This window comes from Streptomyces diversicolor (assembly GCF_057537855.1).
In genome coordinates, this window is the sequence record NZ_BAAJXA010000030.1 from 1 (window position 1) to 57,671 (window position 57,671).

Annotated in this window: 49 protein-coding genes, 2 pseudogenes and 2 riboswitches (1 of these 53 running past the window's edge); of the genes and pseudogenes, 28 read left to right on the forward strand and 23 right to left on the reverse strand. The window is 71.3% G+C overall.

Translation table 11 applies throughout. The annotated features are described in order from the left end of the window. Positions 1 to 318: pseudogene (locus AC27LF_RS30390) on the reverse strand (hypothetical protein); the annotation flags it as partial. Positions 319 to 747: 429 nt separating this feature from the next. Here AC27LF_RS30390 and AC27LF_RS30395 point away from each other — a divergent pair. The 4 genes from AC27LF_RS30395 (at position 748) to AC27LF_RS30410 (ending at position 6,888) form a co-directional block, all read left to right on the forward strand. Then, positions 748 to 3,402, forward strand: coding sequence for a glycosyltransferase family 1 protein (locus AC27LF_RS30395; protein WP_479657298.1), 2,655 nt, complete (start codon positions 748 to 750; stop codon positions 3,400 to 3,402). 184 nt (positions 3,403 to 3,586) lie between these two features. Next, positions 3,587 to 3,949 (forward strand): DUF6087 family protein, encoded by a 363-nt coding sequence (locus tag AC27LF_RS30400; RefSeq protein WP_479657297.1) that lies wholly within the window; start codon positions 3,587 to 3,589, stop codon positions 3,947 to 3,949. Between the two features lie 696 nt (positions 3,950 to 4,645). Beyond that, positions 4,646 to 6,301, forward strand: coding sequence for a M4 family metallopeptidase (locus AC27LF_RS30405; RefSeq protein WP_479657296.1), 1,656 nt, complete (start codon positions 4,646 to 4,648; stop codon positions 6,299 to 6,301). Between the two features lie 71 nt (positions 6,302 to 6,372). Next, on the forward strand, positions 6,373 to 6,888 hold the full coding sequence (locus AC27LF_RS30410) for a DUF1990 domain-containing protein (RefSeq protein ID WP_479657295.1): 516 nt from the start codon (positions 6,373 to 6,375) through the stop codon (positions 6,886 to 6,888). A gap of 411 nt (positions 6,889 to 7,299) precedes the next feature. On the opposite strand, the gene AC27LF_RS30415 is transcribed toward AC27LF_RS30410, so the two are convergent. The 5 genes from AC27LF_RS30415 to AC27LF_RS30435 all read right to left on the reverse strand — a co-directional run bounded on the left by AC27LF_RS30415 (position 7,300) and on the right by AC27LF_RS30435 (position 10,123). Next, positions 7,300 to 8,484, reverse strand: a complete 1,185-nt coding sequence (locus AC27LF_RS30415; RefSeq protein WP_479657294.1) for a methyltransferase domain-containing protein — start codon at positions 8,482 to 8,484, stop codon at positions 7,300 to 7,302. Next, the gene (locus AC27LF_RS30420; RefSeq protein WP_479657293.1) at positions 8,481 to 8,636 is read right to left on the reverse strand and encodes a hypothetical protein; all 156 of its coding nucleotides are present in this window, start codon (positions 8,634 to 8,636) and stop codon (positions 8,481 to 8,483) included. The genes AC27LF_RS30415 and AC27LF_RS30420 overlap by 4 nt, the downstream gene beginning before the upstream one ends. Further along, positions 8,608 to 9,159 carry an MvdC/MvdD family ATP grasp protein gene (locus tag AC27LF_RS30425; protein ID WP_479657292.1) on the reverse strand — a complete coding sequence of 184 codons (552 nt, stop codon included), beginning with the start codon at positions 9,157 to 9,159 and terminating at the stop codon, positions 8,608 to 8,610. Before AC27LF_RS30425 ends, AC27LF_RS30420 begins: the two co-directional genes overlap by 29 nt. Continuing rightward, complete coding sequence (gene tgmA / locus AC27LF_RS30430) at positions 9,138 to 9,458, reverse strand: putative ATP-grasp-modified RiPP (RefSeq protein WP_479657291.1); 321 nt, start codon at positions 9,456 to 9,458, stop codon at positions 9,138 to 9,140. Before tgmA ends, AC27LF_RS30425 begins: the two co-directional genes overlap by 22 nt. Positions 9,459 to 9,550: 92 nt before the next feature. Then, a complete protein-coding gene (locus AC27LF_RS30435; RefSeq protein ID WP_479657290.1) occupies positions 9,551 to 10,123 on the reverse strand; it encodes a hypothetical protein in 573 nt (190 codons plus the stop codon). Between the two features lie 886 nt (positions 10,124 to 11,009). Here AC27LF_RS30435 and AC27LF_RS30440 point away from each other — a divergent pair. Further along, on the forward strand, positions 11,010 to 12,287 hold the full coding sequence (locus AC27LF_RS30440; RefSeq protein ID WP_479657289.1) for an NsdA family TPR-like regulatory protein: 1,278 nt from the start codon (positions 11,010 to 11,012) through the stop codon (positions 12,285 to 12,287). A gap of 15 nt (positions 12,288 to 12,302) precedes the next feature. Then, positions 12,303 to 13,022 carry a 5-formyltetrahydrofolate cyclo-ligase gene (locus AC27LF_RS30445; protein ID WP_479657288.1) on the forward strand — a complete coding sequence of 240 codons (720 nt, stop codon included), beginning with the start codon at positions 12,303 to 12,305 and terminating at the stop codon, positions 13,020 to 13,022. 383 nt (positions 13,023 to 13,405) lie between these two features. On the opposite strand, the gene AC27LF_RS30450 is transcribed toward AC27LF_RS30445, so the two are convergent. The 3 genes from AC27LF_RS30450 to AC27LF_RS30460 all read right to left on the reverse strand — a co-directional run bounded on the left by AC27LF_RS30450 (position 13,406) and on the right by AC27LF_RS30460 (position 16,404). Further along, on the reverse strand, positions 13,406 to 13,981 hold the full coding sequence (locus AC27LF_RS30450; RefSeq protein ID WP_479657287.1) for a hypothetical protein: 576 nt from the start codon (positions 13,979 to 13,981) through the stop codon (positions 13,406 to 13,408). A 476-nt stretch (positions 13,982 to 14,457) separates the two neighbouring features. Then, positions 14,458 to 15,027: a hypothetical protein gene (locus AC27LF_RS30455; protein ID WP_479657286.1), complete on the reverse strand. Its 570-nt coding sequence runs from the start codon at positions 15,025 to 15,027 to the stop codon at positions 14,458 to 14,460. A gap of 132 nt (positions 15,028 to 15,159) precedes the next feature. Continuing rightward, a complete protein-coding gene (locus AC27LF_RS30460) occupies positions 15,160 to 16,404 on the reverse strand; it encodes a helix-turn-helix domain-containing protein (protein WP_479657285.1) in 1,245 nt (414 codons plus the stop codon). Between the two features lie 224 nt (positions 16,405 to 16,628). Between AC27LF_RS30460 and AC27LF_RS30465 the strand changes: the two genes are divergently transcribed. Further along, positions 16,629 to 17,189, forward strand: coding sequence for a GNAT family N-acetyltransferase (locus tag AC27LF_RS30465; protein WP_479657284.1), 561 nt, complete (start codon positions 16,629 to 16,631; stop codon positions 17,187 to 17,189). Positions 17,190 to 17,259: 70 nt separating this feature from the next. Then, on the forward strand, positions 17,260 to 17,823 hold the full coding sequence (locus tag AC27LF_RS30470) for a GNAT family N-acetyltransferase (RefSeq protein WP_479657283.1): 564 nt from the start codon (positions 17,260 to 17,262) through the stop codon (positions 17,821 to 17,823). Between the two features lie 245 nt (positions 17,824 to 18,068). Here the strand turns inward: AC27LF_RS30470 and AC27LF_RS30475 are convergent, their stop codons facing one another. From AC27LF_RS30475 to glgX, 5 genes are all read right to left on the reverse strand, one after another. Beyond that, entirely contained in the window at positions 18,069 to 19,829 is a 1,761-nt protein-coding gene (locus AC27LF_RS30475) for an ABC transporter ATP-binding protein (protein WP_479657282.1), read from the reverse strand. Next, positions 19,826 to 21,535, reverse strand: coding sequence for an ABC transporter transmembrane domain-containing protein (locus AC27LF_RS30480; RefSeq protein ID WP_479657281.1), 1,710 nt, complete (start codon positions 21,533 to 21,535; stop codon positions 19,826 to 19,828). Before AC27LF_RS30480 ends, AC27LF_RS30475 begins: the two co-directional genes overlap by 4 nt. Positions 21,536 to 21,841: 306 nt before the next feature. Beyond that, positions 21,842 to 23,731 carry an ABC transporter ATP-binding protein gene (locus AC27LF_RS30485; protein WP_479657280.1) on the reverse strand — a complete coding sequence of 630 codons (1,890 nt, stop codon included), beginning with the start codon at positions 23,729 to 23,731 and terminating at the stop codon, positions 21,842 to 21,844. Beyond that, positions 23,728 to 25,788: an ABC transporter ATP-binding protein gene (locus tag AC27LF_RS30490; protein WP_479657279.1), complete on the reverse strand. Its 2,061-nt coding sequence runs from the start codon at positions 25,786 to 25,788 to the stop codon at positions 23,728 to 23,730. Before AC27LF_RS30490 ends, AC27LF_RS30485 begins: the two co-directional genes overlap by 4 nt. A gap of 296 nt (positions 25,789 to 26,084) precedes the next feature. After that, the gene (gene glgX, locus AC27LF_RS30495) at positions 26,085 to 28,340 is read right to left on the reverse strand and encodes a glycogen debranching protein GlgX (RefSeq protein ID WP_479657278.1); all 2,256 of its coding nucleotides are present in this window, start codon (positions 28,338 to 28,340) and stop codon (positions 26,085 to 26,087) included. A gap of 234 nt (positions 28,341 to 28,574) precedes the next feature. Between glgX and AC27LF_RS30500 the strand changes: the two genes are divergently transcribed. Both AC27LF_RS30500 and AC27LF_RS30505 read left to right on the forward strand, forming a co-directional pair. Further along, positions 28,575 to 29,801, forward strand: a complete 1,227-nt coding sequence (locus AC27LF_RS30500; protein WP_479657277.1) for a L,D-transpeptidase — start codon at positions 28,575 to 28,577, stop codon at positions 29,799 to 29,801. A 177-nt stretch (positions 29,802 to 29,978) separates the two neighbouring features. Next, on the forward strand, positions 29,979 to 31,247 hold the full coding sequence (locus AC27LF_RS30505) for a L,D-transpeptidase (protein WP_479657276.1): 1,269 nt from the start codon (positions 29,979 to 29,981) through the stop codon (positions 31,245 to 31,247). Positions 31,248 to 31,549: 302 nt separating this feature from the next. Here the strand turns inward: AC27LF_RS30505 and AC27LF_RS30510 are convergent, their stop codons facing one another. Continuing rightward, complete coding sequence (locus AC27LF_RS30510) at positions 31,550 to 32,899, reverse strand: NsdA family TPR-like regulatory protein (protein WP_479657275.1); 1,350 nt, start codon at positions 32,897 to 32,899, stop codon at positions 31,550 to 31,552. A 682-nt stretch (positions 32,900 to 33,581) separates the two neighbouring features. Here AC27LF_RS30510 and AC27LF_RS30515 point away from each other — a divergent pair. From AC27LF_RS30515 to AC27LF_RS30540, 6 genes are all read left to right on the forward strand, one after another. Further along, the gene (locus AC27LF_RS30515) at positions 33,582 to 34,163 is read left to right on the forward strand and encodes a hypothetical protein (RefSeq protein WP_479657274.1); all 582 of its coding nucleotides are present in this window, start codon (positions 33,582 to 33,584) and stop codon (positions 34,161 to 34,163) included. Positions 34,164 to 34,326: 163 nt separating this feature from the next. After that, positions 34,327 to 35,094, forward strand: coding sequence for an enoyl-CoA hydratase/isomerase family protein (locus tag AC27LF_RS30520; protein ID WP_479657273.1), 768 nt, complete (start codon positions 34,327 to 34,329; stop codon positions 35,092 to 35,094). Between the two features lie 277 nt (positions 35,095 to 35,371). Continuing rightward, the gene (locus AC27LF_RS30525) at positions 35,372 to 35,875 is read left to right on the forward strand and encodes an ATP-binding protein (RefSeq protein WP_479657272.1); all 504 of its coding nucleotides are present in this window, start codon (positions 35,372 to 35,374) and stop codon (positions 35,873 to 35,875) included. Positions 35,876 to 35,961: 86 nt separating this feature from the next. Then, positions 35,962 to 36,762, forward strand: coding sequence for a polysaccharide deacetylase family protein (locus AC27LF_RS30530; protein ID WP_479657271.1), 801 nt, complete (start codon positions 35,962 to 35,964; stop codon positions 36,760 to 36,762). Then, positions 36,762 to 37,946, forward strand: a complete 1,185-nt coding sequence (locus tag AC27LF_RS30535) for a YncE family protein (protein WP_479657270.1) — start codon at positions 36,762 to 36,764, stop codon at positions 37,944 to 37,946. The genes AC27LF_RS30530 and AC27LF_RS30535 overlap by 1 nt, the downstream gene beginning before the upstream one ends. A gap of 77 nt (positions 37,947 to 38,023) precedes the next feature. Beyond that, positions 38,024 to 38,632 (forward strand): ADP-ribosyltransferase, encoded by a 609-nt coding sequence (locus AC27LF_RS30540; RefSeq protein WP_479657269.1) that lies wholly within the window; start codon positions 38,024 to 38,026, stop codon positions 38,630 to 38,632. Here the strand turns inward: AC27LF_RS30540 and AC27LF_RS30545 are convergent. After that, positions 38,586 to 39,254 carry a GNAT family N-acetyltransferase gene (locus tag AC27LF_RS30545; RefSeq protein ID WP_479657268.1) on the reverse strand — a complete coding sequence of 223 codons (669 nt, stop codon included), beginning with the start codon at positions 39,252 to 39,254 and terminating at the stop codon, positions 38,586 to 38,588. The two genes, AC27LF_RS30540 and AC27LF_RS30545, sit on opposite strands and share 47 nt — an antisense overlap. A 58-nt stretch (positions 39,255 to 39,312) precedes the next feature. Between AC27LF_RS30545 and AC27LF_RS30550 the strand changes: the two genes are divergently transcribed. After that, entirely contained in the window at positions 39,313 to 40,257 is a 945-nt protein-coding gene (locus AC27LF_RS30550) for a MerR family transcriptional regulator (protein ID WP_479657267.1), read from the forward strand. A 60-nt stretch (positions 40,258 to 40,317) separates the two neighbouring features. Beyond that, positions 40,318 to 40,530, forward strand: a complete 213-nt coding sequence (locus tag AC27LF_RS30555) for an EF-hand domain-containing protein (protein WP_479657266.1) — start codon at positions 40,318 to 40,320, stop codon at positions 40,528 to 40,530. A 42-nt stretch (positions 40,531 to 40,572) separates the two neighbouring features. Here the strand turns inward: AC27LF_RS30555 and AC27LF_RS30560 are convergent, their stop codons facing one another. Further along, positions 40,573 to 41,358, reverse strand: a complete 786-nt coding sequence (locus tag AC27LF_RS30560; protein ID WP_479657265.1) for an ABC transporter ATP-binding protein — start codon at positions 41,356 to 41,358, stop codon at positions 40,573 to 40,575. Continuing rightward, positions 41,355 to 43,055, reverse strand: coding sequence for a 2-isopropylmalate synthase (locus AC27LF_RS30565; protein ID WP_479657264.1), 1,701 nt, complete (start codon positions 43,053 to 43,055; stop codon positions 41,355 to 41,357). Before AC27LF_RS30565 ends, AC27LF_RS30560 begins: the two co-directional genes overlap by 4 nt. Before the next feature lie 232 nt (positions 43,056 to 43,287). Between AC27LF_RS30565 and AC27LF_RS30570 the strand changes: the two genes are divergently transcribed. After that, complete coding sequence (locus tag AC27LF_RS30570; protein WP_479657263.1) at positions 43,288 to 44,028, forward strand: FadR/GntR family transcriptional regulator; 741 nt, start codon at positions 43,288 to 43,290, stop codon at positions 44,026 to 44,028. A 64-nt stretch (positions 44,029 to 44,092) separates the two neighbouring features. Beyond that, a complete protein-coding gene (locus AC27LF_RS30575) occupies positions 44,093 to 44,752 on the forward strand; it encodes an NADPH-dependent F420 reductase (protein ID WP_479657262.1) in 660 nt (219 codons plus the stop codon). Positions 44,753 to 44,891: 139 nt separating this feature from the next. Here the strand turns inward: AC27LF_RS30575 and AC27LF_RS30580 are convergent, their stop codons facing one another. After that, the gene (locus AC27LF_RS30580) at positions 44,892 to 45,449 is read right to left on the reverse strand and encodes a glycoside hydrolase family 25 protein (RefSeq protein WP_479657261.1); all 558 of its coding nucleotides are present in this window, start codon (positions 45,447 to 45,449) and stop codon (positions 44,892 to 44,894) included. Positions 45,450 to 45,790: 341 nt separating this feature from the next. Between AC27LF_RS30580 and AC27LF_RS30585 the strand changes: the two genes are divergently transcribed. Together AC27LF_RS30585 and AC27LF_RS30590 are read left to right on the forward strand one after the other, a co-directional pair. Then, entirely contained in the window at positions 45,791 to 46,414 is a 624-nt protein-coding gene (locus tag AC27LF_RS30585) for a TetR/AcrR family transcriptional regulator (RefSeq protein WP_479657260.1), read from the forward strand. Between the two features lie 27 nt (positions 46,415 to 46,441). After that, positions 46,442 to 46,536: pseudogene (locus AC27LF_RS30590) on the forward strand (IS5/IS1182 family transposase); the annotation flags it as partial. Positions 46,537 to 46,573: 37 nt separating this feature from the next. Here AC27LF_RS30590 and AC27LF_RS30595 read toward each other — a convergent pair. From AC27LF_RS30595 to gcvT, 4 genes are all read right to left on the reverse strand, one after another. Beyond that, positions 46,574 to 47,941 carry an L-serine ammonia-lyase gene (locus AC27LF_RS30595; RefSeq protein WP_479657259.1) on the reverse strand — a complete coding sequence of 456 codons (1,368 nt, stop codon included), beginning with the start codon at positions 47,939 to 47,941 and terminating at the stop codon, positions 46,574 to 46,576. A 79-nt stretch (positions 47,942 to 48,020) separates the two neighbouring features. Continuing rightward, the gene (locus AC27LF_RS30600) at positions 48,021 to 49,283 is read right to left on the reverse strand and encodes a serine hydroxymethyltransferase (RefSeq protein WP_479657258.1); all 1,263 of its coding nucleotides are present in this window, start codon (positions 49,281 to 49,283) and stop codon (positions 48,021 to 48,023) included. A gap of 15 nt (positions 49,284 to 49,298) precedes the next feature. Beyond that, positions 49,299 to 49,676, reverse strand: a complete 378-nt coding sequence (gene gcvH / locus AC27LF_RS30605; protein WP_388712718.1) for a glycine cleavage system protein GcvH — start codon at positions 49,674 to 49,676, stop codon at positions 49,299 to 49,301. 126 nt (positions 49,677 to 49,802) lie between these two features. Beyond that, positions 49,803 to 50,930, reverse strand: coding sequence for a glycine cleavage system aminomethyltransferase GcvT (gene gcvT, locus AC27LF_RS30610; RefSeq protein ID WP_479657257.1), 1,128 nt, complete (start codon positions 50,928 to 50,930; stop codon positions 49,803 to 49,805). 40 nt (positions 50,931 to 50,970) lie between these two features. Beyond that, positions 50,971 to 51,079: riboswitch (glycine riboswitch) on the reverse strand. After that, positions 51,080 to 51,176: riboswitch (glycine riboswitch) on the reverse strand. It abuts the riboswitch before it with no gap. A 176-nt stretch (positions 51,177 to 51,352) separates the two neighbouring features. On the opposite strand from gcvT, the gene AC27LF_RS30615 reads away from it, so the two are divergent. The 6 genes from AC27LF_RS30615 to AC27LF_RS30640 all read left to right on the forward strand — a co-directional run. Further along, on the forward strand, positions 51,353 to 52,024 hold the full coding sequence (locus tag AC27LF_RS30615; protein ID WP_479657256.1) for an AAA family ATPase: 672 nt from the start codon (positions 51,353 to 51,355) through the stop codon (positions 52,022 to 52,024). Between the two features lie 66 nt (positions 52,025 to 52,090). Next, on the forward strand, positions 52,091 to 52,852 hold the full coding sequence (locus tag AC27LF_RS30620; protein WP_479657255.1) for an enhanced serine sensitivity protein SseB: 762 nt from the start codon (positions 52,091 to 52,093) through the stop codon (positions 52,850 to 52,852). Positions 52,853 to 53,444: 592 nt separating this feature from the next. Beyond that, the gene (locus tag AC27LF_RS30625; RefSeq protein WP_479657254.1) at positions 53,445 to 54,233 is read left to right on the forward strand and encodes an enhanced serine sensitivity protein SseB C-terminal domain-containing protein; all 789 of its coding nucleotides are present in this window, start codon (positions 53,445 to 53,447) and stop codon (positions 54,231 to 54,233) included. A gap of 327 nt (positions 54,234 to 54,560) precedes the next feature. Beyond that, complete coding sequence (locus tag AC27LF_RS30630) at positions 54,561 to 55,568, forward strand: ABC transporter permease (protein ID WP_479657253.1); 1,008 nt, start codon at positions 54,561 to 54,563, stop codon at positions 55,566 to 55,568. A gap of 73 nt (positions 55,569 to 55,641) precedes the next feature. Then, a complete protein-coding gene (locus AC27LF_RS30635) occupies positions 55,642 to 57,438 on the forward strand; it encodes an ABC transporter substrate-binding protein (RefSeq protein WP_479657252.1) in 1,797 nt (598 codons plus the stop codon). A 139-nt stretch (positions 57,439 to 57,577) separates the two neighbouring features. Then, positions 57,578 to 57,671 carry the 5' end (the start) of an ABC transporter permease gene (locus tag AC27LF_RS30640; protein ID WP_479657251.1) on the forward strand. The gene runs 905 nt beyond the window's last position, so only the first 94 of its 999 coding nucleotides appear in the window; its start codon is at positions 57,578 to 57,580; its stop codon lies beyond the right edge, outside the window.

The window sequence follows — 57,671 nt, forward strand, 5'->3', positions numbered from 1 at the left end:
GCGCCCGCCCTGGACCACCGGGCGGACATCGAGGACCGGGATGCGGCCGACGGCGGTGTCCCCGCTCGCCGGAGACCGCTCCCGGGAGGGCGGCCGGGCCTCGCCACGGCCCGCCGGCGCCACGGCGCCGTCCGTCCGTTCCTGTGCCATGGCGTCGGCCGTCCGCTTCTGCGCCACGGCGTCGGCATTCCGCTCGTGCGCCAGGGCGTCGGCATTCCGCTCCGGTGCCACGGCGTCGGCCGTCCGCTCCGGCGGCCCGGCCGCCGTGCCGTTCCTGCTGCTTGTCGGGGGTGGTGACGAGGGGTGCCTGGCGGGCATGACCGCTCCTGTCCGCGTCAACGTGGGTGTGTGGGCGGATGGGTGTGGGGAGGTGGGTCCTGCGGGGTGGCCGTGACGCCCCTGAGGGGCGTACCGCAGGAGCCTTCCCACCCTATTCGGGTGAGCAATCCGGGACTTCGTTAACTACTCACGCGTATGCCCGCGCACAAGACCGGCCCCGCGCGGTGGGAGCGGTTCCGCAGGCACCGGCGCGCCGGTACCTGCGGGAGTCCGCCCGGCGGGCCCGGCCGCACACCGCACGACCCCCGCGCACACCGGCGCGGAAATGGCCGGTTCCGTCCCGGCCGGATACGTCCGGGGCTCGCAGGCGATGCCCGGCGGGGCCCGGGCCGACACCGGTACCGTCGTCACAGACGACGAGACGCACGTCGCCGTGCGCCTCCCCGAGCAACCGCGCCGAGGTGGAATGTGAAGGCGATCCGCCGGTTCACCGTCCGTCCCGTTCTCCCCGAGCCCCTGAGCCCGCTGAGCGACCTGGCGCGCAACCTGCGCTGGTCCTGGCACGCGGAAACGCGCGACCTGTTCCAGTCCGTCGACCCCGGCCGCTGGGCCACCTCGGGCGGCGACCCGGTACGGCTCCTGGGCAGCGTGCCCCCCGCGCGCCTGGCCGAGCTGGCCGGGGACCGCCGCTTCTTGCGCCGGCTCACCGCCGTCGCCGACGACCTCGACGACTACCTCAGCAGGGGCCGCTGGTACCAGGCGCAGCCCGCCGGACTGCCCCGTGCCGTCGCCTACTTCTCGCCCGAGTTCGGCATCACCGCCGCCCTGCCCCAGTACTCCGGCGGCCTCGGCATCCTCGCCGGCGACCATCTGAAGGCGGCCAGCGACCTGGGCGTACCCCTGATCGGGGTCGGACTGCTCTACCGGCACGGCTACTTCCGGCAGACCCTGTCACGGGACGGCTGGCAGCAGGAGCACTATCCCGTCCTCGACCCCCACGAACTGCCGCTGACGCCGCTCAAGGAGCAGGACGGCAGCCCGGCCCAGGTCTCGCTCGCGCTGCCCGGCGGCCGACGGCTGCGCGCCCGTATCTGGGTCGCACAGGTGGGCCGGGTGCCGCTGCTGATGCTCGACTCGGACATCGAGGAGAACGACCACGGCGAACGCGGCGTCACCGACCGGCTGTACGGCGGCGGCAGCGAGCACCGGCTGCTCCAGGAAATGCTCCTCGGCATAGGAGGAGTGCGGGCGGTACGCGCATACGGCCGGCTGACCGGCCACCCCGGACCCGAGGTCTTCCACACCAACGAGGGGCACGCGGGCTTCCTCGGCCTGGAACGGATCGCCGAACTCTGCGCGGGCGGACAGGACTTCGACGCGGCGCTGGAGGCCGTGCGGGCCGGGACCGTGTTCACCACCCACACCCCGGTCCCGGCCGGCATCGACCGCTTCGACCGGGAACTGGTCGCCCGCCACTTCGGCCCCGACGCCGAACTCCCCGGCATCGACGTCGAACGGATCCTGCACCTGGGGATGGAGACCTACCCGGGCGGCGAGCCGAACCTGTTCAACATGGCCGTGATGGGCCTGCGGCTGGCCCAGCGCGCCAACGGCGTCTCCCTGCTGCACGGCAGGGTCAGCCGCGAGATGTTCTCCGGGCTGTGGCCGGGATTCGACCCCGACGAGGTGCCGATCACCTCCGTCACCAACGGGGTGCATGTCCCCACCTGGGTCGCCCCTCAGATGCTGCGGCTCGGTGTCGGGGACACCGGAAACATCGGAAACATCGGGGACGTCCGGGACGTCGGGGCGCGGCACGCCGAGGACACGCCCGCCGACGACGGCGCGGAGCGCTGGGACCGGTTCGCGGGCGTAGCGGACCAGGACCTGTGGGAACTGCGCCGGGAACTGCGCGAGCAGTTGGTGGCGGAGGTACGGGAGCGGCTGCGTGCCTCCTGGCGGCAGCGCGGCGCCGGCACCGCCGAACTGGGCTGGATCGACGGCGTCCTGGACCCCGACGTGCTCACCATCGGCTTCGCCCGGCGGGTCCCGTCGTACAAGCGCCTCACCTTGATGCTGCGCGACCGGGACCGGCTGATGGATCTCCTGCTGCACCCCGAGCGGCCCGTCCAGATCGTGGTCGCGGGCAAGGCACACCCCGCGGACGACGGCGGCAAGCGGCTGGTGCAGGAACTCGTCCGGTTCGCCGACGACCCGCGGGTGCGCCACCGCATCGTGTTCCTGCCGGACTACGGCATCGCGATGGCGCAGAAGCTCTACCCGGGCTGCGACATCTGGCTGAACAACCCGCTGCGCCCGCTGGAGGCATGCGGCACCTCCGGGATGAAGGCGGCCCTCAACGGCTGCCTCAACCTGTCGGTGCTGGACGGCTGGTGGGACGAGTGGTTCCAGCCGGACCTCGGCTGGGCCGTCCCGACCGCGGACGGGCCGGGCACGGACCCCGAGCGGCGCGACGACATCGAGGCCGCCGCCCTCTACGACCTGCTGGAACAGCGGGTGACCCCGCGCTTCTACGAGCGGGGGCGCGGCGGGCTGCCCGACCGCTGGATCGAGATGGTCCGCCGGACCCTGACCCTGCTCGGGCCCAAGGTGTCGGCGAGCCGCATGGTCCGCGAGTACGTGGATCGGCTCTACGCGCCCGCCGCGCACGCGCATCGCGCGCTGACTGCGGACGCGGCCCGCGAACTCGCCGCCTGGAAGGCACGGGTGCGGGCGGCCTGGCACGGCGTCAGCGTCGACCACGTGGAGACGACGGCTTCGGCCGCCACCGCGGAACTGGGGGCCACCGTCGGCCTCAGGGTGGTCGTCGGACTCGGCGGCCTCGGGCCCGACGACGTCGAGGTGCAGGCCGTGTCCGGCCGGGTCGACCCGGAGGACCGCATCTCCGACGCGACGGCGGTGCCGCTGAAGGCCGCGGGCGGGGTGGAGGCGGGGGGACGGTGGCTGTACGAGGGTTCGCTGTCGCTGGACCGTACCGGGCCCTACGGTTACACCGTGCGTGTGCTGCCCGCGCATCGGTTGCTGGCGTCGGGGGCGGAGTTGGGCGTGGTGGCGGTCCCGGCGGAGGATGTTGTTGCCGGGGCGGGAGTCCTGTTGCGCTGACCGCTTGGCTGGGCCAGGGGCGCCGTTGTGAGATGGGCCGTCGGTTGGCTGCGGACCGTTATGGCTGGTCGCGCAGTTCCCCGCGCCCCTTTGGTGGGTGGTCGCGCTGGGTTTTTCCTGCGGGTGTCTTGTGGCCGGTCGTGCAGTTCCCCCGAGTTGACCCCTTCGATTCCGTGACCTTGAGGTGAACCCCTGCGGGCAATGGGACTGGATCCAGGGCGCGACCGGGCAGCCGATCGCCGCGGCGATCGCTGACGAATGGGCCGCGCGCAGGGACGCCCGCAGGCCGAAGCCTGGTGACCGCAAGGCCGTCCCCCTCGGCGACGGTCCGGAGCGCGGCGGGCACGTCGAACCGGACGCCCCGCGCGGGATGCTGGAGTGGGACGGCCACCAGTGGACCCCGAGCGGTGTGGCCGACGACCACGCCACGGCTGCGCGGGAAACAGACCAACAGGACGAGGCGGAGCGCGTACCCCTTCCACCCTTCAGCCACCTGCCCGCCGCACCGGAGCCATGGCGGCCCACCGAGGTGTTCCACCGGCCCTGACCCCCGAGCTGCCGGCCCGGTAGTCCTCCGGGCGGAGTTGTGCGGGGCCACCCCGAGGGCCGGCTCCGGGGAACGGTTCGCATAGCGGACGTGAATATCCGGTCAACGAACCAATTCCGGCCAAACTTTTGACGCAGTCCTGACAGGTAACGCGATCTCCTGCCACTCTTCCCACGACCGACTCACCGCATTCCACGGCGCCACCGATGGCACCCGAGCCGGCCCGCACCTGGTTCCGCGTCACACCCCGTTCTGCCCGGAGGACCGACCCGGTCTCCGGACCACCTGGCCGCACACGACCGCGGCCACGCAGAAGGAGTCAGCGTTGAGAAGCAGTTCACCGTCCGGACGTGCCTCACCGAAACCGGCCGTCGCATCCCGGCAGTCGAGGGCCGGGGCCCCCGCTCGCGCGACGTCGGCGGACCGGGCGGCCGGAGGCTGACCTCCGCGTGAACCGCACGCCACCGCGGCGGGAACGGCACGCCGACCCCCGGGACAGCTCCCGGGCGCGACCCGGCTTCACCTGTCCACTCCGTTTCCCGGACAGCCGGTTTTCGGCCAACATCACATCAGGGTCCTGACATGTACACGTCCTTGGTGTCACCCTTCCTTCACCCGCCGCAGCACAGCAAGTTCGCCACTCCCTCCGGCCGGTGCCCCCGCACCGCCCGGACTCCCCCACACGAAGGAGCTTGAGTGAGCCCCCTCTACGCGCGTCACAAGCGCACCACCCTGGCCATCGCCACCGCTGTCGCGGCCGGCTCCCTGCTCGCCACCGGCCTGGCCACAAGCGCCTCCGCGCAGACCCCGGCCCGGGCCGCCGCCGCGAAGCCGCTCGCCGCCGCCCCGGCCACCCTGTCGGCCGCGGCCCGCGGCGAACTGGTCCAGCAGGCACAGGCCGACGCCGCCGGCACCGCCCGCACCATAGGTCTCGGCGCCAAGGAGAAACTGGTCGTCAAGGACGTCGTGAAGGACGTCGACGGCAGCGTCCACACCCGTTACGAGCGCACCTACGCGGGCCTGCCGGTGCTCGGCGGCGACCTGATCGTGCACTCCTCCGCGTCCGGCCGGACCGAGGGCGTCACCAAGGCCACGAAGCACACCATCGAGGTGGCCTCGCTCACGCCGCGCATCGACGCGGCCAAGGCCGAGAAGCAGGCGCTGACCGCCGCCGAGGCGGCCGGCTCGGCCAGGACCGAGGCCGACGGCGCGCGCAAGGTGATCTGGGCCGGCTCCGGCAAGCCCGTCCTCGCCTACGAGACGGTCGTCGGCGGCCTCCAGGACGACGGCACCCCGAACGAGCTGCACGTCATCACCGACGCGGCCACCGGCGAAAAGCTCTACGAGTACCAGGGCATCGAGACCGGCACCGGCAAGACCCTCTACTCCGGCACGGTCACCCTGGGCACCACGCTGTCCGGGTCGACGTACCAGCTGTACGACACCACGCGCGGCGGCCACAAGACGTACAACCTGGCCCGCGGGACCTCCGGCACCGGCACCCTGTTCACCGACGCCGACGACGTCTGGGGCACCGGCACCGCCTCCAGCTCCTCCACGGACCAGACGGCCGCCGCAGACGCCGCCTACGGCGCCCAGGTCACCTGGGACTTCTACAAGAACACCTTCGGCCGCAACGGCATCAAGAACAACGGCCAGGCCGCCTACTCGCGCGTCCACTACGGCAACGCCTACGTCAACGCCTTCTGGTCCGACAGCTGCTTCTGCATGACCTACGGCGACGGCTCCGGCAACACGCACCCGCTGACCTCGCTCGACGTGGCCGGCCACGAGATGAGCCACGGCGTCACCTCCAACACCGCGGGCCTCAACTACTCGGGTGAGTCCGGCGGTCTGAACGAGGCCACCTCCGACATCTTCGGCACCGGCGTCGAGTTCTACGCGAACAACGCCTCCGACGTCGGTGACTACCTCATCGGCGAGAAGATCAACATCAACGGCGACGGCACCCCGCTGCGCTACATGGACAAGCCCAGCAAGGACGGCGCCTCCGCCGACTACTGGTCCTCCAGCGTGGGCGGCAAGGACGTGCACTACTCGTCCGGCGTCGCCAACCACTTCTTCTACCTGCTGTCGGAGGGCAGCGGCGCGAAGACGATCAACGGGGTGTCCTACAACTCCCCGACGTACAACGGCTCCACGGTCACCGGTATCGGCCGGGCCAAGGCGCTGCAGATCTGGTACAAGGCGCTGACCACGTACATGACGTCCACGACCAACTACAAGGCCGCCCGCACGGCGACCCTGAACGCGGCCACCGCCCTGTACGGCTCCGGCAGCGCCGAGTACAACGCCGTGGCCGCCGCCTGGACGGCGGTCAACGTCACCTGATCCGAGGAGAAACGGCAGGGCGGCCCCCCAGGAGGAAGGCATTCCGGGGGGCCGCCCTACCCTTGGGTGACATGTCTTCGGCAGACTTCACCTACGAGCCGGTCGGCGCGACCCGCGAGGACCTGACCGCCTGCCCGCCCGGCTTCCACGCCCTGCATGTGCGCACGCGCATCGGCGAGGGCGAACAGGTGTTCCGCCGGGCCGCGGAGACGGTCCTCACCTGGGAGATGCACCGCGCACTGGGCGTGGGCATCGATGCCGGCGCCGACCGCGCGGCCCCCGGCGTCGACGTCACGGTCACCCTGGCCGGTCTGGTCAGGGCCCCCTGCCGCGTCGTGTGGACGGTGGCGGAACCCCGCCGGGCCGGCTGGGCGTACGGCACCCTGGAGGGCCACCCGGAGTGCGGCGAGGAGGCGTTCGTGGTCGACCGCACCGGAGACGGCACGGTCTGGCTGACCGTCGCGGCCTTCAGCCGCCCCCGCGCCTGGTACGCCCGGGCAGGCGGCCCGGCCACCAGAGCCCTCCAACACGCCTACGCCCGCCGTTGCGGAACCGTACTGCGAAAGCTGTGCGGCGAGGACACCTGACCGCGCGAGGAAGCCTTGCGGCAGTTGCGCAGTTCCCCGCGCCTCCCTCCGGGGGCCGAGCCAATCGGTTGACTGCGAGCGGAGTGTGGCTGAGCGCGCAGTTCCCCGCGCCCCTTCCGGGGCCAAGCCAATCGGCTGACTGCGAGTGGCTGGGCGCGCCCGCACCCGGACACCCAGCGCGACCACCCACCAAAGGGGCGCGGGGAACTGCGCGACCAGCCACAACGGTCCGCAGCCAACCGACGGCAGAAACCCCCGGAGGGGGCGCGGGCGAGTGTGCGGCTTGAGGGCCCGCAGATTGTCCGGCGAGTGCTGGGCCTGTCCCAAGCTTCAGGAAACCGTCGGTCAGACAGTGGAGGCCCCGAACAGCGCTCGGGTCAGAACGCCTACCGGGGCCGGCGGGTGGAGCGGCTACGCGCCCCGAACGAATACCGGGCAGTCCGGAGAGTCGAGCCATACCCGTTCGCTGTCGCCGTCCACGGTCAGCCCGAAGCGAGTGAAGCCGGGGCGGCCCTGCTTCTCCCACCAGCGGTAGGCAGTTTCTGCCTCGTCCCACAGCTTGCGCGGGCCCGACTGCCAGACGCGTGCCGTTGCGCTGTCCCGGAACATCACGCACGCCCATGAGCGGTCGGTGAGCCCGTAGAACCATACGGGCCGTGCCCCCTCGCGCTTACCCGCGACCACGCTTGCACAGTCGGGCACGCGTACCCCCAGCGCGAAGGCTTGCGGGCTGAACCGCTCGCCCACGAAATCAGCTTCCGTGACCGTGGTGGACGACTTGTCGCCATCGGCCACGCTGCCCGTGACGTACTCGGAGTGCACCACGGGCGAACGGCGCTGAGCCCGGAGTTTCATGAATTCCACGGGCCCCGTGAAGGGACCTGACGCGCTCTGTCCGTCGTGGGCAACGACCAGTCGCGCCACAGCGTCCCCGTCGGTGTAGTGCGTCCCCCACGGGGCGACGATCAACCCGCCCGGTCGGCACTGCTCAACCCATGCGAAGGGGATGGACCGGAGTCCGCAGGTGGCAATGATCCGGTCGTACGGCGCCGCCTTCGGATAGCCCTTGAAGCCATCCCCGTGCACCACGCGCACGGGCGAGCCGAACCGCTCAAGTGCCGCCCGCGCGGCCTCCGTCACAGCTCTGTCCACCTCCACTGTGACCACGTTCTCGGCCCCGAGCCGGTGAGCCAGCAAGGCAGCGTTCCAGCCGGTTCCCGTGCCGATCTCCAAGACCCGGTTTCCGGGCTGCACGTCCAGGTCCCGGAGCATGGAGAACACGACACTGGGCATGGAGGCGGAGCTGGTCGGGACTGCGCCCGGTTCGGTGCCGGAGTGCTTCCCGTCGTCCCACTGCGTGACGATCGGCTCGTCAGCGTCGGCGTGCCGCTGCCACGCTTCAGGGTCGTCTGCTTTGCTGACTGCCATGCTGCGCGCGGTGCCCATGTCGAATGGCCACATGAGATCCGGCAGGAACGCGGAGCGGGGCACGGCGGAGAAAGCGGGGGCCCAGTCGGACGACAAGCGGCCGTCAGCCCTGAGCGCCTGCCCCACCTCCGCGCGGTCGGGGTACTTGCCGTTGGCGCTGGCACTCACTGGCGGAACAGCCCTAACGACTTGGGCGGGTTGGGCACGCCGGGACCGCCGTCGGGCGTCGGCGGGTCGGCGGGACCCGGCCACGGCTCGCCCGGAAGTCCGTCGCCACCGTCGCCATTACCGTCACCGCCGTTGTTCAGGATGACATTCACCGTGTCTCCTCCTTCGGTCTGCCGACGCGGGACCCTCCCACGCCTGTGATACCCGTCCGGCTGTCTCCGCTTCACGGGGCGTGCGACGGGACGGGGGCTTGAACCGCAGCCCGCAGGCGCGGGCGGCGTCGAGCTGGACCTGCTTGTACTCGGCACGGGCCATGGACGTCGGATGGTTGACCCATCGGCAGCCCAGTGCGGACAGGACTCCGCCGAGGCCGGCGCGGGCCTGGGCCGCGGCGAACCGCTCCTCGGGCCCGGTCATGCCGTCGGGGAACTGGAACGCCCCGGGGGCGCGGTAGTACACCGCGCCGACCCGGGACAGGCCCACCGAGCGCTGAGCGGTGGCCAGTTCGCCCGCCCATCCGTGCCCCTGGTCGATCCGGCCCGTCAGCGAAAGCCGCTGAGGGAAATCCGCGGTGTCCATGCGGAACACCTCGATCCCTCGGCCGGTCAGCTCGGTCACAACGCGATCGGTCGGCCAGTCTTCGTTGGCCGCGATCACCAGGACATGAAGGGGCATGAGCTAGTCCTTCGGCCCCTCGTCCAGGGGCGGGGGTTCGTCATCGAACCGTCCGGCACGGTCGGGGTGTGGGCGTTGGCCATGCACGTCAACAGGCCCCCGTCATAAGACACCTTGACCTGGCGGGCAGGATCGTAGACGCAGGCCGGGACCGTGACAGCTTCGGTCGCGTCCGGGGCGCGGGCGAACCGCAGGGCCCAGGGCCGCGTGTCCGGCCCCGACGGGGCTTCCGCGCTGAGCGGCAGCCTGCCGCAGGCGAGCGGGTCCGCTTCCCGCGCCCGGTCCGTGGTGGTGGTCAACGGCTCTCTCTTTCTGTCAGTTGATTACGGGAGCCGGGCCGGGGTGGCTGGAGCAACGAGGCGACCCGCCCCAGTCGGTGATCGCGGAGTCGTCACACGGTCATCAGCTGCGCGACCCGGGTGAACTCCTCTTCCAGGCAGTCGCGTCCGAGGGCCGCGAATTCCTGGTCGAGGTCCGCCGGTGTCACGTCGCGCAGCTCCACCATCGTGCGGGCGGCCCGGACCCACGGCGCCCACGGCGACCCGTACTTCACCTGCTCCATGTGACACCCCGGGATGGGCTGGAGCGTCACGGGGTGGTGGAGGGGCCCGACGACTCCCCACGCGGGCACGTGTCTCGCCCAAGCCGCCACGAATCGTCCACCGCGGAGCGCGTTGCAGAGCTGGATGGAGATCCCGGCGCACGGCACACACACGGGCGGACTCGTCGTCCGCTCCCCCTCCCGGATCGCGCCGACGCTGTCCCGCAGGAGAAACAGATGCGGACCGCCCGGGTCCGGCGGCATCCGACCGCAGACCTGGCACATCATGTTCAGCATCGCCCGACGCTGCCGGTACGGATGGACGTTCCGCAGCTGCGGGCTGCCACGGCGCCGCTTCGCCCGCAGCGCGTACCGGGCCCAGAGCACGCCGAAGCTGTCGCGGTCGTACGGCGTCTCATCCACGTACCCGATCCCCGGGACCACGCGGCGGCGGGTGATCGGACACGACAGCAGCCTTTCCTCACTCCAACCGGCGATGTACGGGACAACACCTGACGGTGCCGAAGGCAACACGATCGAGAACCTTCCTTTGTCGAAACGAGGGTGGTGGGCCCGCCGGCCCCCGCGGGGGAGAATCGGGAGCGGGAAGCCGGCGAGCGCCTGGGGGCTCCGGTCGCCCCCTGGGGCGCGAGCGACCGGAGCCGGTCATGGGGTCAGCGGCCGACACCGGCCACGAGGGCGGCCATCAGGACGGCGAGGACCAGGACGTAGAGGAGTTGTCCGGTCGGGCTGTCCGGCCTCATGCGCATCGCTGCCGTTCCTCCCGATGGGCGCGTCGAGTTGATGGCGGGCCATCTGTGAGGCAGACGGGTCTTGCGCCGTGCCACGGAGATCACCCCTCTGCCTTCGGGGCGCAGTCCGTGTGCCAGTACGCCACCAGCGGAGGGGCGTCACGGCGGGCCGGCATCCCCCGGCGGCACGCCTCAAGGCTCTTGATCGGGTTACCGCATGACGGGCACGTCTCACCGGGCGGGGCGTACGTCGTGTATTCCATCTGCCGCGCGTCGCTGCCTACTTCGGCCCACCGGAGAGTTCGCGGGAGTCTGGTTGTAGCTTTGGGCACTGTCGTCAACCCCTTGATGGTTGGTGGCCGAGCCCCCGGACGTTCGCCGCGTCGCGGGGGTCCTTGCTGTTCGGCACACAGGTTGTGCCGTCTGAAGAGCTTCAGCCGGGCAGAGGGCCTCGGGGAACCGCGAACGGGGAACCCCGCAAGGCATTTGGGGAACCCTGCTGGGGTTCACAGGGCTACTCTGACGAGGAGATCACTTCTGTCTCTCCAGGGGCGCTCATGGATGACCGCACAACCCGACGCAGCCGGTATGCGCTGACGATCCCTGACACGCTGCTTCACAGTGAGGGGATGCGCCGAGCCTGCGCGGCCCGGGACTTCCAAGAGATCTTCCGTCTCGTTAACAGGCGTACGGGTTCTAGTTATGCGGTGATCGCCTCAGCAGTCGGCAAGATGACCAGTGGCCGCGTGAGTGACATCATCCGTGGCGTCCGTAGCATTCGAGGACAAGAAGTGATCGAACGGGTGTGTGATGGATTTGGCATTCCCGGAGAAATGCTGAGCGTACCTGCAAGGCCGTGGGAGAAATCGCTTCCGATCGGTGACCTTGCGTCGAACAGAAATGCAGAGCTGGATTACTCGGTCGAGACCATCGAAAACCCTGATCTGGTAACTGTTGCAGGTCTGCGGCAACAGGTTCAGACTCTGGATTCACGGTATGCGACCGAGCCGTCTACTGTGCTGGTTGCCGAGACCGGAAGGCTCCTGGGAAAGCTCACTCAGTGGCTGGGTAGCAGCGCTCCGTACCCTGTAAGCCGAGATGTGCAGGCTGCTGTAGCCGAAACCTCCACCTTCATGGGTCAATTGGTTTGGGACGCTTCTGGGAGAACTGACCACGTCACGGCTCGTACTTACTTTGGCCAGGCGGTCAACGCGGCGCGAGAATTGGGAGATCCCGTATCGGAAGGGCTGGCGCTGCTTCGTACGGCGTTCGTAGCCCTCTACGGAGAGAAGAATCCTTCCGCAGGACTTGAACTGACCCTGGAAACAGCGGAGAAGGTGCAAAAATCCAGCAATATTCTGGGCGGTCTTGCATTCCTGCATTCTGCGGAAGCGTATGCCATGCTGCGTCGGCGGATCGAGTGCGAAAAATCACTTCGTGCGGCAGAGAGTTTCCTCGGGCGGGCCGATTCGAATGATGCGGGATTTTCCATGATGTCCCCGGGACAATTCGGCCGCCTTGCCGGTTCGTGTTTTTTGTTCCTCGGCGACGCCCCCAAGGCCGAGGCTCTGCTGCGAGAAAGCGTCACAGAGGTTCGGGATAAATCAAAGTCTCAAGCGATCATCCTTGGGAATCTGGCACTGGCGCGTATCCAGCAGAAGAAGGTTGACGAGGCTGTTGGGACCCTCCACAGGGCGATTGAAGTCGTGGAAGGAAACCGCGGTGGTGGCGGACTGAACCTGATCTTCAAGGCAGGCAAGGAACTGCAATCCTGGAACGACCTTTCAGGCGTGCGGGACCTTAATGGTCGACTTTTCGGATTGATCGCAGCTTGAGGGAGGGAATGGCGAGTGAACGCCGATGGCATCGGGAAGGAAAAGCAGAAGATTCGGGAGGGGGTATGGTCGCTGCTTGACAGTAAGAAAGCGGTATTGACCGAAGCGGCCGGACGCATCCCGTTTTTCTTTGGTGCAGATTCCGCCGCTCTCCGCCTCGCCGCGCATCCTGCATGGAAGGCGTCTAGCGTCATCAAGGCAGTTCCGGACAAAGCTCAGATGGCTGTGAGAGAGCGGGCTCTCAAGGAAGGAAAGCGAGTTTACATGGCAGCACCAAAACTTGCCGCTGCCAAGCCCTTCTATTTCCTGGATCCCGAAGCTCTCACCATTTCTGCCAGTGAAGCCGCCGACAGGCGAACAGCGGCCCAATATGCAATCCCTGTAGACCTTGATGAAATGCCACCCGTTGATCTAGTGGTATGCGGCAGTGTGGCCGTCAACTCGCGCGGGGCTCGACTCGGCAAAGGTGCTGGCTACGCGGATATTGAAGTGGCCCTTCTGCAAGAAGCTGGACTGATAGGGCCTGACGTACTCATCGCAACTACGGTGCATGAGTTGCAAGTGATCGATAGAGAGATTCCGGAATCTGCCCATGACTTCCGGGTCGACCTAATTATCACACCGGACCGAATCATTGAATGTCCGCCCCATCGGCGGCCTCGGGGGATTATCTGGGACTCTCTGAACCCGAAGATGATCGCGGAGATTCCAGCTCTGGCAAACCGAAGGTCTTGAATGGTCAGCGCTGATTGTCTCCACCAGGTCACCCGGCCGATCGGCCGCCCTCATGTGCCCTTTGTGTGCCCTGGCCCGTCCGGTCGTCGGGAGTAGAGCGCCTCGGTCGCGTCATGCCCACCCCTTCCCCGCACTGCGGGCGCGCATGCGTGTCCGCGGACGTCATCAACGACGCGGCCCGACGTCTCATGTCCCGGCCCGCCGACCAGGCCCGGGCGGCCCTGGGTGGGCCGTGAGGCGGCCGCAGATGCGCTGAAACGTCTTGGACACGGTGTCTGGGGGAAGCCACCCGCCGGTCTCCGTCGCTGGAGAGCAGCTGATGCATGGAACGGCGCCTCCATGGTGAGGGGTAAGTGCCGCGCGATGAGGTGCGGGCCGGACTGTCAGGTGACCGCGGTCAGCTGCGCGACCCGGGTGAACTCCTCTTCCAGGCGGTCGCGTCCGAGGGCCGCGAACTCGCGGTCGAGGTCCGCCGGTGTCACGTCGCGCAGCTCCACCATCGTGCGAGCGGCCCGGACCCACGGTGCCCACTCCGACCCGTACTTCACCTGCTCCATGTGGCACCCCGGGATCGGCTGGAGTGTCACGGGGTGGTGGAGGGGCCCGACGACTCCCCACGCTGGCACGCGCCGGGCCCATGCCGCCACGAACCGCCCCCCGCGCAGGGCCCGGCAGAGCTGGATGGAGATCCCGGCGCAGGGCACGCACACCGGCGGGCTCGTCGTCCGCTCCCCCTCCCGGATCGCGCCGACGCTGTCCCGCAGGAGAAACAGATGCGGACCATGTGGGTCCGGCGGCATACGGGAGCAGACCTGGCACATCATGTTCAGCATCGCTCGACGCTGCCGGTAGGGGTGGACGTTCCGCAGCTGCGGGCTGCCCCGGCGCCGCTTGGGCCGCAGCGCGTACCGGGCCCAGAGCACACCGAAACTGTCCCGGTCGTACGGGGTTTCATCCACGTACGCGATCCCCGGGGCCACGCGGCGGCGGGTGATCGGACACTTCAGGAGCTTTTCCTCGCTCCATCCGGCGATGTACGGGACAACATCTGGCGGTGCCGGAGGCAACACGATCGAGAACCTTCCTTTGTCGAAACGAGGGTGGTGGGCCCGCCGGCCCCCACGGGAGAGAGTCGGGAGCGGGAAGCCGGCGGGCGCCTGGGGGCTCCGGTCGCCCCCTGGGGCGCGAGCGACCGGAGCCGGTCATCGGGTCAGCGGCCGATACCGGCCACGAGCGCGCCCATGAGAGCGGCCAGAACCAGGGCGTAGAAGAACTGGCCCCACGGACTGTCCGGCCTCATACGCATCGCCGCCTCTCTTCCCGGGCGGCCTCGACCGAAGCGACGTAGGACTCCAGGAGCCCCTTCCCCAAATCGCGCAGGTGAGCAGCCACGTAGCGGCGACATCTTCGACCGGCGGCATGAGGGGCCGGATGGTCACCGCAGTAACCCCGTCCGGACGACGGCGGAGCACTCGGCGAGGGTGGGGCTGATCTGGTCGCCGTTGATCAGTTTCCGCGGCTCGGTAGTGCCCTCGATCCACGGAGGGTTGTCCCACCGCACGCCCCGGCTCGGCGGGAGGGCGATCCAGCCGTCCCGGCCGGTGCGGACCTCGACCGACTCGTCCACCGCGGTATAGCGCCCAGTCGCCGGGAGGACCAGCAGGACATAGGTGTCAGGATGCGCGATCAGGCACGGGACCGGGGTGTCGCGGTCGAGCAGGACCATGGCGGCCATGCCGACCTGCCGGGGGACAAGGACTGCGTCGAACCGCTGGGTGTGAGCAATGAGTCCGGCGCCGGGTGCGGACTCCAGCGCGGCCGTCAGGGATGTCTCGTCCAGACTGCCGGCGCCCGGGCCAGGGTGCGCGCCCGGGATCGGGCAGTCGGTCCGGCCGCACGTACAGCCCTGCTTGGGCCGGTACCGGTGGCCGAGCGCAAGGGGCCACTCCAGCGCGAGGTACGCCCTCGCCGCTGCGGCCGCGTTTCGGGTATTGATCGGCTCCATTGCCGATACCCCCAGGTGATCACATCGGTACGAGCAGTGACCACTCCAGGTTTGCGCGCCGCCAAGGGGCCGACCCTGAGAATTCTTCAGGGGCGCTCCGGTACAACTGAGCGCCCCCTGTGGCCCTTCGGGCTAGCTGACGAGTTCCATGTTCCGGATGAGCCCGGACAGGGCGGATGCCTGCGAGGGCACCCCGACCCGGGCGAGGTCGGAGACCAGGGCGCGGGCCATCGGGTCGGCGTAGACGTAGTAAGGCGCCTGCCCGGCGGCCTCGCGCAACTTCACGACCGCGGAGGCGCTGCGCCCCATCCGGTGCAGCGCGCGCGCCTTGTCGATCGCGAAATGCGTCTTGCGCTCCTTGCTCGGGACGGCGTCGACGTTCGCCCTCGGTACCCGCTTGAGCCCCGTCTCAGGCTGGTCGACCTCGACTCCGGCCTCAGCTGCGTGGACGGCCACGGTGCCCCGCCCGAACACCGTTTGAGCCTCCAAGTCGTACCAGCCGTCACCGAGCCGGTCGGCGTCCTCCAGCGCAGCATCGATGCGTGCCCACGCGTCCCCGGCCCGCCCGCCGCGGGCGTGGCCGATCGCCGCCCGCAGGTGCAGCGCGCCCCGCAGGGACACGGCCCGCTCGTCGGCGCCCCGGGCGCTCGCGTACGGCTCCAGGTCCCGGAGCGCTGCGTCAGCGACGGCGACCGCCTCTCTGAGCGTGGCCTGATGGAGCAGCGCCCCGCACCGGTCCCATGCGACGGCGGCTTTCGTGACCGGGTCGCCGAGCTGCGTCGCCGAGCCGGCCGCGACCTCAGCCGCGGACCACGCCAAGTCCGGGTAGCCGAGCTGGTTGAGGCACATGCGCGCCGTGCGGGCGGCGTCCACCAGGAGCCGGAGGGCGTCCTCCCGGCCAGAGCCGTCGATGACGAGGAGCGCGGTGTTCAAGTCCTCGACCAGGGACGGGAGAAGGGTAGCCACCTTCGGGAGGTTCGCCGCTTGGCGTGCGGAGTTGGCCTGCTGTGACCGGCGGCTCAACGTGGCCAGGTCGACCGGCGCCCCGGTGGGGCTCAGGCCCGGGTGCCCCGAGAGGATGAGCCCGCTCCGGCGCAGGCCGGTGCGCAGTGCCGGAATGTGGGCGTGCGCGAGGGACCCGCCGTTGCGCTGGAGGCGGTAGGGCTGGCCGAGGAGCCAGACCACGTCAACGTCACACCGCTCGGCAATCGCGGTGATGACGCTGAATCGGTCGAGTGCTAGCCGTCCGTTCTCGACGCCGGCGACCCAATCGGTCGAGCGGTCGAGGAAGTCCGCCAGCTCAACTTGGGTCAAACCGGCGGCATTACGGGCGATACGAACGCGGGTACCGATGTGCTCGTCACTGCTGAGGGGCATACGGGTGCTCCGTTCTGGCCTAGGCACTCAAAACGCTACTCCGAACCGCGCCCCCGAGCCGCCCTCGCACCGCAACAACGGGATCGTCGTCTCCGCGCTGCGGGTCCGGCGGGCGCTGATGGCCAGTCCCGCGCGGACGGCGGTCGTCGCCCGAGATCTCCACGCGGAGATCGAGTCCTTCCCGGCGAGCCGGCCCGCGCTGCCCCGGGGGTAGAGTCCGCGCCATGCACCCGGTCGCTCGTTCCAGCACTCGCCTCGCCCTCCGCGAACTCGCCGTCGAGGACGTGGACATGGTGCTCGCCATTTACGGCAGCCCTGAGGCAACGGAGCACCTGTCGTTCGAGCCGCGCACCCGCGACCAGGTCGCCCAGATCGTGACCCGGTCCATCGCCGCCGCGACGGCGGACCCGCGCAGCGAGTACGCGCTCGCCGTCGTCAAGCGGGACACAGACGACGTGATCGGGTTCGGCCGGATCGCCATGGACCCCCACCAGCAGCGCGCAGCCACCTTCGGCTTCGCGCTGCGCCCGGACACCTGGGGCGTCGGCCACGGTCTCGAAACCGTTCGCCTCCTCCTCGGGCTCGGGTTCGAAACACTCGGACTGCACCGCATCTGGGGCGCCCGTTCCCCGCTCAACGAAGCCTCAGCGAAGACGATGGCGGCCGCGGGCATGGTCGAGGAAGGCACCATCCGCGGGCACATCCTCAAAGCCGGACAGTGGCGCGACTCCGTCGTACACGCCATGCTCGCGGACGAGTGGGCCACCCGCGCGCAAACGCCCTGATCGACGCCGTCGGCGCCCGGGACGCCGCTGACCGCCTGACCGAGTACGCCGACCTGAGCGGTGCCGCCTGATGAGAACGGTGACCTACCAACGCCACGAGGCGGACGCCGCCGCACGGCAAGTGGACGCGTTCCTGCCCGCGTACGAAGAGACGTACGCGGAACCGCCGTACTGTGAGGGCCCCAGCGACGTCGCCGAGTTCATCGAGCACTACCAGGTACACACCCGGCGCCCCGGCATGCGTCTGGTCCTTGCCCGTGACGGCGCGGAAGTCGTCGGCTTCACCTACGGCTACCACCTCGCCCCGGACACCCGCTGGTGGAAGAACCTCCAGGACGTGGCCTTCCCGGACGACTTCACGCGCGAGGACGGCCGACGCACGATCGCCGTCATCGAACTCGCGGTACGCAAGCCGTGGCGGCGGCACGGCATCGCCGGTGAACTGCACGCCCGCCTCCTGCAAGGCGTGGACGCCGAACGGGCCACGCTCACCGTGCGCCAGGAACCCGAGGCCGCTCCCGCGCAGTTGGCCTACGCCGCCTGGGGATACCGGAAGATCGGCGTGTCCCACCCGTGGCCGGAGGCGCCGTTCTACGATTGCATGATCCGCGAGCTACGCACCCAGGGGCCGTAGCCCCACTGCCGCACAGACGCCCCGCACTCGGCGGCAACCCTGACCTGACAGGTGTTCGCCTGGTCCGACAGGGTCGTGCGGGATGTGCCCGGAACCGGACGTGACCCAGTGGAGGCGCCACCTCTGACCTGCGGCGTTTTCCCGACCCGCGACGTTCTTCCTGCCTCGGCCCGCTCGGCCCGCCTAAGCCCGCCGTACAAAGGGCGTGCCCGACCCGGGCCCACGATCACCAGCCGGGAGGGCGGTCATGGCATGGGTTCCGTGTGCCAGGTTCGCCACAGGGCCGCGTATGCGCCGTCGGCCTTCACCAGGGCGTCGTGTGTGCCCAGTTCGGTGAGCCGGCCCTCCTCCATCACGGCCACCCGGTCCGCGTCGTGGGCGGTGTGCAGACGGTGGGCGATCGCGATGACGGTGCGGCCCGCCAGCACGGCGGCCAGCGCACGCTCGGTGTGCCGCGCGGTCGCCGGGTCCAGCAGGGCCGTGGCCTCGTCCAGGATCAGGGTGTGCGGGTCGGCCAGCACCACCCGGGCCAGGGCGAGCTGCTGGGCCTGGGACCCGTCGGTGGCCGTACCGCCGGGACCCAGCCGGGTGTCGAGACCGTCCGGCAGCTCGCGCACCCAGGCGTCGGCGCCCACCGCGGCCAGCGCCGCCCACAACTCCTCGTCGCCGGCCGCCGGTTCGGCGATCCGCAGATTGTCCCGTACGGTGCCGAGGAAGACATGGTGCTCCTGGGTGACCAGCACCACCTGCCGGCGCAGCCGCTCCGGTTCCAGATCCGCGATCGGCACCCCGCCCACCGTCACCGTGCCCGCGCCCGGCGCGTCGACGCCCGCGAGCAGCCGGCTCAGCGTGGTCTTGCCCGCGCCGGACGGCCCGACCACCGCCAGCCGCTCACCGGGCCGCACCGTCAGATCGACCCCGCGCAGCACCTCCCCGCCCCGCTCATAGGCGTACCGCACCCCGGACACGTCGATCCGGTCGTCCGCCGGGGCCGCTGCGCCGCCGTCCGGCACCGACCGCGGCGCCCCGGCCAGCCCCTCCACCCGGGCGAACGACGCGTTGCTGCTCTGCAGTTGCTCGATCCGCATCAGGATCTGGTCCAGCGGCTCGGTGAGCTGCCGCAGATACAGCGCCGCCGCCACCACCGCGCCGAGGCCCACCGCCCCGCGCGCGTGCAGCACCCCGCCGACCAGCAGCACCGCCGCCACCGCGATCGTGTACGACACCTCCACGGCCGGGAAGAACACCGTGCGCAGATACAGCGTGTACAGCCGGGTCCGCCGGGACGTGTCCAGCGCGTCCCGGCTCGCCGCGATCCGCCGCTCCTCAAGGCGGAACGCCTCCACCGTGCGGGCCCCGGACGCGGTGGCCGCGATGATCTCCGCGACCTGGGAGGTGGCCGCGCCCTCGGCGAGATAGCCGTCCCGGGCCCGGCGCAGATACCAGCGCAGCGCGCACCAGATCGGGATCGTCCCGAGCACTCCGAACAGGCCGAGCAGCGGGTCCAGCGCGAACACGGCGGCGATCACGAACAGCGCCTGTACGGAGGAGACCAGCAGCTCGGGGCCCACGTCCCGGAGCGTGGTGCCGACCGCGGCCACGTCCGCGGTGCCGCGCGCGGTGAGGTCTCCGGTGCCGGCCCGCTCCACCGTCGACGCGGGCAGCGCGAGCGCCCGGTCGACGAACTCCTCACGGACCCGGGCCAGCGTCCGCTCCCCGAACCGGTAGCCCACGTACCGGGCCCAGCGCGCCAGCAGCAGCTGGGCCAGCGCGCACACCAGGATGCCGAGCGCCAGCCGGTCCACCACCGCGACCCCGGCGCCGGCCCGGACCTCGTCCACGATCCGGCCGACCAGCCACGGCCCGGCAAGACCGGCCGCCGCGGCCAGCGCGTTCAGCAGCAGCGCGGCGGCGAAGGACCGCCCGTCGGCCCGCACCAGCCGCACCGTCGCCCGGCGCACGTCGGCCCGCCCGGCGACCGGCAGATGACCCGTGTCCTGCGTCACCGCACGACCTCCTCGGCGTTGTCCCGGGCCACCAGGGCGCGGTAGCCGGGCTCGTCCGCGAGCAGCGTGCGGTGCCGCCCGGTGGCCGCGACCTTGCCGTCCACCAGGTAGTGCACGGTGTCCGCGCAGTCCAGCACCAGCGGCGAGGTGGTGGTCACCACCGTCGTACGGCCGGTGCGCGCGGCCCGCAGCCGGCGGCCCACCGTGGCCTCCGTGTGCGCGTCCAGCGCCGACGTCGGCTCCACCGCGAGCAGCACCTCCGGACCGGCCAGCAACGCCCGGGCCAGCCGCACCCGTTGCCGCTGGCCGCCCGACAGGCTGCGGCCCTGCGCCGACACGGCCGAGTCGAGCCCGTCCGGCAGGCCCTGCACGATGTCGTCGGCGGCGGCCGCGTGCACGGCCCGCGCCAGCGCGGCGTCGTCGCGCTCCAGGCGTCCGGTCACCACCTCCCGCAGTGTGCCCGCGAACAGGTCTGCCTCGTTGTCGCAGACCAGGATCCGGGAGCGCACCTCGGCCAGCGGGATCGCGTCGAGCCGCACCCCGCCCCAGGTGGCGGCGGACGGCGCGAAGCGGCCGAGGCGGTCGACCACGGCCGCGGCGTCCGCGGGCCGGGCGGTGACCAGCGCGGTCAGCCGCCCCGGCGGCACCCGCACCCCTGACTCGGGATCGACCAGCACGGCCGGCTCCGCCGGGCCGGGCCGGGTCCCCTCGTCCGGCTCCGGGTCGAGCCGCAGCAGCGCCACCACCCGGCGCGCGGCCACCACGCCCCGGCTGAGCTGGTAGCCCATCTCCAGGAAGAAGGCCACCGGACCGACCAGCACCGCGACATAGCCGTACACCGCCACCAACTCTCCGATGCTCAGTTCGCCCGCGGCGGTCATCCGGGCCGCGAGCCAGGTGACCACCGCGAGGAACAGGGTCGGCAGGCCCACCCCGAGCGCCTGCACCCAGCTGGCCACCGCGCCCACCCGGTAGCCCTGCGCCCGCAGCCGCCGCGAGTCACCCCGGAACGCGTCCGCGAACAGCCCCTTGCCGCCGAGGCCGTTGAGGACCCGCAGTCCGCCCGCCAGATCGCCGATGCGCGCGGTCAGCACGCCCTGCCGCTCCCGGTACTCGGTCTCCGCCGCCTGCAACCGCACCGTCAGCGGACCCGCGACCAGCGCGATCACCGGCATCCCCAGCAGCACCACCGCTGCCAGCAGCGGCGAGACGGACAGCAGCACGCCGGCCACCACGACGTAGACCACCACGGAGCCCACCCCGGGTCCGACGACGGTCAGTGACTGGGCGATCGTCTGCACATCGCCGACGCCGACCGTGACGAGCTCCCCGGCCCCGGCCCGCCGCGGCAGCGCGGCCCCCAGCCGCACCGCGTGCCCGACGACCACCTTGACCGTGCGGAAGTTGGCGTCCATCCGCACCCGTGTCATCGTCCGGTGGCGCATGATGCTCAGCCACGAGTTGACCGCCCCGACCAGGAACAGCACCACGGTCCACGCGGCCAGCGCGCCCAGGTCACCCGCGACCAGACCGTCGTCGACCGCCCGGGCCATCAGATACGGCGCCGCCGCCATCAGCACCAGCCAGACGCTGCCCAGCAGCGCCCCGGCCAGCGACCGGCCCGGCTGGCACCGCACCAGCCACCACAGAAACCGCCAGCCGCCGCGCGTGTCGGGTGCCCCGGGATCCTCGTACGCGTCGATCATGCATGCTCCCCGTCCGTTCCGCTGTGCCAAGTGCTCCGCTGGTTGTGCCGCTCTGTGCCGTCGGTCGGCTGCGGCGTTGTTGTGCCTTGTCGCGCCGTTCCCCGCGCCCCCTTCGGGCGCCGAGTGCCGTCAGTCGTCTGCGGCGGCGTTGTGGCTTGGCGCGCCGTTCCCCGCGCCCCTTCGGGGCGCCAAGTGTCGTCAGTCGTCTGCGACGCCGTCGTGGCTTGGCGCGCCCGCGCGGCGGAGCCGCATATCGAATACAGCCCCGCGCCCCTTCGGGGCGGTGTCCAACCGCGGCGGTCGCTGTCAGGCCAGGCTGTCCCGCCAGGCGCGGTGGAGGTTCGCGAAGCGGCCCGTTCCGGCGATCAGTTCGGTGGGTTCGCCGTCCTCGACGATCCGCCCGTGCTCCATGACCAGCACCCGGTCGGCGATCTCCACGGTCGACAGGCGGTGCGCGATCACCACGGCCGTACGGCCGCGCAGCACCGTCGACATGGCCCGCTGCACCGCCCGCTCCCCGGGCACGTCCAGCGAACTGGTCGCCTCGTCGAGGATCAGCACCGCCGGGTCGGCGAGCAACGCCCGGGCGAAGCTGACCAGTTGACGCTGGCCCGCCGAGATGCGGCCGCCCCGCTTGCGTACGTCCGTGTCGTAGCCGTCCGGCAGCGCGTCGATGAACTCGTGCGCCCCGATCGCCTTCGCCGCCCGTTCGATGTCCGCACGGGTGGCGTCCGGGCGGCCGATGGCGATGTTCTCGGCCACCGTGCCCGAGAACAGGAACGACTCCTGCGTCACCATCACCACTCCGCGGCGCAGTTCGGGCGAGGACAGCTCCCGCAGGTCCACCCCGTCGAGCAGGACCCGGCCGTCGGAGGGGTCGTAGAACCGGGCGAGCAGCTTGGCCAGGGTCGACTTGCCCGCGCCCGTCGAACCGACCACGGCGACCGTCTGACCGGCCGGGATCGTGAGGTCGAAGCGGGGCAGTACCTCCCCGCCGGTGCGGTAGGCGAACCGGACGCCGGCGAAGACGACCTCGCGGCCGGGGCGGCCCTGCGCCGACCGCTCCGGCAGCGCCCGGGGCGCGGCCGGCTCCGGCACCGACGGTGTCTGCGCCAGCAGGCCCGCGATCTTCTCCAGCGAGGCGGCGGCCGACTGGTAGGAGTTGAGGAACATGCCCAGCCGGTCGATGGGGTCGTACAGGCGGCGCAGATACAGCACCGCCGCCGCGAGCACGCCGAGCGCCAGCGAGCCGGACGCCACCCGGGTGGCGCCCCACAGCACGATCAGCGCGACCGCCGTGTTGGCGACCAGCCGGGACCCCACGACATAGCGGGCCATCTCCAGCAGGGCGTCGCCGTTCGTCCGCTCGTGGCGCCGGTTGAGCACGTCGAACTCGGCGTCGTTCGCGGCCTCCCGGCGGAAGGCGCGCACCGGCCGGATGCCGTTCATCGTCTCGACGAACTTCACGATCACCGCCGCGATGGCCGTGGAACGGAGCCGGAACACCCGCCCGGCGCGCCGCTGGTAGAGCCGTACCAGCAGATACAGCGGCACGAAGGAGGCCACCGCGACCGCGCCGAGGCCCAGGTCGAGCCAGAGCAGCATCGCGGAGATGTACACGAAGGACAGGATCACCGTGACGAGTTCCTGAAGCCCCTCGCTGAGCAGTTCGCGCAGCGACTCCACGTCCGCGGTGGAGCGCGAGATGAGCCGGCCCGAGGTGTACCGCTCGTGGAAGTCGACGCTCAGCGCCTGCGCATGCCGGAAGATGCGGCCGCGCAGGTCGAGCAGCACGTCCTGGTTGACGCGCGCGGCCGCCTCGATGAACGCGAACTGGAGGCCGCCGGAGAGCAGCGCGCACAGCAGATAGCCGACGCCGACCGCGATCAGCGGGCCGTGCTCGCCGCCTCGGAGGGACGGTACGGCGCTGTCGATGGCGTACGCCACCAGCAGCGGACCGGCCTGCACGGCGGCCTGCTGGAACAGCAGCAGCAGCGTGGTGACGGCGACGCGGGCCTTCATCGGGGCGAGCAGCGAGCGCAGCAGGGTGGCCGTGGCACCCGGCGGAGCGGGCAGCACGTCCCGGTCGAAGGGGTCCTGGGAGTCCTGCGGCCGGGCCGGAGCGTCCCCCGCGTCCGGCGGGGTCACGGACCCGGAGGCGGCGGGCGGCGGAGCCGACGAGGCGGGAGCGGTCATCGAGCATCCTCCACTTCCGTGCCCGGCACACCGGCGGCTCGCGGCGCACCACCGCGTCCGTCTCCGTTCCGTTGGTCACCCGCGCCGGATCCGGGCCGTTCGCCGGCGGCGGGTTGTCCGGTCCGTCCGTCGGGCCGGTCGTCGGTTCGCCGGTCCGACGGCCGGCCTGCCTGTTCCCGGGGTGCGGCTGCGGCGTGTCGTCCGGCGTCTGTTCCGGTCCGTGTCCCGGCCTGTGCCCTCGGGTGTCCGTCGTCCTGTGCGGCCGCGCCGGGTGCGGGCTCTTCGCCGGACATCAGGTGGGCGTACTCCGCGTTGGTGCGGAGCAGTTCGTGGTGGGTGCCGATCGCGGCGATGCGGCCCTGGGAGAGCAGGGCGACCCGGTCGGCGAGCAGCACCGTCGAGGGGCGGTGGGCCACGATCAGCGCGGTGGTGTCCGCGAGGACCCGGCGCAGCGCGGCCTCCACGGCGGCCTCGGTGTGCACGTCGAGCGCGGACAGCGGGTCGTCCAGCACGAGGAAGCGCGGGCGGCCCACCACCGCCCGGGCGAGCGCGAGCCGCTGCCGCTGCCCGCCGGACAGGCTGAGCCCCTGCTCGCCGACCTGGGTGTCCGTGCCGTGCGGCAGGGCGTGCGCGAACTCGGCCTGCGCGACGGACAGCGCCCGCTCCAGGTCCGCCCGGCCGGTGCCGCCGTCGCCGCCCATGAGGACGTTCTCCGCGACGGACGCGGAGAACAGTGTCGGTTCCTCGAAGGCCACGGCCACCTTCGCGCGCAGCTCCTCGCGGGGCATGGCGGTGATGTCCCGCCCGTCCAGCGTGATCCGCCCGGCGGTGGCCTCGTGCAGCCGGGGGATGAGCGCCGTCAGGGTGGTCTTCCCGCTGCCGGTCGCCCCGACCAGGGCCATGGATTCGCCGGGGCGGATGTGCAGGTCGATGCCGTCGAGGGTGGGCGGGGAGCCGGGCGGGGCGTCGGGATAGCGGAACCGGACGCCGTGGAACCGGAGTCCGCCGTCCGCCGGCCCCGGCTTCCGGTCGGGGCCGCCGGTTCCCCCCGGCTCCTCCACCCGGGCGTCCCGCGCCTCGAAGTACCGTTCCGTCGCCGTCGCCGCCTCCTGCGTCATCGCCAGCAGGAACCCGATCGAGTCCACCGGCCAGCGCAGCGCGAGCGCCGTGCTCAAGAAGGCGACCAGCGTCCCCGCGGACAGCTGACCGTCCGCCACCCGCACGGTCCCCAGCACCAGCGCCGCGCCGATCGCGACCTCCGGCAGCGTCACGATGACGGCCCAGATCGTCGCCAGCAGCCGCGCCTTGCGCAGCTCCGTGTCGCGCAGCGTCCCCGACAGCTCGCGGAACGCCCGCGCCTGGCTGCGGTGCCGGCCGAACCCCTTGATGACGCGGATGCCGAGCACGCTCTCCTCGACGACCGTCGTCAGGTCGCCGACCTGGTCCTGGGCGAGCCGCGCCACCAGGGAGTACCGCCGTTCGAAGACCGCACAGGTCCACATCAGGGGCACCGCGGGCCCGAGGACGACCAGCCCGAGCAGCCAGTCCTGGGACATCATGATCGCCACGCCGACCAGGATGGTCACACCGTTGACGAGCAGGAACGTCAACGGGAAGGCGAGGAACATGCGCAGCAGCATCAGGTCGGTGGTGCCCCGGGAGAGCAGCTGGCCCGACGCCCAGCGGTCGTGGAAGGCCACCGGCAGCCGTTGCAGATGCCCGTACAGCTCGGCCCGCATCTCCGCCTCGACGTGCGACAGCGGCCGGGCCACCAGCCACCGCCGCAGCCCGAACAGTCCCGCCTCCGCGATCCCGAGCAGCAGCAGGTACAGCGCGCCCAGCCACACGCCCGCCGGATCACGGTCGGCGACCGGACCGTCCACCATCCACTTCAGGACCAGCGGGATCACCAGCCCCACACAGGAGGCGACCACCGCGACGAACGCGGCGGTACACAGCCGTACCCGCACCGGGCGTACATACGGCCACAGCCGCATCAGGGTGCGCACGGTGGAGCGGTCGGGACGGTCCTTGGTGGGTGCATGTGTCGAGGGCATCACACGGAGCCTACGGACCAGCACCGACAACGCCCACCGAGTTTCAGCCGGGGTCCCCTCCGCCGTTGGTCCTACGACCAGCGTGTTCGCGGTGCGACGCACCTGGCGGCACGACGGGTCGCACAGATGCGCGCACGGGGCGTAAGGCCGCGCCCCGCAGGGGCGCGGGAAACCGCGCGACAAGCCACGCCGGCGCGGCAGCCGAAGAACGGCGCGGCAACCCCACGACAGAGCAGCGCTGCCAAAGAACGGCGCGGCAACCGCACGACGGCACCCCGCGGCCCGTCCGGCCGAGGTCACAGAACCCGCAGCAGCAGCACCGCCCGCTCCGGCACCGTGATCGCCGCACCGGCCGCGTGCACCACGCCCGGTGCCTCCGCCTGGTCCTCCCGGGACGTGTCGACGACGACCTCGTAGCGGTCCGCCCACGGCGGTCCCGGCAGGACGAAGGGCGCCGGGCGGTCCCCGGCGTGCAGCACGGTGAGGAAGCTGTCGTCGAGGATCGGCGCGCCCCGCTCGTCGCGGCCCGGTATGTCACGCCCCGAGAGGTACATGCCGAGCGCGGCGGCGGGGGCGTACCAGTCGTCCTCCGTCATCTCCGCGCCCCGCGAGGTGAACCAGGCCAGATCGCGCAGTCCGTCCGCCGTGTGGGCGCGCCCGGAGAAGAACGCGCGCCGGCGCAGCACCGGGTGCCGGTGGCGCAGGGCGATGAGACGGCACGTCAGGTCGAGCAGCGCCCGCCAGCCGGGCTCCGCCGCCAGCGACCAGTCCAGCCAGCTGATCGGGTTGTCCTGGCAGTAGGCGTTGTTGTTGCCCTGCTGGGTGCGGCCCAGTTCGTCGCCGGCCACCAGCATCGGTACGCCCGTGGACAGCAGCAGCGTGCTGAGCAGATTGCGCATCTGCCGGCGGCGCAGCGCCCGGATCCGCTCCTCGTCCGTCTCGCCCTCGGCCCCGCAGTTCCACGAGCGGTTGTCGCCGGAGCCGTCCCGGTTGTCCTCGCCGTTCGCCTCGTTGTGCTTGCGCTCGTAGGACACCAGGTCACGGAGGGTGAAACCGTCGTGCGCGGTGACGAAGTTGACCGAGGCGTAGGGGCGGCGGCCGCCCCAGGCGTACAGGTCGCTGGAGCCGGACAGCCGGTAGCCGAGGTCGCGCACGTCCGGCAGCGCGCCGCGCCAGAAGTCACGGACGGCGCCACGGAAGCGGTCGTTCCACTCGGTCCACAGCGGCGGGAACGCGCCGACCTGGTAGCCGCCCGAGCCGATGTCCCAGGGCTCGGCGATGAGCTTGACCCGGCGCAGCACCGGGTCCTGGGCGATCACCGCGAGGAACGGGGAGAGCATGTCTACGTCGTGCAGGGAACGGGCCAGCGCCGCCGCCAGGTCGAACCGGAAGCCGTCCACGCCCATCTCCGTCACCCAGTAGCGCAGCGAGTCGGTGATCAGGCGCAGCACCTGCGGCCGTACGACGTGCAGGGTGTTGCCGCAGCCGGTGTAGTCGGCGTACCGGCGGGCGTCGTCCTGGAGGCGGTAGTAGCCGCGGTTGTCGATGCCCTTGAGGGAGAGCGTCGGGCCCAGCTCGCCCGCCTCCGCGGTGTGGTTGTAGACCACGTCGAGGATGACCTCGATGCCGGCCGCGTGCAGGGCGCGGACCATGCGTTTGAACTCGCCCACCTGCTCGCCGGCGGTACCGGAGGCCGCGTAGGCCGCGTGCGGGGCGAAGTAGCCGATCGAGTTGTAGCCCCAGTAGTTCCGCAGTCCGCGGCGCAGCAGATGGTCCTCGTGCGCGAACTGGTGCACGGGCAGCAGTTCCACCGCGGTCACGCCCAGCCGCACCAGGTGCTCGATGGCCGCCGGATGGGCCAGCCCGGCGTAGGTGCCGCGCAGTTCCTCGGGGATGCCCGGGTGCAGTTTGGTGAACCCGCGCACATGCAGCTCGTAGATCACCGAGTCCGCCCACGGCGTCTTGGGCCGGCGGTCGTCGGCCCAGTCGTCGTCATCGTGGACGACGACACCCTTGGGCACGAACGGCGCCGAGTCCCGCTCGTCGCGCACGGTGTCGGCGACATGCTGCTCCGGCCAGTCCCGCACGTGCCCGTACAGCTCCGGTGCCAGCCCGAAGGTGGCGTACTCGCCGTCCACCGCGCGCGCGTACGGGTCGAGCAGCAGCTTGGCCGGGTTCCACCGGGCGCCGGTCCACGGGTCCCAGCGGCCGTGCACCCGGTAGCCGTAACGCTGGCCGGGCCGCACGCCCGGCAGGAAGCCGTGCCATATCTCGTGCGTCAGCTCGGTCAGCGCCACCCGGGTCTCCCGGCCGGCGTCGTCGAACAGACACAGCTGGACGGCCTCGGCCCCGCCCGCCCAGAGCGCGAAGTTGGTGCCGGCGCTCCCCTCGGGGCCGGGCCGGAACCGGGCCCCGAGGGGCGTGGGGGCGCCCGGCCAGACGGCCGGCGCGGGCGGCGTGGGACGCCGGGCGCCGCTCGTCGCGGCGGCCCTGCGGCCGTCCTGCCCGGCCCGCCCCTGAGCCGTCGCCCGCTGCTCGGCTGCGCTCGTCACCCTGTCGGCCCCTTAGCGTCGGCTCGTTCGCCCACGGGGGCGCACCCGGCCCGCGCCATGCGGCCGGGTGCGCCGTACCCCTTGGGCAACGGCGCGCCCGGCCGCATGACACGGCGCGCCCGCGGCGGCTCGCGCGGGCGCGGCGGCTCCCCATCTCGTCGTCCTCCCCCTGTTCTGCCCACAGCGTGCGTCGCACTCACGTTTCCCCAGGGCCGGGCCGTCGTTGAGTCACGCGTGAGGCATGGACATGGGCGCGCACGGCGCGCGACGGCCGCACTGGCCGCGGTGTTGACATGGGCAGGGCTGCTGGCGGGCGCCGCCGGCTGTACCTCGGGCGGCGACCTCGGCATCGGCCGGTTGTTCGGCAAGCCGCCGGCCCCCAAGGACGCCATCAGCGTCTCCCCGGACGACGGCGGCAAGAACGTGCGCCCCGGCGAACGGCTACGGGTACGGGTGGCGAGCGGACGCCTGGAGTCGGTGCGGGTGGTCAAGCACCAGGACGCCCAGGAGAGTCCGGTCGCCGGGCACATCACCGGCGACGGCATGCTCTGGGAGCCGGACGAGCGGCAGCTGGCGCTCGCCGCCAAGTACACGGTGGACGTGGTGGCCCTGGACGGGCACGGGCGCCGCTCGGCCCGGCACACCGAGTTCACCACCCAGGTGCCGGCGGAGCGTTTCATCGCGTACATCACTCCGGAGAACCGCTCCACCGTGGGCACCGGGATGATCGTCTCGTTGAGTTTCAACCGGGACATCGCCGACCGTGCCGCCGTCGAACGCGCGGTCCGCGTCACGGCGCGGCCCGCCGTCGAGATCCGCCCGCACTGGTTCGGCAAGAACCGACTCGACTTCCGCCCCGAGCGGTACTGGAAGCCCGGCACCAAGGTCACCGTCGATCTGGCCCTGCGCGACGTCGAGGGAGCGCGCGGCGTGTACGGACTCCAGCGCAAGACGGTCGAGTTCACCATCGGCCGCAGCCAGGTCTCGCTGGTCGACGCGGCGGAGCACACCATGGAGGTGCGGCGCGACGGCCAACTGCTGTCCACCGTGCCGATCACCGCCGGGGCCCCGGAGACCACCACGTACAACGGGAAGATGGTGGTGATGGAGATGTACGAGGTCACCCGGATGAACGGCCAGACGGTCGGCTTCGGCGGCGAGTACGACATCCCCGACGTCCCGCACGCCATGAAACTCACCGACACCGGCACCTATCTGCACGGCAACTACTGGGCCCAGGACGCCCCCGGGGTGGCCAACGTCAGCCACGGCTGCGTGGGACTCAGGGACGTCCAGGGCGGCAGTTCCAGCACGCCCGCGGGCTGGTTCTTCGACCGCACCCTCATCGGTGACGTCGTCGAGGTCGTCAACAGCGACGACGACGTCGTCGATCCCGGCAACGGCCTGAGCGGATGGAACATGGGCTGGAAGGAGTGGAAGGCGGGCGGCGCGGTCAAATAACGGGAGGGGGAGAGCGGTTGGGGTGGCCGACGGGCGGGCCGCGAACGGCGGAAGTTGCGACGGAACGGTGACCATTGCCTGACACGAAGCTCAAAACCCTGCGGTTAATATGCGCCAGAGTGTGCGTACGACGCACCGGGGCGGGGGCCTGACCAGGCCCGGCGGAGGGGAGAAGAGTTGAACGTGCGGCCGATATCGGGGGCGTCGGTTGACGCGCGGCGGCGGACGGGCAAGGGGGGTGGCGGGCGGACGCGGAAGGGACTGCCGGCGCTCATAGCCGGCGTCCTGCTCATGGGCGTCACCGCGTGCGGCGGTTCGGGGCCGGACTCCGGGTCCGGCTCCCAGGACGGCAAGGGCAAGGACTCCTCGACGCAGCGGAGCACGCAGTCGCAGGCCGTCGTCACCGTCGCCCCCGAGGACGGCGCCCGGTCGGTCGGCACCAGCGGGGCCCTGAAGGTCTCCGCCGCCAAGGGCAGGCTGACCGAGGTCGTCGTCAAGGACGCCAAGGGCAGGACGGTCGACGGCACCATCACCGGCGGGGGCTCCCGTTGGACGCCGTCCCGTCATCTGGCCGCCGCCACCGCGTACACGGTGCACGCGGTCGCCGAGGACTCCGCGGGCCGCAAGGCCGCCGAGGACTCCCGCTTCACCACACTGACCCCGCAGCACACCTTCACCGGGTACTTCACCCCCGAGGACGGGTCCACGGTCGGCGTCGGCATGCCGTTCTCGCTGCGCTTCACCCGGGGCATCACGCATCCCGAGGACGTCGAGAAGGCCATCAGCATCACCACCGAGCCGGCCGTCGACGTCGAGGGCCACTGGTTCGGCAACGACCGCCTGGACTTCCGCCCCGAGAAGTACTGGAAGGCGGGCACGAAGGTCACCGTCCGGCTCGACCTGGACGGCGTCGAGGGGCGGCCGGGCGTCTACGGCAAGCAGGCCAAGACCGTGAAGTTCACCATCGGCCGCAACCAGGTCTCCGTCGTGGACGCCAAGAAGCACACGATGAAGGTCACCCAGGACGGCAAGGTCATCAAGACCATCCCGGTCACCACCGGCAAGCCCGGCTACGACACCTGGAACGGCCAGATGGTCATGAGCGAGAAGCTCACGGTGACCCGGATGAACGGGGAGACCGTCGGCTACGGCGGCGAGTACGACATCAAGGACGTGCCGCACGCCATCCGGCTGACCACCTCGGGCACCTTCATCCACGGCAACTACTGGGGCGGCGGCGCCTTCGGCAACTACAACGCGAGCCACGGCTGCGTGGGCCTGCGGGACGTGCGCGGCGGCTGGGACAAGGGCGCACCGGCGGCCTGGTTCTTCAACCACTCGATGATCGGCGACGTGGTGGTCGTCAAGAACTCCGACGACCGCACGGTGGCCCCGGACAACGGCCTCAACGGCTGGAACATGCCGTGGAAGGAATGGACCGCGTAACGGCAGGCGCGGCGCCGCGTCCCGCGTCGATGCCCACCTGCGCCACGGGCCCGCCACCCCCGACACCAGCCGCCGCACGGCGGCGGACCGGGTGGCCGTGATGGAGGATGGCCGACTCACCGAACTGGGCACACACGACGCCCTGGTGAAGGCCGACGGCGCATACGCGGCCCTGTGGCGAACCTGGCACACGGAGGGCACACCATGACCCTCTTGGCCGCACAGCCCGTCGCCGCCCACCGTGTCGTGGATCGTGCTGCCTCCGGGGTTTGCCGACAGCTCCCCCCGGAGGCGTCCCTCGGTCAGGCCTTGGCCGCCGCGACCTCTCGCACCCGGCCCGCGAGTTCTCGCACAGCACGGGATTTGGCGTACGGTGCGAGATCCGTGCGCAGGGTGGCGAAGTGGTCGTCACCGCGGATGGACGAGACGTGTTCGTACTCGTCGAGGAAGCGGCTCCAGGACTGGCATGCGGCGTCCACGTGCCCGTACCTGAGCTGTCGTTGGGCCAGTACCGCGTAGGCGTGTACGCGGCCCTGCCGCTCCTGGGCGGGCTGGAGCCGGATGGACTGCTTCATCGCCTTGATGCTGCCGGAGAGATCACCCTCTTCCTTCAGCACGTGGGAGACGTGGAAGAGATAGGCGGTCTGGTCGTAACCGCCGATTGCGTCGCGCCGGTTGTCGGCCTTGCTCAGCGCTGTCTCGGCTTCGCGTAGACGGGTGTGGGCCTGGTGCCGGTCGCCGACCATGGATGCCGCGTGGGCCTGCTGTCCACGCAGGAACGCGACCAGACGAGGCCCTGCGGTCGGCGCCGCCTTGGCCGCGGAGTCCGCCAGGTCGAGTGCCATCTGCCCGCGTCCGAGGTTCGAGGCTTGCAGCGACATGCCGCGCAGCGTGCGGCAGTAGGTGATGTGATCGCCGGCTTCGTCAGCGAGTTTGAGCGCCTTGACGTAGTAGGTCTGTCCCAGACCGTGAGCCTTCTCGTACATGGCCATCCAGCCCGTCAGGTACGTGAGGTCGGACGCGGCGGCGAGTATGTCCCGCTTGACCGGCTCGGATGCCTGCGCCCGTAGCCACGGGCCCACGGTGTTGACGAGGAAGGCGGCTGCCATCGGCCGGGCGTGACCTGCGCCGAACTCATCCAGAATGTCCGCGATCCTCGCCGTCATGGACCGCACGGAGGCGACTTGGGACGCACCGATCCGGGTCGTCGCCTTTCCTGGTGTGACCGGACTGTCGGCGGCCCGTGCGGTCTGCTGGAACGCGGGCACGGACAGCGCTGCCGAGAAGAGAGTCGCGGCCAGAACTCCGCGACGGGATGGATCCATGTCCGCCCTTCCCAAGTCGATCAACTCCTCAACGGTATCGACCGGTTGAGAGCCGTCGCCGGACACGGCGGGCTGGAGACCGGCTTCCTCGTGGGTCACCGGTCGCCCTAGACGAGCAGACAGGGCTTCCAGGATCAGTGGCCTGACCTGGGGCTTCGGCGGCGTACCGGCAATCCAGTGCGCGACGGCGGTCCGGTCGTAGGTGAGACGCAGCCCGGCTTGCGGGCCGAGCCGGTTGACTTGTTGTGCCAGTTGCGTGCGCGTCCATCGTGCCTGCTCAAGCAGCTTGTCCAAGGCAAGGTTGGGCGTGCGGTCTCTCGTGGCCATGTACTCACTCCCGACAGCTCCATGGCGTTCACGGTGTTCACGGTCGCACCTGTCTCCAACGGTACCCGCAGTGCGTAGTCGGGCGATTACCTCTTACGAGCAATCAGAATCGTCTCGGCCAGGGGAGCAAAGGTGGCCAGCGCACAAGCATTGAAACGGGACGTCTCCACGCCGGAGGCTGACCAATGACGCGCTCAGGGAGACGGCCAGGGGCGCTGGTGCCCAGGATGCAGTCGGCGCAGGCCGTGCTTCCTGGCCGTCTGCTCACGGGGACGCTGGTCCTCCTGCCCCCCGCCTGGCGTCCATGTCCCGGAGTCGGTGGCCGGGCGCGGCCGGCTCGTCCCGCCCTGCCATCCGGAGACGGGCGCGCCGCTGTGCGCCGAGGTGATACCCGGTGGCGCCCTCGTGGCCGGTGTCGGCCGCTGACCCCATGACCGGCTCCGGTCGCTCGCGCCCCAGGGGGCGACCGGAGCCCCCAGCCGCTCGCCGGCCGGCCCGGCACACCCGATCCCGTGAAACCGTGCGGTGTGCCGGGCTGCCACTCTCATCTCGAACAGGAAGGTTCTCGATCGTGTTGCCTTCGGCACCGCCAGGTGTTGTCCCGTATATCGCCGGTTGGAGTGAGGAAAGGCTGCTGTCGTGTCCGATCGTCCGCCGCCGCGTGGTCCCGGGGATCGCGTACGTGGATGAAACCCCGTACGACCGGGACAGTTTCGGTGTGCTCTGGGTCCGGTACGCGCTGCGGGCGAAGCGGCGCCGGGGCAGCCCGCAGCTGCGGAACGTCCACCCCTACCGGCAGCGCCGCGCGATGCTGAACATGATGTGCCAGGTCTGCGGTCGGACGCCGCCGGACCCACATGGCCCGCATCTGTTTCTCCTGCGGGACAGCGTCGGCCCGATCCGGGAAGGCGAGCGGACGACGAGTCCGCCCGTGTGCGTGCCCTGCGCCGGGATCTCCATCCAGCTCTGCCGTGCCCTGCGCGGGGGGCGGTTCGTGGCGGCATGGGCCCGGCGCGTGCCAGCGTGGGGAGTCGTCGGGCCCCTCCACCACCCCGTGACACTCCAGCCGATCCCGGGGTGCCACATGGAGCAGGTGAAGTACGGGTCGGAGTGGGCACCGTGGGTCCGGGCCGCTCGCACGATGGTGGAGCTGCGTGACGTGACACCGGCGGACCTCGACCGGGAGTTCGCGGCCCTCGGGCGGGACCGCCTGGAGGAGGAGTTCGCCCGGGTCGCGGAGCTGACGGCGGTCACCTGCACCTGAGGCACCCCCCTCGGGCCGGCCGCGGCGCCGTGACCGGTTCCCTGTGCCGCAAGGACCCGCACCCCTCCCGCGTGGTCCCCGGCCCGAGGTGTGGGCCCGTCAGTTGGCGTTTGGTGGTGTATCGGCGTCCCGTCGGCTGTGAACGACCGCTAACCTGCGGAGCATGACCGTACATCTCGAAGTCGCCGAAGGCGTCGGCACGCTGCGGCTCGACCGCCCGCCGATGAACGCGCTGGACGTCGCCCTGCAGGACCGGATCAGGGAGCTTGCCGAGGAGGTCACGCGCCGCGACGACGTGCGCGCCGTGGTGCTCTACGGCGGCGAGAAGGTGTTCGCGGCGGGCGCGGACATCAAGGAGATGCGCGCCATGGACCACGCCGCGATGGTCCTGCGCGCCCGTGGCCTTCAGGACTCCTTCACCGCCGTGGCCCGCATCCCCAAGCCGGTGGTCGCCGCCGTCACCGGCTACGCGCTCGGCGGGGGCTTGGAACTCGCGCTGTGCGCGGACCACCGCATCGCCGCCGACAACGCGAAGCTGGGCCAGCCGGAGATCCTGCTCGGTCTGATCCCGGGCGCCGGCGGCACCCAGCGGCTGCCGCGGCTGATCGGCCCCGCCAAGGCCAAGGACCTCATCTTCACGGGCCGTCAGGTCAGGGCCGACGAGGCGCTGGCCATCGGCCTGGTGGACCGGGTGGTTCCGGCCGCCGACGTGTACACCGAGGCGCACGCCTGGGCCGCGAGGCTGGCACGGGGCCCGGCGATCGCGCTGCGCGCGGCGAAGGAGTCGATCGACACCGGCCTTGAGGCGGACCTCGACACCGGGCTCGCCGTCGAACGGACCTGGTTCGCGGGGCTGTTCGCCACCGAGGACCGCGAGCGGGGCATGCGCAGCTTCGTGGAGGAGGGCCCGGGCAAGGCCACGTTCCTGTGAAGAACTCCCGCCAGAACACTTGCAATTGACGCCATGTCTCATCCGGGGTCCCTCGATGGGGCGGATTGTGGCAGCCTTGAGGCTGCCCTGAGTCTGCCTTGTCGAGGAGACCTGTCCCTTGCCCGGGAACCAACCGTCTGCGCAGGTCAACCAGGCCGCCATCAGCCCTGACATGTCTTTGGCATATGCCGAAGGGGTACCGCGCAAGGACAGCCCGTCACGGGCGTATTCCTGCGGAACGGCCACGGACAACGCCCGGGGCGGCCATGATGGGGGCATGGCGGGGCTGGAGGGCATCGAACAGCCGCGGGGACACGGCCGTGCGACCACGGCGCGCTGGTCGCCTGCGGTCGAGGACGAACAAGCGCTCAAGGTACTCGACCTGTTCGGCAACCCCGCCGATGCCGAGGTCCCGCTGCCGTCCCGCCCCGAGTCCGCGGCCACCGCCCGCCGGCTCGCGCAGGTCGTGGTCCTGCGCCACTGGGGGCTCACCCCGAAGCTGACCGAGGACGCCGTCCTGCTCGTCTCCGAACTCGTCGGCAACGCCGTGCGCCACACCGGCGCCCGTGTCTTCGGGCTGCGGATGCGCCGTCGTCGCGGCTGGATGCGGGTGGAGGTCCGCGACCCCTCGCGCGGGCTGCCGTGTCTGATGCCGGTGCAGGAGCTGGACATCAGCGGCCGGGGGCTGTTCCTCGTGGACAGGCTGTCCGACCGGTGGGGCGTGGACCTGCTGCCGCGGGGCAAGACGACATGGTTCGAGATGCGGGTGACCGACCGCTGACGGCCGGCGGAGCGCCACGCGACGCGACCCGGGAACTGTCCCTCGATGGGCGCAATCAGCGTTTTTTCGTATCTCATGCCTTTTAAATGGTGTGCGTGACCACGACCGACCGCCGCGGGGCCCTGCGCGCGGGCGCCGGGCTCGTCACCGGTGGCGTCCTCGCCGCCGGGTGCGGGTCCGCCGCGGGCTCCGGGCAGCCCGCACCCACGCGCCCCACCGCCACCCTCGCGCCCACCCCCGCGAAGGCCACGCCCCGCGCCGCCCCCGCACCCCGGGCCTTCCCCCGGCAGCCCGCCCAGATCAGCCACGGCCCGCGCGACCACCCCCGCGTCGCCCTCACCTTCCACGGCCAGGGCGACCCCGCGCTGGCCCGCGCCCTGCTCACCGAGGCCGAACGGCGCGGCGCCCGCGTCACCGTGCTCGCCGTCGGCAGCTGGCTGGACGAGCACCCGCAGATGGCCCGCCGCATCCTCGACGGCGGCCACGACCTCGGCAACCACACCCAGCGGCACCTCTCGGTCAACACCCTGCCCGAGGCCGAGGCCCGCGCCGAGATCACCGGCTGCGCGGACCGGCTGAAACGGCTCACCGGCTCGATCGGCAGCTGGTTCCGCCCGTCCCGGGCCCAGGCCGCCTCCCCGCTGGTCGAACGGCTGGCCCGCGCCGCGGGCTACCCGCATGTGCTGTCGTACGACGTCGACTCGCTCGACCACACCCAACCGGGCCCGGCCGCCGTCACCCGCACGGTCCTCACCGAGGTCACCGCAGGATCGGTGGTCAGCCTGCACTTCGGCTACCCGGACACGGTGGCCGCCCTCCCCGACGTCCTGCAAGAACTCGACCGCCGCGGACTGCACGCGGTCACCACCACGGAGCTGCTGAGCTGATGCAACCCACCCTCGCCGCCCGCGTCCTGTCCGCCGCTGCCGCCCTGTCCCTGCTGTCCGCGCTGTCCGGGTGCGGCGACCCCGAGCACCGCACGGACACGGCGATCCCCAGCAAGGCGCCCGTCCCCGGCCGGTCGATGGGGCACCAGGGCGACGGGCTGCCCGGCATGCCGCCCGTGCTCGACCCGAAGGACGTCTACGCCGCCGACCGCCCCGGCCTGCTCTCCCCGGTCGTCGACGACTTCCCGTCACGGATCTACGTACCCAACACCAACTCCAACACCGTCAGCGTCATCGACCCGAAGACGTACAAGGTCATCGGGACGATCCCGGTCGGCGTCCAGCCCCAGCACGTCGTGCCCTCCTGGGACCTGAAGACGCTGTGGGTCAACAACGACCGCGGCAACTCCCTGACCCCCATCGACCCGAGGACCGGGAAGGCGGGCAAACCGGTCCCCGTGCACGACCCGTACAACCTCTACTTCACACCCGACGGCAAGTACGCGATCGTCATGGCCTCCCTCGACCGTCAGCTGGTCTTCCGCGACCCGCACACCATGAAGACCGCCAAGGCCGTCCCGGTCAGCTGCTACGGCGTCAACCACGCCGACTTCTCCCTGGACGGCCGCTACTTCATCGTCTCCTGCGAGTTCAGCGGCGAACTGCTGAAGGTCGACACGGCGCGGATGGAGGTCGTCGCGCAGCAGAAGCTGCCGCTCCAGGGCGCGATGCCCCAGGACGTCAAGATGTCGCCCGACGGCAGGCTGTTCTACATCGCCGACATGAAGGCCAACGGGATGTGGATCCTTGACGGCGACACCTTCGACAAGCCGCGGTTCCTGGCCACCGGCAAGGGCGCCCACGGCCTCTACGTCAGCCGCGACTCCCGCGTGATGTACGTGTCCAACCGGGGCGAGGGCACCATCTCCCTGTTCGACTTCGGCCGCGGCAAGCTCACCGGGAAGTGGCGCCTGCCCGGCGGCGGCAGCCCCGACATGGGCGGCGTCTCCGCGGACGGCAAGGTGCTGTGGCTGTCCGGCCGCTACCACTCCGAGGTGTACGCGATCGACACCCGCACCGGCGCCCAGCTGGCCCGCATCAAGGTCGGCAGCGGCCCGCACGGACTGGCCGTCTATCCGCAGCCGGGCCGCTACTCGCTCGGGCACACCGGCATCTTCCGCTGAAGAGCGGCCAGTTGGACACGCCCCCGATGGGGTGACGGTCCCGGCCGCACGGCCAGGGAACCGGGATCGTCACCCCCATGACCAGTACCCGCCCGCGGCGCCGCGCCGCTGCCGCCGCCCTCTGTCTCACGGCCGTCCTCGCCACGACGGCCGCGGCCCCGGCCGACTCCACCCCCGTGCGGGCAGCCGCCGAGGCCGCCCCGGTCTGCCCCCGGTTCGAGGACCGGATCGAGGCGGCCGCCGACCGCCGCGTCGACATCGGCCGGATCACCCCGACGCCGGCCTGGCGCACCGGGTGCGGCACCCTGTACCGCAGCGACAGCCGCGCCCCGTCCGTCGTCTTCGAGGAGGGCTTTCGGCCCAAGGACGTGGTGAACGGGCAGTACGACATCGAGAAGTACGTCCTCGTCAACCAGCCCTCGCCGTACGTCTCCACCACCTACGACCACGACCTGTACAAAACCTGGTACAAGTCCGGCTACAACTACTACATCGACGCGCCCGGCGGCATCGACGTCAACAAGACCATCGGCGACACCCACCAATGGGCCGACCAGGTGGAGGTCGCCTTCCCCGGCGGCATCCAGCGCAAGTACGTCATCGGCGTCTGCCCCGTCGACAAGACCACCAAGACCGAGATCATGAACGAGTGCCGGAGCAATCCGCACTACCGGCCCTGGCACTGAGCAGCGCCTCCGCCGCCACCGGGCGGTAGCCGGCCGCAAGGAACGCCCGCAGGCTGCGGGCGTTCCCCGGCGACACCTGCGCCCACACCGGCTCGTCGGCGAGCCGCAGCGCCGCCGCCACGAGGTCCCGTCCCAGCCCGCGGTGGCGCGCCGCCTTGTCCACCTCCACGGACACCTCCAGCCGTCCGGCCACCCCGCGGCCCAGCACCACCACCCCGCCGTCCGCCGCCCAGGCCCGTACCCCGTCGCGGCGCTCGCGGGCGTAGCCGATCCGGGGATGACCCGGGTCCGTGACCTCCCGGAGCGCGAGCGGCGGCCGACCCGGCAGCGCAGTGCCGACCAGCAGCGCGTCGACCGTGTCGTGGGCGCGCCCCGTGCGCGCCATGAAGTCCGCCAGGAAGCGCGGATGCACGGCGGCGGCCAGCGGATCGCAGTCGACCGCGTCGAGCGCCCCGCGCACCCACCCCTCGTCCTCGTCCGTGAACACCACCGCGTGCGCGGTGAAGGCGATCACACCCGCGTGGCGGTGCGTGTGCTGCGGCACCACGGTCGTGCCGCCGTCGTCCGGCGGGAAGACTCCCCGGGCCGCCGCGTCGAGAATGTCCCGCAGGGTCTTCGTCACGCCCGCACTCCCGGCTCTCCTTGAGTCTCCACCCACTGGAAGGCCCAGACTGGCAGACATGCAGCACCCTCCGCGGGGCCACCCCCCAGAGCCCCCGTACGACGGCGGCGGCCTGTTCACCATCGGCGAGCTGGCCCGGGCCACCGGACTGACCGTGCGCACCATCCGCTACTGGTCCGACGAGGGCGTCCTCGACCCGGTGGCCCGCTCGGCCGGCGGCTACCGGCTCTACGACGCCGCCTCCGCCGCCCGTCTGGAGCTGATCCGTACCCTGCGCGAACTGGGCCTCGGCCTGGCTCAGGTGCGGGACGTGCTCTCCGGCGAGCGGACGGTGGCGCAGGTAGCCGCCGCGCACGTGGCGGCCCTCGACACCCAGATCCGCTCGCTGAAGGTGACCCGCGCGGTGCTGTCGACCGTGGCCCGACGCGGCTCGACCGCACAGGAGATGACACTGATGAACAAACTGGCGCGGCTGTCGGCCGCCGAACGGCAGCGGATCGTGGACGAGTTCGTGGAGGAGACCTTCCGCGGGCTCGACACCGCCGACCCGGCGATCCGGGAGCGGATGCGGCACACCGGGGTGAACCTGCCCGACGATCCGACGCCGGCCCAGGTCGACGCCTGGGTGGAGCTGGCCGAACTGCTCCAGGACCCCGGCTTCCGGGCCGCGATGCGCCGGAACATCGAGGTCAACGCGGCCGACCGCGGCCCGGACACCCCTGCGGGCGCGTCCCTGTGGTTCTTCCGGCGCATGGTGGACCTGGTGGGCGCCGCCCGGGCGCGCGGCGTTGCCCCCGAGGGCCCGCAGGCCGACGCGGTACTGGCCGAACTGCTCGGCGAGGGCGCCGACCACGCGGCGGTGCTGCGCCGCATCGACCTCGGCGCCCAGGTCGCCCGCTACCGCGAACTGGCCGCCGCCGTCGCCGGACACCAGGAGCCTCCGCGGCACCAGGAGGAGTTCGCCTGGGTGGTCACCGCGCTGAGGGCGCGGACGGGCGGTTAATCTGACCCGCGGCACTACGCCGACACGGCACGAGAAACACGAACAAAAAGGGGCGGATCGGTGGCGGACATCGACGAGGCACGCAAGCACTTCGAGCGGATCGACGCGGACGGCGACGGGTTCATCACCGCCGCCGAGTTCAAGACCGCCCTGGCCCAGGGGGGCGACTGGAACGTCACCGAGTCGGTGGCCGAGGCCGTCATCAAGACCCGCGACCTCAACGGCGACAAGGTGCTGTCGTTCGACGAGTTCTGGGCCTACCTGAACAAGTGACATGAGCGCAGCGGGGGGCGCCCGGCCGGGCGCCCCCCGCTGTCACACCGGCCGCTCGACGCGCACGGTCCAGCGGCCGCCGTGGCGTTCCAGGACCAGTGGCAGGTCGAAGCACTTGCCGAGCCGGTCGCCGGTGAGCACGTCATCGGCCGGGCCCTGGGCCAGACTGCGCCCGTCGCGCAGCAGCAGGGCGTGCGTGGTCCCCGCCGGCAGCTCCTCCAGATGGTGGGTGACCAGCACCGTCGCCAGCCGCGGATGCTCCCGGCGCAGCGCGTCCAGCGAACCGAGCAGCTGTTCCCGGCCCGGCAGGTCGAGGCCGGTGGCCGGCTCGTCAAGGAGCAGCAGCCGCGGCTCGGGCATCAGCGCCCGCGCGATCAGGGTCCGGCCGCGCTGCCCCTGGGAGAGCGTCGGCCAGCGGGCCTCGCGACGCTCGGCCAGCCCCAGCGTCTCGATGAGCCGGTCCGCCCGCGCATCCTGCTCCGGCGTCGGCCGCCAGCGGGGCAGCGGCGCGACCGAGTTGGTGAGCCCGGTCAGCACCACACCGCGCACGGTCAGCGGCTCGGTGAGCGGATGGCGGGGGTCGACGTGTCCCACGTACGACCGCAGCTCCCGCACGTCGACCCGGCCGAGGCGCCGGCCCAGCACCTCGACCGTGCCGCGCGTCGGATGGGTGAGGGCGCCGAGCAGGCCGAGCAGGGTGGACTTGCCGGCACCGTTGGCGCCGAGCAGCGCCCAGTGCTCGCCCGCCCGCACGGTCAGCGAGACCTCCTGGAGGATCGGCCGGCCGTCGCGCACGACGTGCACGTCCTCCGCACGCAGGACGATCACCGGCGCACCGCCCGGTTCACCGCGGACAGCACCGCCAGCACGGTGGCGGCCGGCGCCGAGTCGTCCTGTCCCGCGCCCCACACCGTCCGGCCGGCCACCCGGCACTCCGCGAAGGCGAACGGCCCGCTCGCGGCGGTCTCCAGGACCTCGACGGGGTACCCGGCGCCCGTCAGCGCGGCGGCGAACGCGGCCAGCGGGCCGGCGCCGGTGCCCGTGTGCTCGGCGATGCCGTGCTCGGTGCGCAGGGCGCAGACGAACCGGTCGCTGCCCGGCCCGTCCTGGCGGCTCGACCAGGACTCCAGCCGCAGCGGGCCGTCGTCCAGGTAGGCGGCGCTGAAGAGGTCGTACAGCTCCTTCGGGGTGACCTCCCGCCCGTCGGCGTCCGCCACCTCCTGGACGAGGCGCGCGAACTCGGGCCGCATGCGCTCCGGCAGGTCGACGCCGTGCCGCGTGCGCAACAGGAAGGCCGAACCGCCCTTACCCGACTGCGAGTTGACCCGGATCACGGCCTCGTAGGAGCGGCCCAGGTCGGCCGGGTCCACCGGCAGATACGGCACCGACCAGGGCGCCTGCCGCTCCGGTACCCCCGACTCGGCCGCCCGGCGGGCGTGCCGGGCCAGGCCCTTGCTGATCGCGTCCTGATGGGTGCCGGAGAAGGCGGTGTGCACCAGCTCGCCCGCGTACGGGTGGCGGGGGTGTACGGGCAGCCGGTTGCAGTGCTCGACCGTCTCCCGTACCGCGTCGATGTCGCCGAAGTCGACCATCGGGTCGACCCCTTGGGCGTAGAGGTTCAGTGCGAGGGTCACCAGGTCGACATTACCGGTGCGTTCGCCGTTGCCGAACAGACAGCCCTCCACGCGCTGGGCGCCCGCCAGCAGGGCCAGTTCGGCGCAGGCGACACCGGTGCCGCGGTCGTTGTGCGGGTGCACGGACAGGATCACCGAGGTGCGGCGGGACAAGTGGCGGTGCATGTACTCGATCTGGTCGGCGTAGACGTTCGGGGTGGCGATCTCCACCGTCGCGGGCAGGTTGTGGGTGACCGGGCGGTCGGGGCTCGCGTCCCACAACGTGGTCAGTTGGTCGCACAGTTCGAGGACGAAGTCGGGCTCGGTGAGGTTGAAGGTCTCCGGCGAGAACTGGAAGCGGACGCCTGCCCTGTCCCCGGCCCGGCGCGCCATGTGCCCGGCCGCCTCCCGCACGGTCCGCCGCACCTCGGCCCGGTCCCGGCGCAGCACCACCTCGCGCCACACCGGCGAGGTCGCGATGTACAGGTGGACCACGGCCCTGGGCATCCCCTCGATCGCCTCGAAGGTGCGGTCGATCAGGTCCGCCCTGGCCGGGGTGAACACGACCGGGGTGACGTCGTCGGGGACGGCCCCGGAGGTCACCAGGTGCCGTACGAAGTCGAAGTCGGTGCGGCTCGCCGACGGGTAGCCGATCTCGATCTCCTTGAAGCCGAGCCGGACCAGCAGGTCGAAGAAGCGGCGCTTGCGGGGCGTGTCCATCGGCTCGGCCAGCGCCTGGTTGCCGTCGCGCAGGTCGACGGGAACCCACAGCGGCGCCTGGGTCAGGCGCGCGGAGGGCCAGGAGCGGTCGCCGGCCGGGACGTGCACGCGCCGGTCGTAGGGGCGGTAGCGGTGGTACGGCATGGGGCTGGGGCGCTGGGGATTCCAGCCGGTAGTCAGGACGGTGGCCATCGTCGGGTGGTGCCCTTCGGCTCGGTCGGACGGTGACCGGCGGCACGGCGACCCCGCGGCGGGGTGCCGGTCGCGTCAGGCCCCGCCGCGGCAGCCGAGGAGAAGCAGACCGCGAAGCGTCATGCGGGATACGCTAGCCACCCCTCAGGTCCTCAGACAAGTGAGAATCTTCAGTGCGCCCCCACGCCCCCCGGCTGCGGGCCCCACGCCCCCGACGAGTTGGTGACACTCCATGGCCCTGGATCCCGTCCGCCCGAGCCCGCTGGTCGAACAGGCCGCCGCGCGTCTGCGCGAGCAGATCGCCGCCGGTCACTGGCCCGTCGGCACCCGGCTGCCCGGTGAGACCACCCTCGCCAGGGAACTCGGCGTGGGCCGCTCCACCGTGCGTGAGGCGCTGCGCGCGCTCACCGGGGCCGGGCTGGTGCGGCCCCGGCAGGGCGCGGGCGTGTTCGTCGTCGCGACACAGCCCGTCGAGGACTGGCCGACGCGGCTGCGCCGGGCCGCGGTGAGCGACGTCTACGAGGTCCGGATGGCCGTCGAGGTGCACGCGGCCCGGCTGGCCGCCGCCCGGCGCACCCCCGAGGACGTGGCGGCGATCGGGGCCGCGCTCGACGACCGCCGGGCCGCCGCCACGGCGGACGACCGGGCGTTCGTCGACGCCGACATCGCCTTCCACGCGGCCGTAGTCGACGCCGCGCACAACCCCGTACTGGCCGACCTGTTCGCCGAGTTCACCCCCGTGCTGCGGGAGGGCCTGGTCGACCTGCTGACGCTGACCGGGCAGCGCGTACAGGACCCGAACACCGCCGACGACGCCCACGCTGCCCTGGCCCGGGCGATCGCCGACGGGGATGCCGAGACCGCGGCGAACGTCCTGCGGGCGGAACTGGAGGACCCGTTCGGCGGGCCCCGAGAGCATGGATCACGAGCGATGCCGACCGGAATCACCCGGCTGCCGCGCGGACCGGAATAGTCCGCGGGGTGTCCTGGTTGACGTCCACAACGCATGCGCATGCATCGATCTTGGAGGGTCTGTCATGAAGATCGGCATCATCGGCGCGGGCAACATCGGCGGCAACCTCACCCGACGGCTCACCGCCCTCGGGCACGACGTGTCCGTCGCCAACTCCCGCGGCCCGCACACCCTCACCGAACTGGCCCGGGAGACGGGCGCGACGCCCGTCGCGGCCGCGGAGGCGGCCCGCGGGGCGCAGGTCGTCGTGGTCACGGTCCCGGTGCGGGCCGTCCGGGACCTGCCGTCCGGACTGCTCGACGGGGCGGCCGAGGGTGTCGCCGTGATCGACACGGGCAACTACTATCCGCAGCGGGACGGCCGGATCGCGGGCATCGAGGACGACGGGATCACCGAGAGCCGCTGGACCGAGCGGCAGATCGGCCACCCGGTGATCAAGGCGTTCAACGGCACCTACGCCCAGGACATCCTGGACCGCCACCGCCCGGCCGGCGACCCCGACCGCATGGCGCTCCCGGTGGCAGGCGACGACGAGGCCGCCAAGCGGGCCGTGCGCGACCTGATCGACGAACTCGGCTTCGACACGGTGGACACGGGCGGCATCGACGAGTCCTGGCGGCAGCAGCCGGGCACCCCGGTGTACGGGCTGCGGGCGGGCGCCGAGGCGGTGCGCAAGGCCCTCGCCAAGGCGTCACCGCAGCGGCCTGCGGACTTCCGCGCCTGACGCTCCGCTGGATGCGCCGCGATATGCCGTCGGTTGTCTGCGGCGCCGTTGTGGTTGAGCGCGCCCGCGCGGCGGAGCCGCATATCGATACAGCCCCGCGCCCCTTCGGGGCGCTGTCGGCGTGGCGGACCTTCGCCGGTCAGGCGTTTTCTGCCCAGGCCCGCAGGGCGGCCTTGTCCGCGAAGGCCGCCACGTTCTTGTCGTGCGGTTCGCTGGTGTACTGGTGGAAGCGCCACTTCGCCTTGATGCGGGGCTCGCCCGCGCTCACGTAGTCGGCGATCCACAGACCGTCGCCCGCGTACGAGGTGGTGTCGACGTTCAGCCAGAAGTGCCGGTTGGCGTACAGCACCACCTGGTGGCTCGGCCGCAGGTCCTTCACCTTCCGGATGAACAGGTCCTTCTCGGCGTTGTTCGCGTGCGTCCCCTCGCTCGTCGTCTCCCAGTCGACGGCGAGGATGTCGCCCGCCTTCTCCGGGGCGTGCTGGACGAAGTACTCGGCCTGGGCGCCGATGTCGCCGGGCCACAGGAAGTGGTAGAAACCGACGACGAGCCCCGCGTCACGGGCCCGCCCGGTCTGGGCACTGAGTTTCGGGTTGACGTACGAACGCCCCTCCGTCGCCTTGATGAAGACGAAGGAGACGCCGTCCGTGTCATAGGACGAGGGCTGATACGCACTCACATCGATGCCGTGCAGCATGCGGGGACTCCCTCAGACGTCAGTGGGGTGACAGGAGTTGACTCCTCTATGCCCCCCACCCCACCCCGCCACCCGTGATCCGCGCCCGCGCGTACGGCAGTTGTTGCGGAGGAGCTTCGAGATCCGCACCGCAGCCGCCGGTGGTACGGCGGAGCGACCCGGCCGACCCGGCCGGAGCGGGACGGTTCCGTCGGCGGGCGAGTCATGATGGGCGCCGGAGGGGGCGGCTTCGGGGGCGGGAGTGCCTTCGGGAGCTATGGCGACGTGCTCTCGTGAGACGATGAGAGAAGCGGAGGAACCTCCGTTCGGCCCACCGTAACGCTACCGGAGGTTCCTCCGCTTTGGACCGGTCCGCCACACCCCCGCCCCACGTCCCCGACGACACACCCGAGAACGCCGGCCGTCCGGTCCGCCGTGACGCGCGGCGCAACCGCGAAAAGCTCATCGCCACCGCCCAGGCCGCCTTCGCCACCGCCGACGGCCCGGTCGCCCTGGAGGCCATCGCCCGCCAGGCCGGAGTCGGCATCGGGACCCTCTACCGCCACTTCCCCACCCGCGAGGACCTGGTCGACGCCGTCTACGCCGCCGAACTCGACGAGGTCACCGCGAGCGTCGCCACCCTGCTCGACCAGTTCCCCGCCGACCTCGCGCTGCGGGCCTGGATGGGCCGCTACGCGACCTTCATCGCCACCAAGCGCGGAATGATGGAGACGCTGCGTGCCGGCTTCGCCTCCGGGCGCATCGCACCCCCCAGCCGGGAGCGCGTCACCGCCGCGATCGCCACGATCCTCGCCAAGGGCGCCGAAACGGGCTCGCTCCGCGCAGACGCCGACCCCGCGGACGTCACCACCATGCTCAGCGGCATCTTCGTCGCCATCACGGCCGGCGGCACCACCGAGCAGACCGGCCGCCTGCTCGACCTGCTCGTCGACGCACTCCGCCCGCGAACCGGTCCGCCCCGATAAGAGCGCCCGGCAGCAGGCGAGCGGACGCACGTGATCGCCGCCCTGGTGCACGGCTCCGGATACGAGCGCATCGCCGGGGCCGTGTGTGGGGACCGCACATCCGACGTCGCGTCAGGCCCTGGAACCCGTCGTCACTACGGTCGGTGCTGTGCGGCGGTGTCAGCATTCGATGATGTTCACCGCGAGCCCGCCGCGGGCCGTTTCCTTGTACTTGACGGACATGTCCGCGCCCGTGTCCTTCATGGTCTTGATGACCTTGTCGAGGGAGACGTGGTGGCGGCCGTCGCCGCGCATCGACATGCGGGCGGCCGTGACGGCCTTGACGGCGGCCATGCCGTTGCGCTCGATGCAGGGGATCTGGACCAGGCCGCCGACCGGGTCGCAGGTGAGGCCGAGGTTGTGCTCCATGCCGATCTCCGCGGCGTTCTCGACCTGTTCGGGGCTGCCGCCCAGCACCTCCGCGAGGGCGCCCGCCGCCATGGAGCACGCGGAGCCGACCTCGCCCTGGCAGCCGACCTCGGCGCCGGAGATGGACGCGTTCTCCTTGAACAGCATGCCGATCGCGCCGGCCGCGAGCAGGAAACGGACCACGCCGTCCTCGTCGGCGCCGGGCACGAAGTCGAGGTAGTAGTGCAGGACCGCCGGGATGATGCCGGCCGCGCCGTTCGTCGGGGCGGTCACCACCCGCCCGCCGGCCGCGTTCTCCTCGTTCACCGCCATCGCGTACAGCGTGATCCACTCCATTGCGTGCGCGAGCGGATCGCCCTCGGCGCGCAACTGGCGGGCCGACACGGCGGCCCTGCGCCGCACCTTCAGGCCGCCCGGCAGGATGCCCTCCCGGGACAGGCCGCGCGCCACGCACTCCCGCATCACCCGCCAGATCTCCAGCAGGCCCGCGCGGATCTCCTCCTCGGTGCGCCAGGCACGCTCGTTCTCCAGCATCAGCGACGAGATCGACAGGCCCGTCTCGCGGGTCAGCCGCAGCAGCTCGTCGCCCGTGCGGAAGGGGTACTTGAGCACCGTGTCGTCCAGCTTGATCCGGTCCGCGCCGACCGCGTCCTCGTCGACGACGAAGCCGCCGCCGACCGAGTAGTAGGTCTTGCTCAGCAGATCGGTGCCCCCGGCGTCGTACGCCCACAGGGTCATGCCGTTGGCGTGGTACGGCAGTGCCTTGCGGCGGTGCAGCACCAGGTCCGCGTCGGCGTCGAACGCGATCTCGTGCTCGCCGAGGAGCCGCAGCCGGCCCGACTCCCCGATGCCCGCCACCCGCTGGTCGGCGCCCTCCACGTCCACCGTCCTGGGCGAGGCGCCCTCCAGGCCGAGCAGCACCGCCTTCGGCGTGCCGTGGCCGTGGCCCGTCGCGCCGAGCGAGCCGTACAGCTCGGCACGGACCGACGCAACGGAGCCGAGCAGGCCCTCGTTGCGCAGCCGGGCGGCGAACATGCGTGCCGCGCGCATCGGGCCGACCGTGTGGGAGCTGGACGGGCCGATGCCGATCGAGAACAGGTCGAACACCGAGATGGCCACGGTGCCTCCTCCAAGCGGATGGTGCGGGACGGGGTGCCGCGCCCGGCACAGCGCGGGCGCGGCACCCCGTACGGCGGGACTACTTCCCCAGGCCGGGGTAGAGCGGGTGCTTGGCGGCCAGCGCCCGCACCCGTGCCGCCAGGGCGGCCGCGTCGTACGACGGCTTCAGCGCCTCGGCGATGACGTCCGCGACCTCGGTGAAGTCCGCGGCCGAGAAGCCGCGGGTGGCGAGCGCGGGCGTGCCGATGCGCAGGCCCGACGTGACCATCGGGGGGCGCGGGTCGTTCGGGACGGCGTTGCGGTTGACGGTGATGCCGACCTCGTGCAGCCGGTCCTCGGCCTGCTGCCCGTCCAGCTCGGAGGCGCGCAGGTCCACCAGGACCAGATGCACATCGGTGCCGCCCGACAGCACGCTCACACCGGCCTCGCGGACGTCCGGCGCGGTCAGCCGCTCGGCGAGGATGCGGGCGCCCTCGACCGTACGGCGCTGGCGCTCCGCGAACTCCTCGGAGGCCGCGACCTTGAACGAGACCGCCTTGGCGGCGATCACATGCTCCAGCGGGCCGCCCTGGAAGCCGGGGAACACGGACGAGTTCAGCTTCTTCGCGAAGTCCTTCCTCGCGAGGATGATGCCGCCGCGCGGGCCGCCCAGCGTCTTGTGGGTGGTGGAGGTGACGACATCGGCGTACTCCACCGGGTTCGGGTGCAGACCGGCGGCGACCAGACCCGCGAAGTGGGCCATGTCGACCCACAGATACGCCTCCACCTCGTCGGCGATCCGGCGGAACTCCGCGAAGTCCAGCTGCCGCGGGTAGGCCGACCAGCCCGCGATGATCACCTTCGGGCGGTGCTCCTTCGCCAGCCGCTCGACCTCGGCCATGTCGACAAGACCGGCCTCGTCGACGTGGTAGGCGACCACGTCGAACTGCTTGCCGGAGAAGTTCAGCCGCATGCCGTGGGTCAGGTGGCCGCCGTGCGCCAGGTCCAGACCGAGGATGGTGTCGCCGGGCCGGGCCAGCGCGAACAGCGCGGCCTGGTTGGCGGAGGCGCCCGAGTGGGGCTGCACGTTGGCGTACTCGGCGCCGAACAGCTCCTTGACCCGGTCGATGGCGATCTGCTCGGTCACGTCGACGTGCTCGCAGCCGCCGTAGTACCGGCGGCCCGGGTAGCCCTCGGCGTACTTGTTGGTGAGGACCGAGCCCTGCGCCTCCATGACCGCGACCGGCGCGAAGTTCTCGGAGGCGATCATCTCCAGGGTGGACTGCTGGCGGTGCAGCTCGGCGTCGACCGCGGCGGCCACGTCCGGGTCCAGCTCGTGCAGCGGGGTGTTCATCAGCGACATGTGGTCATCGACTCCTCAGCCGGCGGTGAAGGCGACGTACTCGTCGGCCGAGAGCAGGTCGGCCGGCTCCTCGGCGACGCGCACCTTGAACAGCCAGCCGCCCTCGAAGGGGGCCGAGTTGACCAGCGACGGATCGTCCACGACGTCCTCGTTGACGGCGGTGACCTCGCCGGTCACGGGGGAGTACAGGTCGGACACCGACTTGGTCGACTCCAGCTCACCGCAGGACTCGCCCGCGGTCACGGTGGAGCCGACCTCCGGGAGCTGGGCGTAGACGACATCGCCGAGCGCGTTGGCCGCGAACTCCGTGATGCCGACCGTCGAGACGCCGTCCTCGGCGGCCGACAGCCACTCGTGCTCCTTGCTGTAGCGCAGCTGCTGGGGGTTGCTCATGACCTGAATTCTCCTGTATGCGAGACAGTGCTGATGACGGGGGAGGGCGGAAGGCGCAGGTGAGCGGGGTGGTGTGCCCGGCATCACAGCGGGGCAGGGGCCGCGGGGCGCCCCGCGGTGCAGTCTCTACTTCTGCCGCCGGTAGAAGGGCAGCGCCACGACCTCGTACGGCTCATGGGTGCCCCGGATGTCCACGCCGACGCCCGCCGTGCCGGGCGCCGCGTGCGCCGCGTCGACGTACGCCATCGCGATGGGCCGGCCCAGCGTGGGCGAGGGGGCGCCGGAGGTCACCTCGCCGACCACCTCGCCGCCCGCGACGACCGGATACCCGGCGCGCGGCACCCGGCGGCCCTCGGCGACCAGGCCGACCAGCACGCGCGGCGGGTTCTGCTCGGCGCGCGCGGACGCCGCAAGCAGCGCCTCGCGCCCGACGAAGTCGCCCTCCTTCTCGAACTTCACCACCCGGCCGAGCCCGGCGTCGAAGGGGGTGAGCGAGGTCGACAGCTCGTGCCCGTACAGCGGCATGCCCGCCTCCAGGCGCAGCGTGTCCCGGCAGGACAGGCCGCACGGCACCAGGCCGACGCCCTCGCCCGCCTCGGTCAGCGCCTGCCACAGCCGCACGGCGTGCTCCGGCTTCACGAACAGCTCGAAGCCGTCCTCGCCGGTGTAGCCGGTACGGGCGATCAGCGCGGGTACACCGGCGACGGTGCCTGGCAGGCCCGCGTAGTACTTGAGGCCCGCCAGATCGGCGTCCGTGAGGGAGGCCAGGACACCCGGGGACTCGGGGCCCTGGACGGCGATCAGCGCGTAGGCGTCGCGGTCGTCGCGTACCTGCGCGTCGAAGCCGGCGCCGCGCTCCACCAGCGCGTCGAGCACCACCTGCGCGTTGGCGGCGTTCGCGACGACCAGGAACTCGTGCTCGGCGAGCCGGTAGACGATCAGGTCGTCCAGGATGCCGCCGTCGGACCGGCAGATCATGGTGTAGCGGGCGCGGCCGACACCGACCGAGGCGATGTTCCCGACCAGGGCGAAGTTCAGCAGGGCGGCGGCCCCGGGCCCGGTCACCCCGATCTCCCCCATGTGGGAGAGGTCGAAGAGGCCGGCCCTCGTGCGTACGGCCGTGTGCTCGTCGCGCTCTGAGCCGTAGCGCAGGGGCATGTCCCAGCCGGCGAAGTCGGTCATCGTCGCACCGAGCGAGCGGTGCAGCGCGTCCAGCGCGGTATGCCGCAGTGTCGAGTGTTCGGTACTGCTCATCGGACGGATGTCTCCCAAGGCGTGGGGAAGGCGAGGTGGATCCTCCCCATCTGTCATCGGAACCTGAGAGGTTCGCCCTGACCACCTGTGTGGTCACGGCTTGCACCTTGGGTGGAGCCACTGGACAGCGGCCCGCTTTTCAGATGTGCCTCGCCCGCGCGGTAACGGGGCCTGAGAGATTCAAGGGAGGGACTTGCTCCTTCGGCGTCCCAGCGGGGCTGCTGGGAACTCTCCCGCGCGGATTCAAGCGGCCGGTATGCAGTTGGCGGGCTCATCATTGCACGCATCGCCGCCGCACGGCAGGCCGGATCCGTGACCGGGCTGTGGCAGAACGCGCACGACACCGTGAGACGCCACGCATTACCTTCTCTTTACACTCGACGGGGATGGGGATGTCCGGACCCAAGGGGAGGACGATCACGGTGAACAGGACCACGGCGTACGCCACGACCACGGGCCTCGCACTACCCGGGCAGCCGGGCGCCCCCGCCGCCGAGCGCTGCGCGGACCGCCCGGCGGCCCCGATCGTCCGCGACCTGCGCGAGCGGGCCGGCCGCAGCCCCTACGCGCTCGTCTTCGGCCGCCACGACCTGGCCGTGGTCACCGGCCTGCCCGGCAGCGGCAAGTCGACCCTGATGGACCGCGCGGTCGACGGCATCCGCATCGACTCCCAGGACACCCGGGACCGCTGGGACGCCCGCCTCCCGCGGCTGCTGCCCTACGCGCTGTACCGCCCGCTGGTACGCCTCGCCCACTACGCCGCGCTGCGCCGCGCCCTGCGCACCGGCGAGGGCGTCGTGGTGCACGACTGCGGCACCCAGTCCTGGGTGCGCGGCTGGCTGGCCCGCGAGGCCCGCCGCCGCGGCGGCACCCTGCACCTGATCCTCCTCGACGTGCCGCCCACGACCGCGCTCGACGGGCAGCGCGAGCGCGGCCGGGGCGTCTCCCGCCACGCCTTTGTGCGCCACCGCAGGTCGGCGGCCCGGCTGCTGCGCGCGGTCGAGCGGGGGGAACTGCCCGGGGGCTGCGGCTCCGCGGTGCTCCTCGACCGGGACGCGGCGGACGTGCTGCACCGGATCGGCTTCGCACGGTGAAGGGCCGGCACCGCCACCCGTTAGCCTTTTCAGCCACAGCAGCGGTTCCCAGCAGGCGGTAGGCAGATGGACTTCCCGGCACAGGCGCACCCCCACCCGCACGGCGGATGGCCCGGCAACGAGCTGGAGGAGGTGCTTTCGGCCTCGCTCGGCGTCCCGTCGGCCGGCGGCCGGATCATCGAAGTCCTCGGGCGCAGCTTCCTGTGGATCCCGCTGCCGAGCGGCGGCGGCCCGCACAGCGGCCCCCTCGACCTGCCCACCGTGGACATCGACGGTCAGGTCCATGTGCCGGTCTTCAGCTCCGAGGAGCAGTTCCGACAGGTCGCCGGCTCCCACATGTCGTACACCATCGCCCCCGCCGTGGAGTTCGCCCGCGGGCTGCCCCCGCAGGTCGGCATCGCGGTCAACCCGGGCGGCGTGGTCGGCGCCCCGCTCCCGCCGGAGGCGGTGGCCGAACTGTGCCGGGCCGGGCGCACCGAGCTGGACGGACCGGCGAGCGGCGGCCGGGTCCGGCTGTTCGAGCCCGACTGGCAGGACGACCCGGTCGACTTCCTGTCCGCCGCGTCCGCCGAGTTCACCGCGATCGGCGTGGTCCGCTCGGCCCGTCGGTGCCTCGCGGCCATCGAGACGGCGGATCCGGTGCTGTTCGTGGGCGTCGAACTCAACCAGTGGGAGGGCGATCTGCGGGCGCTGCCGCTGGAGGCGTTGGGGCGGGCCCTCGCGGAGGTTCCGGTGCGGTGGCCGGTCAACCTGGTCCTGCTCGATGTCGCGGAGGACCCGGTGGGGGAGTGGCTGAGGGCGAAGGTGCGGCCCTTCTACGAACGGTAGCGCTCCGCTGGGTGGGCCGTTTCTACGGTTGCCTGCGACGCCGGTTGCCTGCGGCGCCGGTTGCCTGCGGCGCTTTGGGGGCGCTGCGGGGTGTTGTTCGGCTGCGGCTCCGTCGTGGCCGATCGCGCAGTTCCCCGCGCCCCTGCGGCGCTGCCGGGCGTCGTTGTTCGGCTGCGGCTTTGTTGTGGTTGGTCGCGCAGTTCCCCGCGCCCCTATGGCGCTGCCGGGCGTCGTTGTTCGGCTGCGGGGCCGTTGTGGTTGGTCGCGCCGTTCCCCGCGCCCCTATGGCGCTGCCGGGCGGCGTTGTTCGGCTGCGGCTTTGTTGTGGTTGGGCGCGCAGTTCCCCGCGCCCCTGCGGCGCTGCCGGGCGGCGTTGTTCGGCTGCGGCTTTGTTGTGGTTGGGCGCGCAGTTCCCCGCGCCCCTGCGGCGCTGCCGGGCGGCGTCGTTTGGCTGCGGCTTTGTTGTGGTTGGAGCCTCGCGCCCCTTTGGGGGGCTGTCGGGTCGGGGGCTTGATGGGCGCGGTGGGGTGGGGGTGGGGCGCTTAAGCTGTGTGGCGAATGCGGGGTACTCGAAGAAGAGGCGGTAAGTCAGGTGAGCGCGAGCCTCAGCGGCAGCGTCGAGCACACGCTGCGCCAGGTCACGCCCGGGCGCTACGACGCCTACGAGGCGCTGCTGCGCGCGCTCGCGACACCCGGCTCCGGCCAGGTCTGGATGCTGCTGTGGCACGGCCAGTCCGGCTCCCCCGACGCCCAGTACGGGAACATGGAGATCGACGGCCACGGCTACGTCCCCTGCGTCACCTCCGCCCAGGAACTCTCCGCCAGTGGCTGGAACCGCTCGTACGAGGTGGTCGACGGAGTCGACGTCGCCCGCACCCTCTACCCCGACCACTACGGCCTCTGGCTCAACCCGCACGCGCCGGGCGGCGGCGTCGGCGTGCCCTGGCTCGATCTGCGGCGCATCGCCACGGGCCTGGACCGCCAGCCGGCCGGCCCGCTCAGACTGTCGGAACCCGGCATCGAGATCCCGCAGTTCTACGCCCTGCTCGCGCAGAACGCCCACCGCACCGCGGCCGTACGCTCGCTGCGCCGGGCCTGGGTGCAGCCCGCCCTCGGGTCGCCCTACCTCGCCATCGGCCTTGACGTGTACGACACTTCGCCGCCAGCGGTGGACTCGGTGCGCGCGATGATGCAGCAGTCGATGGGCGCCGTACCGGAGGGGCTGCCGGTCGCGACCGTCGCGATGACCGACGAGTACGACCCGGTCGTCATGTGGATGCGGGCCGCCGCCCGCCCCTTCTACGACCGTGAGGCGCACGCCGCCCAACCGCCAGCCCCGGCCGCCGGGTACGGCTATCCCCCGGTCCAGGGCAGGTACTGACGCCATGCCGCCGCGGGCGGGTGGTGAGCCGGGTGACGGAGTGACAGCAGCGGGTCTTCGCGTGTAGAGCGCGCCGGAACGTCCGACTCCGTCCCGTTGGCCCAACTCCTCCACGTCCGAACCCCGTTACCCACTGTCCGGATAACGGAACCCTCCAGACAGCATCACGTTTACGCATCCATTCGCCGCCAAGTCTGGCAGCAGATCGCCCAAGCATTGAAGACTCCCGCAGCAGGGGCCTGTCGCCCCTTTGTACGACGGACTGATCATGCCGCCACAGCGGCAAGTGCGGGCCGGCTACCGCCGGTTGAGAGGGGTCCCTGCCAGATGACGGCACCATTGCACGAGCCGACCGCGGAAGCGGCCCCGAGCCCGGCCGAGGAAGCGGCGGTTGTCAGCGCCGGCGCCAAGGCCGTCCAGGGACGCTCTTTGGGGCGGATCGCCTGGGAACGCCTCAAGCGGGACAAGCTCGCCCTCACGGGCGGCATCGTGGTCCTGGCGCTCATCGTGATCGCCCTGCTCGCGCCGGTGATCACGAACCTCGTCGGGCAGGACCCCGACGTCTACCACGAGGACCTGATCGACCCGCTGTTCGGCACTCCCACCGGCTCACTGGGGGGCATCAGCGGGGACCACCTGCTGGGCGTCGAGCCGGTCAACGGCCGCGACATCTTCGCGCGCATCCTCTACGGCGCCCGTATCTCGCTGCTGGTCGGCTTCCTGTCCGCGGTGGTGGCCGTGATCCTCGGCACCGTCCTGGGCATCCTCGCGGGCTTCTTCGGCGGCTGGGTCGACTCCGTCATCAGCCGGGTCATGGACGGCCTGCTGGCCTTCCCGCAGCTGCTCTTCATCATCGCCCTCGTCTCCGTCATGCCGAGCGACATGCTGGGGCTGACCGGTACGAGCGTGCGTGTGTTCGTGATGATCCTGGTCATCGGCTTCTTCGGCTGGCCCTACATCGGACGCGTGGTGCGCGGTCAGACGCTGTCGCTGCGCGAGCGGGAGTACGTCGAGGCCGCCCGATCGCTGGGCGCCGGGCGGCTGTACATCCTCTTCAAGGAACTGCTGCCCAACCTGGTCGCGCCGATCATCGTCTACACGACGATGATGATCCCGACCAACATCCTCACCGAGGCGGCACTCAGCTTCCTGGGCGTGGGCGTCAAGCCGCCCACGGCCTCCTGGGGGCAGATGCTGTCGAGCGCGATCGACTACTACGACTCGGACCCCATGTACATGGTGGTCCCGGGCGTGGCGATCTTCATCACCGTTCTTGCCTTCAACCTCTTCGGCGACGGCGTGCGCGACGCGCTGGACCCGAAGGGCTCCCGCTGAACTGCCGTACCCCAAGCGACCCGTGGCTCATACACGGGATCTCTCATCAAATCCATCCGGAGGATCCGAGATCGTGACTACCCAACGCACCTCAGGGCGGCGCAAGCAGGCCATGGCCGCTGCCGCCGTGGTCGCCGCGCTGCTGACCACGGCAGCGTGCGGCGGCGGCGACGACAGTGGCGACAAGGGCTCGAAGAACGGCGCCGCGGGCTTCGACGCCGCGAACAACAAGGTCGCCCAGGCCTCGCTGGCCAAGAAGGGTGGCACGCTGAAGTTCGGCGGTGCCCAGGACGCCGACTCGTGGGACACCACCCGCGGCTACTACGGCTTCATGTGGAACTTCTCGCGCTACTACAGCCGTCAGCTCGTCACGAACAAGCCGGCCCCGGGCAAGGACGGCGCCTCCGTGGCGCCCGACCTCGCCACCAGTGTCGCCAAGGTCAGCGACGACGGCAAGACCTACACGTACACCCTGCGCGACGGCATCACGTGGGAAGACGGCAAGCCGATCACCTCGAAGGACGTCAAGTACGGCATCGAGCGGGTGTGGGCACAGGACGTGCTCTCCGGCGGTCCGACGTACCTGAAGGAGGTGCTCGACCCCAAGGGTGAGTACCAGGGCCCGTACAAGGACAAGTCCGCGGACAAGCTCGGTCTGAAGGCGATCGAGACGCCCGACGACAAGACCATCGTCTTCCACCTGCCGAAGGCCAACTCGGACTTCGAGGAGATGCTGGCCCTGACCTCGGGCTCCCCGGTCCGCCAGGACAAGGACACCAAGTCCAAGTACCAGCTGCACCCGTTCTCCTCGGGCCCGTACAAGTTCGAGTCCTACAACCCGGGCAAGGACCTCACCCTGGTCCGCAACACCGAGTGGAAGCAGTCCTCGGACCCGGTCCGCAAGGCGTACCCGGACAAGATCACGGTCAAGTTCTTCACCAACGCCAACGAGCTGGACCAGCGCCTGATCAACGGTGACCTGGACCTGGACATCAACCAGACCGGCATGTCCCCGCAGGGTCGCACCACCGCCCTGAAGCAGCACAAGGCCAACCTGGACAACCCCGTCTCCGGCTTCATCCGCTACGCGGTCTTCCCGCAGAGCGTGAAGCCGTTCGACAACATCCACTGCCGCAAGGCCGTCATCTACGGCGCCGACCACGTGTCGCTGCAGACCGCCCGCGGCGGCCCGCTCGCCGGCGGTGACATCGGCACCAACATGCTGCCCCCGGCGGTGCCCGGCTCCGAGGGCCAGAGCTACGACCCGTACGAGCTGGCCGGCGCCAACAAGAGCGGCAACGCCGCCAAGGCCAAGGAAGAGCTGAAGGCCTGCGGCAAGCCGAACGGCTTCAAGACCACCATCGCCGTCCGCAACAACAAGCCGGTCGAGGTGGCCACCGCTCAGTCCATGCAGGCGTCGCTGAAGAAGGTCGGCATCGACGTCGAGATCGACCAGTACGACGGTTCGCAGACCACCGGCATCATCGGCAGCCCCTCGAACGTGAAGAAGAAGGGCTACGGCATCATCATCATGGGCTGGGGCCCGGACTTCCCGTCCGTCCAGGGCTACGGTCTGCCGCTGTGGAACAGCAACTACATCCTGGAGAGCGGTAACAACAACTACGCTCTGATCAAGGACAAGTCGATCGACGGCCTGTTCGACGACTACGTCGACACGCTGGACGACGCGGGCAAGGCCAAGATCGCCACGGAGATCAACCACAAGGTCATGGAGGGCGGCTACTACCTGCCCTTCGTGTTCGAGAAGTTCCTCAACTGGCGCTCCAGCAACCTGGCGAACGTCTACACGTCCGACGGCTACAGCGGCATGTACGACTTCGTCAACCTCGGTCTGAAGAACCCGAAGTAACCCGGCACACCCGCCGTACGGCACGAAAGGCAGGTGAAGGCCGGCGACGCGTGATCGCGGGCCACCGGAGGTCCCCCACCGCCCACAAGGCGTGGGAAAGCCCCACCGGTGGCCCGCGGCCCGCGGCGGGCCGAGAGCTGTGCTCGCTTACCTCATCAGGCGGTTGTTCGCCGCCGCAGTGATGCTCGTGGTCATCATCCTGGTGGTCTTCGGCATCTTCTTCCTCGTCCCCA

Bases quoted from the DNA above. Each gene is read 5' to 3' on its own strand.
- AC27LF_RS30535 (WP_479657270.1), top strand. From the start codon at position 36,762: ATGCAACCCACCCTCGCCGCCCGCGTCCTGTCCGCCGCTGCCGCCCTG.
- AC27LF_RS30455 (WP_479657286.1), bottom strand. From the start codon at position 15,027: ATGGAGCCGATCAATACCCGAAACGCGGCCGCAGCGGCGAGGGCGTAC.
- AC27LF_RS30490 (WP_479657279.1), bottom strand. From the start codon at position 25,788: ATGCCCTCGACACATGCACCCACCAAGGACCGTCCCGACCGCTCCACC.
- AC27LF_RS30470 (WP_479657283.1), top strand. From the start codon at position 17,260: ATGAGAACGGTGACCTACCAACGCCACGAGGCGGACGCCGCCGCACGG.
- gcvT (WP_479657257.1), bottom strand. From the start codon at position 50,930: ATGAGCAGTACCGAACACTCGACACTGCGGCATACCGCGCTGGACGCG.
- AC27LF_RS30525 (WP_479657272.1), top strand. From the start codon at position 35,372: ATGGCGGGGCTGGAGGGCATCGAACAGCCGCGGGGACACGGCCGTGCG.
- AC27LF_RS30630 (WP_479657253.1), top strand. From the start codon at position 54,561: ATGACGGCACCATTGCACGAGCCGACCGCGGAAGCGGCCCCGAGCCCG.
- AC27LF_RS30565 (WP_479657264.1), bottom strand. From the start codon at position 43,055: ATGGCCACCGTCCTGACTACCGGCTGGAATCCCCAGCGCCCCAGCCCC.
- AC27LF_RS30550 (WP_479657267.1), top strand. From the start codon at position 39,313: ATGCAGCACCCTCCGCGGGGCCACCCCCCAGAGCCCCCGTACGACGGC.
- AC27LF_RS30460 (WP_479657285.1), bottom strand. From the start codon at position 16,404: ATGCCCCTCAGCAGTGACGAGCACATCGGTACCCGCGTTCGTATCGCC.
- AC27LF_RS30480 (WP_479657281.1), bottom strand. From the start codon at position 21,535: ATGATCGACGCGTACGAGGATCCCGGGGCACCCGACACGCGCGGCGGC.
- AC27LF_RS30575 (WP_479657262.1), top strand. From the start codon at position 44,093: ATGAAGATCGGCATCATCGGCGCGGGCAACATCGGCGGCAACCTCACC.
- gcvH (WP_388712718.1), bottom strand. From the start codon at position 49,676: ATGAGCAACCCCCAGCAGCTGCGCTACAGCAAGGAGCACGAGTGGCTG.
- AC27LF_RS30600 (WP_479657258.1), bottom strand. From the start codon at position 49,283: ATGTCGCTGATGAACACCCCGCTGCACGAGCTGGACCCGGACGTGGCC.
- AC27LF_RS30580 (WP_479657261.1), bottom strand. From the start codon at position 45,449: ATGCTGCACGGCATCGATGTGAGTGCGTATCAGCCCTCGTCCTATGAC.
- AC27LF_RS30510 (WP_479657275.1), bottom strand. From the start codon at position 32,899: ATGGCCACGAGAGACCGCACGCCCAACCTTGCCTTGGACAAGCTGCTT.
- AC27LF_RS30425 (WP_479657292.1), bottom strand. From the start codon at position 9,159: ATGCCCCTTCATGTCCTGGTGATCGCGGCCAACGAAGACTGGCCGACC.
- AC27LF_RS30620 (WP_479657255.1), top strand. From the start codon at position 52,091: ATGGACTTCCCGGCACAGGCGCACCCCCACCCGCACGGCGGATGGCCC.
- AC27LF_RS30465 (WP_479657284.1), top strand. From the start codon at position 16,629: ATGCACCCGGTCGCTCGTTCCAGCACTCGCCTCGCCCTCCGCGAACTC.
- AC27LF_RS30570 (WP_479657263.1), top strand. From the start codon at position 43,288: ATGGCCCTGGATCCCGTCCGCCCGAGCCCGCTGGTCGAACAGGCCGCC.
- AC27LF_RS30540 (WP_479657269.1), top strand. From the start codon at position 38,024: ATGACCAGTACCCGCCCGCGGCGCCGCGCCGCTGCCGCCGCCCTCTGT.
- AC27LF_RS30410 (WP_479657295.1), top strand. From the start codon at position 6,373: ATGTCTTCGGCAGACTTCACCTACGAGCCGGTCGGCGCGACCCGCGAG.
- AC27LF_RS30485 (WP_479657280.1), bottom strand. From the start codon at position 23,731: ATGACCGCTCCCGCCTCGTCGGCTCCGCCGCCCGCCGCCTCCGGGTCC.
- AC27LF_RS30530 (WP_479657271.1), top strand. From the start codon at position 35,962: ATGGTGTGCGTGACCACGACCGACCGCCGCGGGGCCCTGCGCGCGGGC.
- AC27LF_RS30520 (WP_479657273.1), top strand. From the start codon at position 34,327: ATGACCGTACATCTCGAAGTCGCCGAAGGCGTCGGCACGCTGCGGCTC.
- AC27LF_RS30440 (WP_479657289.1), top strand. From the start codon at position 11,010: ATGGATGACCGCACAACCCGACGCAGCCGGTATGCGCTGACGATCCCT.